Genomic DNA, 57,237 nt, shown 5'->3' with positions numbered 1-57,237 from the left:
ATCCTTACTATCCCATATCCTGTTTGCTTCGTTAAGAAGGATGGATCTGCCTTCCGGACTGATCGCAAGCATGTTTCGCATCACGTCGCGGTCCATTTGATTGTTGGCGGGCATCTGGCCGTAGAAATCCGCGACAGCTTTCTTTGTGTTTTGATCTGAGTCGATGGCTATGGCCAGCCGCTGCGCGAAGGCATCGCGTTCTGCGCGAGACATTGGCGGGTCGGCGTAGAAACGTGCATAAAATGATTTTATGTGATATTGAACGTCCCCGGCAGAAAATGGCTTGTCGCCTTGAGGTGCTATGAAGTCGCTTTCGTCCCAATGCAGGTGATGATCGCTCGATTGGTTTGCAGGCCGATGACTGGACGGTGTCCTTGAGTTGGCGGTGCTCGCGTTTTTTTCGCTATCGACTGATGAAGCGACATTCATCGGGATGGCGGATTGATAAAAGTATAGTGCTGCGCTGAGAAGCAAGCCTCCAGTAATAAGGATGGGCGTGTATTTTTGTGTTCTTGAGTTCTGATCGTTCATCGGCTGAGTAAGTCCAGGTGAGTTGACTGATCTGTATGCCGGTGGGGCCTTTTGGACTGCTTGTTGTGATGCTTCGGTGCAGGGCGCATGTATGGATATTGATGCACGCCTGAAATTTTCAACATTTATCTTTTATCGATAAACTTAACTAGTTGAAAGCTGCGAGCGGAGGTTGGAACGGAACTGCGATTTTGGGGCATCTAGAATCGGCGCTTTGCATATGTTCCTGGCGGTCGCAGTTCTAAATATTTCATGTGGATGCTGTTTTCGTTTTCGCTGAACGTGCGCTGTGCGTTCGCGTAAAGTACGCGCTATGAGGTTTATACAAATGTCATTGCGTGACACGTACTGCCAAAGAACGAGAAATGCTGCTTGTGTGAATTTAAATATAATTCTTGACTGAAAAATTTTCGGTGGGGGCTGGTTCGATTAATAGTCGTCCTCTCAATCTGAGCAGTTATCTGGGATTGGTTGGTTGTATTCCTGGATGCGAAGTTAGTCGTTTATTTGCGATAAGTTGGACGATTATAGGCTTGGTTTGAAGGTCGCCATGAGGAAATGTGGGCCAGGCTAACCTTTTGTGGCATGTATAATTCGACCGGCGCGCCTTGCATGCCTGGGTTGGGAATCTGCTGATTGAGTGGCGCAAGTAGCAAAAAATTTCATCAAAATTATTACGCCGCGTTCTGTCAAACTCACTGCGAGGGGTAGATTTGCGCGGCGTCGATATCTTTTGCGAGGTGTCTTCGGTAAGGCCACTTGGGTTTGCCGAAGCAACCGTGACGCCGTACGACGACTTGTCGCATGTAGGACCGGAATGCCGGCGTGGAGCGCAGCACTGTGGTACTCCGGCGATTTCTGCCGGCGCTTAACTGACAGTGTGCGGGCCGCTTTGGGCTGTCAAGGCACACGGATGCCGGATTTTCTGCCGTTCAAGTGCTATGGCGCTTTGATGCTCTCCGCGTGATGCATGGCCGAGAAGCCGCGATCGGCTCTCGATTTTTTGATAAGGGACGCGTCGCCGGATGCCGGACGGTCAAAGGATGAAAGCGCGTGGCGTCGCGCGATCTGCGCTTAGACGCAGAGTCGTTGGCATTAGGCCTGCTGCATTTGCCTGCAGCACGATATCGCCGCTGTTGCGCGTGGTCTGCAGCAGGACGGCACACAACCCGTTAAACGCCTTGCGTTGCGGCGCCTTGTCGTCCTCGTGGCTGCTAGGGTCGCCGTTGCCGACGCCGATCAGGCGTGCGGGGCCGCGCACGGCGAACTGCACCTGATTGTCGGCGGTCGGCACCAGGCGCCCTTGCGCATCGACGATTTCCACCTTCACCACGGCTACGTCTTCCGCATTGGCGCGCAGTGCTTCGCGGTCGCAGCTCAGGCGGATCGCGGCCGGCTTGCCTGCGGTTTCGCGGCGTTCGGTGAGTACCAGTTTGCCGCCGCGATAGCCGCGCGCTTCGATTGCGCCCGGTGCATACGCCACGCGCCATTCAACGTGGCCGTAAGCGGGCACCTGCTGCATGCCCTGGCTGACGCCGTTGACCAGCAGTTCGACCGCTTCGAGATTGCTGTGGCACCAGACCTGTACGTGGCCGTTGTCGTCGGCTTGCAGCAGGCCGTCCCAGTTCCAGTGCGGGAACAGGTGCAGCACCGGTTCGCTGGTCCATTGCGCGCGGTAGTACCAGTAGTTGTCCTTGGGAAAGCCGCAGCTGTCGAGGACGCCGAACTGCGAGGCGACATTCGGCCAGCGGTTGTAGGGCGTGGGTTCGCCGCGGTAGTCAAAGCCGGTCCAGATGAAGCCGCCGGCGATGTACGGGCGCTGCGCGACATAGCTCCACCACGCTTCGGCGGTACTGGCCCACCAGGGGTGGTCGAGGTCGTAGGCGCGGGTGTAGCCGCGTTTGTCGTCGCGCTGGTAGTTGCCGCGCACCGACACGGTGCTGCCGGTTTCGCTGCCGTAGATCGGAATGTGGGGGTATTGCGCGTGGAAGCCGTCCATCTGGCTGGTGCGGTAATTGAAGCCCACCACATCGACCACCTGGCCGACGCCATCGCCGAAGCCTTTATCCATGGCAAAGGTGGTGGGGCGGGTGGGGTCGAGCTGGCGCACGCGCTGTTGCATGCGGGCGACGATGCGCGCGCCGCGCTCGGTGACCTGCTGCGGTTCTTCGTTGCCCAGCGACCACAGGATGATGCTGGGATGATTGCGCCCGCGCCGCACCATCGTTTCCAGTTCGCCCATGGCTTCGGGGTCGGTGGACATGCGGCGGGTTTCTTCGATCACGAACATGCCCAGGCGGTCGCACAGCGCGAGCAGTTCCGGTGTGGCCGGATTGTGCGAGCTGCGGTAGGCGTTGCAGCCCATCGATTTGAGCTGGCGCAGGCGCCACTCATGCAGGCTGTCCGGGATGGCGGTGCCGACGCCGGCATGATCCTGGTGATTGTTGGTGCCGTGCAGCTTGAGCGGTGCGCCATTCAATAAAAAGCCGCGCTGCGCATCGAAGGCGATGCTGCGCACGCCGAACGGTGTGACCAATGCATCGACCGCTTTGCCGTCGCTGTGCACGCTGGTAGTCAAACTGTAGAGCCGCGGGGTGTCGATCGACCACAGCGCGGCCTGGCCGAGCGGCAGGGTCTGTTCGACGACCTGCATCTGGCCCGGCGCAACCGTGATGGTTGCGCTGGCTGCCTGGGCAACGGTGCGTCCATCCGGTGCGGTGATGCGCGCCTGCACCACGCACTGGCGTGGCGCGGTGCCGTCGTTGTGCACTTCGGTGGAAAGCTGTGCAGTGGCATTGCCGTCCTGCACGGTGCTGCGCACGAACACGCCATCTTGCGGCAGATGCAGCGGGTCGGTCTTCTGCAGCCACAGATGCCGGTAGATGCCGGCACCTTCGTAGAACCAGCCTTCGCCCAGCGTGGCATCCACGCGAACGGCGATGATGTTGGGCTTGCCATAGTCGAGCACCTCGCTGAGGTCGACTTCGAAGCCACAGTAGCCGCTGGCATTGCGGCCGACGATATGGCCGTTGCAGAACACGATGCAGTCGCGGAACACACCGTCGAACACCAGGCAGATTCGCTTGCCCAGGTCGCTTGCCGGAATCTGCAGCGTGCGCCGGTACCAGCCCACGCTGTTTTGCGGGAAGCTGGTACCCAGTGCCTTGTAGCCATGCGCGGCGGCCGGGTCTTCTTCGGTCATCGAGGCCGAGATCGGCTCAGGACGGAAGGGCAGGGTGACGGCCCAGTCGTGTGGCAGGTCCACCTGCTGCCAGGCACTGTCATCGAACGCCAGCTGCGCGGCGGTCGCGGTGTCCTTGCCGGCCTTGGCGAAGGTGCGTTGGAAGGTGCCGAACTGGAAATCGCGCGATGCATCACTGGCGTGGCCCAGGTGGAAGCGCCAACCGAAGTCGAACAGCAGTCGCTCACGCGGTGCCAGCGCTGCATCGCCCAACGGCGCAGGCGTTGCGGAGCCTTTTGCAGCGGCCAGGGCAGCCGCAGCGCCGGCAGACACCAGTGCACCGGCTGCGCCCACCGGCAATGCGGCGCTCACGCCACTGGCCAGCATGCCGCGCAGCAACTCACGCCGATTGATGCCACTCATGGTTGCGTCCTTTTGCCGACTTCTGCGGAACCGTCTGGCGTACTCGCAGCATGTTCGCTTGCGTTGGGTTTACCCGACGCAGGCACACCGGTGTACGGGTGGCGCATGAAGTCGATCGCCGGCAGCACCTCGTTGCCGTGCTTGAAGTCGAAGAAGCTGGCGTTTTCCCATGACGAGCCGGTGCCCCAGCGCGTCTTGCAACTGCTGCTGGTCCATGCCGGTTCCCAATACACCACGCCGGCGCCACCGGTATCGATGACCAGTTGGGTGAGATCGACCATGTACTTCGCCTGGCCCTGCGGTGTGGCCGGGTAGCCGGCAATCAGCGAATCTTCGCCGAGCAGGTTATGCGAGGTGTCGCCGGCGTCCAGCGTCCACGGATACGCGGTTTCCACGACCACCACATCGGCGTCATAACGGCCGCGCAGGCGCTTGATGGTCTTGCCCAGCTGCGCCATCGATTGGGTGGACCACTTGCGGTAGTAGCTGATGCCGATCAGATCGAAATCGGTGACCCCGGCCTTGGTGGCCGCGGCAAACCACGGCTCCACATTTTCCGGCTGGGCGATATGCAGCATCACCCGCGGCTTGATGGCGGAGCGCGCGCTCATGTCGCGCACTGCCTTGATGCCGGCATTGAACAGCTTGGCGTTGCGCTGCCAGTTGATCGGGCGCTTCTTGTCCCAGGGCGTGCTGTCCATCAGGTCGGAATTGCTTTCGTTGCCCACCTGCACCAGTTCCGGCATCAAACCGGCGCGGTCGAGTGCGCTGAGCGTGTCGTAGGTGAAGCCGTAGAGCGTGCGCGCCAGCTCGTCGGTGTCGGTGATGCTGGCCCAGGCCTTGGGAATCAGCTGTTTTTCGCCGTCGGCCCAATCGTCGGAGTAGTGCAGGTCCAGCAACACCTGCATGCCTTGCGCGCGCGCACGCGCAATGGTTTTCTTGACGTCGGACAGGTCGCTGTATTTGGTCCAGCGCGCATCGTTCCACAGGCGCACCCGCACCAGGTTGGCGCCGTGTGCGTGGAAGAGTTCGAACGGATCGGTGACCACGCCGTTTTCGCGGTATTGCACGCCGCATTCCTCCATCTCGTTGACGTAGGACAGGTCCGCGCCGAGATACAGCGTGGCCGGCGCCGGGCCGGCGTGTGCGGAGGTGGAGATGGCCAGCGCCAGTAGCGCGGGCGTCCAGCGACGGCGTGGTGAGCGCATGCAATTCCTCGACTGATAAACGTGGAGCGGGTGACAGCATGCCGCAGGCAACCGCGCTGCTGCACGGCCGCTGTGCAGAATCCAAACGTGGATTGCAGATTGCAGTCCACACTGCGGCTGCTGCTTTGTGCAGATGCGCGTTGATCGGATTGGCTGCGTTCAAGTGCTCGCAGCCGATCTGGCAACGCGTAGGGTGGCCAACAAAACGTAGCGGTCGTCAGGCCGGTGCGGGCGGTGCGCTCAGCACCGCAGTGTACGAGCGGTACCTGCCGCGCGGAGCACCGAGTGCGCCCGCCTGGCAGTGAGCGCCACTGTGTTGTTGACGGCGCTTAGAACCGGTAGGTCGCTTCCAGCTGGTAACGGCGGCCGAACACCTGGTAGCCGCCATCGTCCTGGTTGGCCAGACGGTTGGGCTTGTTGTCGGTGTAGGCGCGCAGCGGCTCGTTGGTGAGATTGCCGGCCTGGAAGCGTAAGCCCAGCTGCTTGCTGTACTGCCAGTTCAGGCTCAGATCCACCGTGCCTTCGCTCTGCAGGCGTGCCAGGCGCGCGGCATTCCAGCCGTACACCACGGTGTAGGGGCTGTGGTACTTGTAACCCACACGCGCTTCGAAGGTGCCGTTGCTGTACCACAGGTCGAAGGTGCCGGTCTTGCGTGCCAGGCCGCTGAGCGGCAGCGGGTTGTCTTCGGGCGAGAATTCCTTGAGGTTGGAATCCACCAGCGAGAAGTTGGAGTAGACGCCGAAATTTTCCATGTGCGGGATGAAATAGAACGGCGTCTGGAAGGTGAGCTCGACACCGTTGATATGGCCGCCGCCGCCATTGAAGGGCGCGCTGACCAGGTAATCCAGGCCGTTGATGATTTCGCGGTCGGTGCGGTAGCCGATGCTGGAATCCACTTCCTTGCGGTACACCGCCAACGCCGCCAAGGCTTCCTTATGGAAGTACCACTCGTAGGACACGTCGACCTGGGTGGCCTTGAACGGGTCCAGCTGCGGGTTGCCGCCGCTGCCGGTGAGCTGGCCGACGGTGACGCTGGGGTCGTCCAGGCGACGGCCGGTGCGCAGCTCGTCCAGCGGCGGACGCGCGATGACCTTGGCCACTGCAAAGCGCAGGATGCGCTGGTCGTCGATCAGGAAATTGAGCGTGGCGCTGGGCAGGACGTCGGTGTATTCCTTGCTGTCGGTGCTGGGCTGGATGGTGCTGCCCACCGAATCGAAACCGTCGCTGGTGGTCTTGGTGTTGACCAGGCGCACGCCGACATTGCCGGTGACATCGGTGCCGAACAGTTGCGAGCTGAAGACCGCCTTGGCGAAGGCTTCGCGCACATCTTCCTTGACGTTCCAATGGTCGAGCAGTTGTTCGTCGAGCGTGCCCGGATCGAAACCGCCAAAGCCCACCCGCGCGATCTCGGCCATGTTGCCGCCGGTCAGCGTGGGCACGTTCAAGTCGGGCATGGTGACCGGATAGATCAGGTCCTGGTATGCCGCGATCGGTTGATCGAATCCGGACTGGTTGCCGATGAAGCGGCGGTTCTGTTTTTCGCGTCGTGCCGCGCGCGCACCGAACTCCAGCGAATTGAACGGGCCTGCGTCCACCGCGCGGCTGGCGTTGAGCGCCAGCGCGGCGATCTTGTCGCGCAGCGCCTGCGGCTCGGTCTGGCCGTTGATGCCCCACTCGGGCGTGTCCGAGCTGGTGCTGATTGTGGGAGTGACGCTGCGGCGGAAATCGAACGAAACGGTGTCCGGGTTGCTGCCGAAGCGCACGGCCTGCCAGGTGTTGTCGCGCTTGGCCTGCGAGAACGACAGGTCGCTGCCCAGCGTCCACACATCGCCGCTCCACTTGGCGTTCAAACCGCCGGCGGTGAGGGTCTTGACCTCGTTGTAGTGGCTGACCACATGGTCGACCTGCAGGTTGGAATTGGCCAGGGTGCCGGCCACCACGTCGCCATCGACGATGGTGTAGGAGGAGCCCGGCGTGGTGTACGGATTGGCGCCGGTCGAGAAGGTGCTGAAGGCCAGGCCGTTGAACCAGTTCTGCAACTGGTCTTCGTCGATCTCGATGCGCGAATACAGGCCGTCGAACTTGAGTTCGAAGTTGCCCGAGCGCCACTGCACGGTGCCCATCGCGCCGGTGCGGGTCTGCTCGGTCAGCTTGAGCTGGTCGGCTGCGCCGAAGGGGGTGGGGTCCACGGTGCCGTCGCCATCCACATCGCGCGAGGTGGCGGCATCGGTATAGCCCCAGCTGCCGATCGAGGAGTTGGCGTTTTTCTGCTTCTGATACGTGGCGCCCAGCGCCACCGCCAGGTTGTCGTTGATCTTGTGCACCCAACTGGCGCCGAGGCGGCTGCCCCACGGGTTGTAGCCGTCCACATCCTTGGCGTGGTCGTAGAACACCGGGCCGGCGGTGCCGACGAAGCCGGGGCCTGTGTAGTCGAGCGGACTGATGGTGGAGATGTCCACGGTGGCGGCCAGGCCGCCGGCGACCAGATCCGCCGACTGCGTCTTGTAGACCTTGACGGTGGAGACGATCTCGGTGGGGAACACTTCCCAGCGCACCGCGCGATTGGGTTCGGAGGAGGCGATTTCGCGCCCGTTGACGGTGCCCATGGTCATGCGCGGGCCCAGGCCGCGCACGGTGGCCAGGCTTTCGTTGCCGCGGTCGCGGGTGCCGTTGACGCCGGGCAGGCGCACCAGCGCTTCGGCCACGGTGACATTGGGCATCTGTCCCATGTTGTCGGCCGAGATCACTTCCATGACGTGATCGGACATCTGCTTGGTCTGCACGGCCTGGTTGAGGCTGGCGCGCTGGCCGATCACGGTGATGTTGTCCAGGGTTACCGGCGCCTGGCCGCTGGCGGCGCTGCTGCTGCCGGTGGCTGGCGGCGCGGCCGGCGCGGTGTCCTGGGCCTGCGCACCGAAGGCGGTGGCCAGGACCAGGGCGATGGTGGTGCAGAGGACGTCGCGGACCGGCGTGCGGCGCAGGCGCCGGCTGGCCGAATGGCCGGTGTGGTGAACAGGCATCGGTTGATCCCTCCCAGGACAAAGTGACCGAATGAGTGGTGGTGGCTGCCGTGGCCCACCGGCGCCGACATGGGTCTGGCGCGGCCGAGCGGGCATGGCGGAGTGGTGCGGTGCGGTGTTACTGGAGCGTTGGTTGCTGTGGCGCTGTGGCGAACGATGTCGCGCTGGCGTCCCCTTGTCCTGCATGTGTCCGCTTCAGGGTAGAAGCGCGAGTCATTCCATTCCAATGAAGCATTTTGCGGCAGCTATCTCAGCTTGGAATGCTGCACTGCAGCGCTAGCGCCTGCTTGGTCACACTTCCGCGGTGGGTGCCGGTTTGGCCAGCCGAAGTTGCCCAGGGTGCCGCCTGGCACCCTGGTCTCGCCGCTACCGTGTGCTGGCGGCGAGCCGGGGCAGTGCAGGGAAGGCGCGCTGCACGCAATCGCTGCGCTCGCAGGTCAGGCAGCCCGGGCCGATCGGCACCGCATCGTCCACCGCGCCCAGATCCCAGCCGCGCGCATACACCAACTGGTCGGCATGGCGCAGGTCGCAGCCCATCGCCAGTGCGAAGGTCTTGCGCGGGCGGCCATAGCCCGGCGCGCCGCTGCTGACTTGCCGCGCCAGCCAGAAATAGCGGCGTCCGTCGGGCATGCGCGCAATCTGGGTCAGGATGCGGTCGGGCTGGTTGAATGCCTCGTACACGATCCACAGCGGGCAGGCGCCGCCGACATGCGAGAAATGGAAGTCGGTGGCCGAGTGGCGCTTGGAGACATTGCCGGCCCGATCCACCCGCATGAAGAAGATCGGCAGCCCGGCCGCCCCCCGTCGCTGCAGGGTGCTGAGCCGATGGCACACCGCCTCGAAGCCGACCCCGAAGCGGTCCGCCAGCCATTCGATGTCGTAGCGCGAGCGCTGTGCGCTGTGCAGGAACTGGCTGTACGGCATCACCAGCGCGCCGGCGAAATAATTGGACAACCCGATGCGCGAGAGCGCGATGCGCTCGGCATCGGCGAAGCCGGCATCGGCAATGCGCGCGTCCAGCAACGGTGCGCATTCCAGCAATGCCAGCTGCGCGGCCATCTGGAAAGCCTGCTGGCCGGGGCGCAGATGCGCCGGCAGCCACAGCACGCGCGCCTGCGCATCCACGGCGCGCCTGTCGCTCTGCAGGTCGGTGGCCTCCTGCACGAGCAGGCCGTGGCGGTCGGCCAGCCGTTGGCGCAGCCGCAGCGGCAGGTTTTCCGGGGTCAGCCCCAGTTCGGCATACAGCGCCTCGGCATGTTCATCCAGCTCGGGCAGGTAGTTGTGCGCGCGGTTGAAGTAGTCGCGCACCTGTTCGCCGGGCGACAGCGAGGGCAGGGCGGCGTGCTCCACCCCGATCTGCACCTCCAGCGCAGCATTGCGCTCGAGCAGCTGCTGGTGGGCGCGATGCAGGTCCAGTAGCGCCTGCGCCACCTGCGGCAGGTTGCCGGTAAGCGCCCGCAGCTCGGCCGGCGACAGCGTATGGCCCAGGCTGCGCAGCGATTCGTCCAGCGGTTCGACCAGCGCGGCCGGGTCGTCCAGGTCCAGCAGGCCGTCCAGATCGCCCAGCGTGGCCTTGAGCCGCTGCTGGATCGCCAGGGTGAGCGGACGCTGGTTACGCTCGATCTGGTTGAGATAGCTCGGCGACAGCCCAAGCCGGCGCGCCAGCTCGGCCTGGGTCAGGCCGTGGCGCTGCCGCAGCCGCTGCAGGCGCAGGCCAAGCTGGTGACGGAACGGGGGCTGCGTCTGGGGCATTCGCAAGATTCGCAAAATTGTGCCGCCAGCTTAGCGCGATTAAGCAGATGCTGGCTGGGAATGCGAGTGCGCGCTGCGAACAATGCGAAGCACTGGGCCGTCCGGCCCGATGTCTTCTGCGAGCGAGCCTGCAATGAGCGAATCCGTCCCCCGCGTGTCCCTGTTGATCGACGGCGAGTTGGTGGTCTCTGCCAGCGACCGTTGGCAGGACGTGGTCAATCCGGCCGACCAGTCGGTGCTGGCGCAGGTGCCGTTCGCCACCACCGCCGAAGTGGACGCGGCAGTGGCCGCGGCCAGCCGTGCCTTCACCAGCTGGCGCAAGACGCCAATCGGCATACGCGCGCGCATCTTCTTGAAGTACCAGCAGCTGATCCGCGAGCACATGCCCGAGCTGGCCGCGCTGCTGAGCGCCGAGCAGGGCAAGACCCTGGCCGATGCCGAAGGCGATGTGTTCCGTGGGCTGGAAGTGGTGGAGCACGCCGCGGCGATCGGCAACCTGCAGCTGGGCGAGCTGGCCAACAACGTCGCAAATGGCGTGGACACCTACAGCTTGCTGCAGCCATTGGGCGTGTGCGCGGGCATCACCCCGTTCAACTTCCCGGCGATGATTCCGCTGTGGATGTTCCCGATGGCCATCGCGACCGGCAACACCTTCGTGCTCAAGCCCTCCGAGCAGGACCCGATGGTGACCATGCGGCTGGTGGAACTTGCGCTGGAAGCCGGCATTCCCAAGGGCGTGCTCAACGTCGTGCATGGCGGCGAGGACGTGGTCAACGCGCTGTGCGATCACCCCGACATCAAGGCGCTGTCGTTCGTCGGCTCCACCAAGGTGGGCACGCATGTCTATCGCCGCGCCTCGCTGGCCGGCAAGCGCGTGCAATGCATGATGGGCGCCAAGAACCACGCCGTGGTGCTGCCGGACGCCAACCAGGAGCAGACCCTCAATGCGATGGTCGGTGCCGCATTTGGTGCTGCCGGCCAGCGCTGCATGGCGGCGTCCACGCTGGTGCTGGTGGGTGAAGCGCGCGCGTGGATCCCGCAGCTGGTGGCCAAGGCCAAGGGCTTGAAGATCGGCGCCGGCAACGCCCCGGGCACCGAGGTTGGCCCGCTGATTTCCTGCGCCGCGCGCGAGCGGGTGGAAGGCTTGATCGCCTCCGGCGTGGAGCAGGGCGCCACGCTGGAACTGGATGGTCGCGCCCCGAGCGTGCCGGGGTTCGAGCAGGGCAACTTTGTCGGCCCGACCATCTTCTCCGGCGTCAAACCGGGCATGCGCATCTACGACGAAGAAATCTTCGGGCCGGTGCTGGTGATTCTGGAAGCCGCCACGCTGGACGAAGCCATCGCGTTGGTCAACGCCAATCCCAATGGCAACGGCACGGCGTTGTTCACCCAATCCGGTGCCGCCGCGCGGCGTTTCCAGGAAGACATCGACGTGGGCCAGGTGGGCATCAACGTGCCGATTCCGGTGCCGGTACCGCTGTTTTCGTTCACCGGTTCGCGCGCGTCCAAGCTCGGCGACCTGGGCCCGTACGGCAAGCAGGTGGTGATGTTCTACACCCAGACCAAGACCGTGACCGCGCGCTGGTTCGACGACGAGACGCTGGGCCACGGCGTCAACACCACCATCTCTCTCAAGTGACCCGATCGCCATGAATGCAGCCATCCAGCTACACCCCAACGCGGCCGATCTGAACGACGAGCAGGAAGCCTTCCGCGCCGCCGCGCGCGACTTCGCCGACAAGGAACTCGCCCCGCATGCCGCGCAATGGGATGCGGAAGGCCACTTCCCGCGCGAGGCGATCGCCAAGGCCGCCGAACTCGGCTTTTGCGGCCTCTATACCGACGAAGGCGTGGGCGGCCTGGGCATGCGCCGGCTCGATGCGGCAGTGGTGTTCGAGGAACTGGCCACGGTCGATCCATCCACGTCGGCCTTCATCAGCATCCACAACATGGCCACCTGGCTGATTGCCAGCTACGGCACCGACGTGGTGCGCGCGCAGTGGGGCGAGGCGATGACCAGCGGCGCCAGGCTGGGCTCGTACTGCCTGACCGAACCGGGCAGCGGCTCGGACGCAGCGTCGCTCAAGACCCGTGCGCAGCGCGACGGCGACAGTTACGTGCTCAACGGCAGCAAGGCCTTCATTTCCGGCGCGGGCGCCACCGATGTCCTGGTGGTGATGGCGCGCACCGGCGACGACGGTGCACGTGGCATCAGTGCGTTCGTGGTGCCGGCCGATGCGCCCGGCATCAGCTACGGCCGCAAGGAAGAGAAGATGGGCTGGAACAGCCAGCCCACGCGCGGCATCACCTTCACCGACGTGCGCGTCCCCGCCAGCCATCTGCTGGGCAAGGAAGGCGAGGGCTTCAAGATGGCGATGAAGGCCCTGGACGGTGGCCGCATCAATATCGCCGCCTGCTCGCTGGGGGCCGCGCAGGGCGCGTTGGACGCCGCGCGTCGCTACATGGGCGAGCGCCGCCAGTTCGGCAAGAAACTGGCCGATTTCCAGGCCCTGCAGTTCAAGCTGGCCGACATGGCCACGCAACTGGTGGCCGCGCGGCAGATGGTGCACACCGCCGCACGCAAGCTCGACGCCGGCAGTCACGATGCCACGGTGTGGTGCGCGATGGCCAAGCGCTTCGCCACCGATGCCGGCTTTGCCATCTGCGACGAGGCCTTGCAGATCCATGGTGGCTACGGCTATATCCGCGAGTATCCGATCGAACGCTTGCTGCGCGACAGCCGCGTGCATCGCATCCTGGAGGGCACCAACGAGGTAATGCGCATGATCGTGGCGCGTCACCTGCTCAACGGCGAGGAGGAACTGCGATGAGCGACTGGGAAGCACACGCCCATACCGGCTTGCAGGTGCAGCGCGACGGCCATGTGGTCATCGTCACGCTCAGCAATCCACCGGCCAATACCTGGACCGTGCACAGCCTGGCAGCCTTGCGCGACCTGGTGCGCGCACTGGATGCCGACCGAAGCGTGTATGCGCTGGTCATCACCGGCGAAGGCGACAAGTTCTTCAGCGCCGGTGCCGACCTCAAGCAATTTGCCGATGGCGACAAGGCCAACGCGCGTGAAGCTGCGCGCCGCTTCGGCGAAGCCTTTGAAGCCTTGAGCGCCTTCCGCGGCGTCTCGATCGCCGCCATCAACGGCTATGCGATGGGCGGCGGACTGGAGTGCGCCTTGGCCTGCGATCTGCGCATCGCCGAGCAACACGCACAGCTCGCCTTGCCCGAAGCCAGCGTCGGCCTGCTGCCATGCGCAGGCGGCACCCAGAACCTGCCGCGTCTGGTGGGCGAGGGCTGGGCCAAGCGCATGATCCTGCTCGGCGAACGCATCGATGCCCCCACCGCGCACCGGATTGGATTGGTGGAGGAGGTGGTGGGCAAGGGCGAATCGCGCGCGCTGGCCCTCGCCTGGGCGCAGCGTGCCGGCAAGCAAAGCCCGGCCAGTGTGGCGGCCTGCAAGCGGCTGGTGCAGTCCACCCGCCACGGCACGCACGCTGCCGCACTGATTGCAGAGCGCGAAGCCTTCGTTGACCTGTTCGAGCACGCCGATCAAGCCGAAGGTGTTGCAGCATTCCTGGAAAAACGCGCACCGCAATGGAGCGCGCAGTGATGGTGGAGACCAGCACGGCTGACCAGGCACCGGTACTGTTCGAGCAACGCGAGTGCACCGACGGGCATTGCATCGGCATCGCGACCTTGAACGCACCCAGGACGCTCAATGGCCTGTCGTTGCAGATGGTGCGTTTGCTCGACACCCAATTGCGTGCGTGGGCCGATGACGCCCGGATTGCCTGCGTCGTGTTGCGCGGCGCGGGCGAAAAAGCGCTGTGTGCCGGCGGCGATCTGCATGGCTTGTACCAGAGCATGCGCGCGCATCGCGACGCGGTACCCGACGCTGCGCTGCGACAGGCAAGGCCGCAGGACAATGCGCGCGCCGCGGCATTCTTCGAAGAAGAATATCGGCTGGACTATCGCATCCACACCTATCCCAAGCCGTTGCTATGCTGGGGCCACGGCATCGTGATGGGCGGCGGCATCGGCCTGATGTCCGGCGCCAGCCATCGCGTGGTGACCGAGCGTTCGCGCCTGGCCATGCCCGAAATCAGTGTGGGTCTATTTCCCGATGTCGGCGGCAGCTGGTTGCTGCGCCGCGTGCCGCAGGGCGCCGGGCTGTTTCTGGCGCTCACCGGCGCGCCGCTCGACGCGAGTGACGCCATCTACGCCGGCCTGGCCGATGTACGCCTGGAGCACGCGCAGTATGCGGCGGTGCTGGATGCCTTGAGCGCACATGCATGGACAGGCCATGCCGACGACGATCGCCTGCAACTCAGTGCGTTTCTGCAGGGCATTGCGCAACCGATGGAGCCCGGTCCGCTGCAGCTTCATGCGCAGCTGATTGCACACTTGGTGGCTGGCGAATCGCTGGAGCAGGTGGTTGCTGCCATCGTGGCCCTGCAAAGCGAAGATGCCTGGTTGCAGGCCGCGCGCAGCACCCTGGCGGCCGGTGCGCCAGGTTCGGCGCGGCTGGCGTGGGAGCTGCATCGTCATCCGGACACCGCAACACTGGCCGACACGTTTCGCATCGAGTACGTGGTCGCGCTGCACGCCGCCGCGCACGGCGATTTTGCCGAAGGCATCCGCGCGCTGCTGATCGACAAGGACCGCCAGCCGCACTGGCAGCCGGTCACCTTGGGCGAGGCAGACGCGCAGTGGGCTGCCGGTTTTTTTACCGCACCCTGGTCGGCGGCGCAGCATCCGCTGGCAGATCTGCGTGCACGCCAGGCTTAGCCACCGCGTGTGCTGCAGGCCTGCTACCGCGCGTGCGGCAGTCATCGCCTGCATTGCTCCGGCGCCGCGCGCCATCGCCCTGCCTGCGCGCAACCACCCCGTTTGATAGTTGCTCCCTCCTGGAGATCGCACAATGAGCAAGATCGCCTTTATCGGCCTGGGCAACATGGGCGGCCCGATGGCCGCCAACCTGATCAAGGCCGGGCACCAGTTGCGGGTATTCGATCTGCTGCAAGGCGCACTGGACGCCGCATCCGCCGCCGGGGCCCATGTCGCCGCCTCGGCGCACGACACCCTGGCAGAGGCCGAGGTCGTCATCTCCATGCTGCCCGCCAGCCGGCATGTCGAAGGGCTATATCTGGGCGAGGGCGGCATCCTGGCGCAGATTCCGGCCGGAGCGCTGGTCATCGACTGCAGCACCATCGCACCGGTGTCCGCACGCAAGCTGGCCGACGCTGCGCGCGCGCGCGGGCTGGCGATGCTGGATGCGCCGGTCTCCGGTGGCACCGCCGGCGCCAGCGCCGGAACGCTGACCTTCATCGTTGGTGGCGATGCCGACGTCCTGGAACGCGCGCGTCCGGTGTTGCAGGCCATGGGCAAGAACATCTTTCACGTGGGCGACAACGGCGCCGGCCAGGTGGCCAAGCTCTGCAACAACATGGCCTTGGGCGTGATCATGGCGGCGACCGGCGAGGCGCTGGCGCTCGGCGTCGCACAGGGCCTGGACCCGGCAGTGCTGTCGCAGATGATGGCGGTCAGTACCGGCCGCAGCTGGGCCACCGAAGTCTGCAATCCGTGGCCGGGCGTGCTGCCCAACGCACCGGCCTCGCGCGGCTATACCGGCGGCTTCGGCAACGACCTCATGCTCAAGGATCTGGGCCTGGTGGCCGAATCTGCAGTGCAGGCCGGCGTGTCGATTCCGCTGGGTGAGCTGGCGCGCAACCTGTATGCCATGAACAGCCAGGCCGGCAACGGCGCGCTGGATTTTTCCAGCGTGGTCAAGCTGGTGGCCAAGGTGTAGACCGGTGCAGCCTCGCAACGCGTGATGCGGGGCGGCTGCATATCGGCAGGTGATGTCATCGCATCACCTGCAGGTGTAATAGTCTCCGCCAGCGCGCGCGCCTAAGGTGCGCGCATTGCATACGGCTAGCGCACCCATGGGACACGACCACAACCACGCCCCCACCGAGATCCGTCACGAAGCACCGTTGTGGTGGGCGCTCGGCCTGACAGCCACGTTCCTGGTGGCCGAAGTCATTGGCGCGTTCGTGTCCAACAGCCTGGCCTTGCTGTCGGATGCCGCGCACATGGCTACCGACACGCTCGGTCTGATGATCGCGTTGCTGGCGGTGCGCCTGAGCCGCCGCCCGGCGGATGCGCGCCGCACGTACGGCTATGTGCGACTCGAGGCCTTGGGTGCCCTGGTCAACGGCGCGCTGCTGTTTGGCGTGGGCGGCTACATCCTGTGGGAGGCCGCGCAACGCTTCCGCGCGCCGCAGGACATTTCCTCCAACGGCATGCTGCTGATCGCCGGGCTGGGCCTGGTGATCAACCTGATCGCGATGAAGTTGCTGCACGCCGGCAGCGGTGAAAGCCTCAACGTCAAGGGCGCCTATCTGGAAGTCTGGAGCGACATGCTCGGCTCGGTGGCGGTGATCATCGGCGCGCTGCTCATCCGCTGGACCGGCTGGCACTGGATCGACCCGGTGCTGGCCGTACTGATCGGCCTGTGGGTGCTGCCACGCACCTGGGTGCTGCTGCGCGAAGCGATCAACGTCCTGCTCGAAGGCGTGCCCAAGGGCATCGACCTGGCCCAGGTCCGCGATGCCCTGACCAGCTACCCCGGCGTCGACGACGTGCACGACCTCCACGTCTGGGCGCTGGCCTCCAGCACCCCGGCACTCACCGCACACGTGGTGGTGGGCGAGTCCACCGACCGCGACCGCCTGCGCGACGCACTGGGCACGCTGCTGCACGACCGCTTCGACATCGCCCACGTCACCTTGCAGGTGGAAAGCGGCGACTGTGGCACCGACCCCTGCGGCTCCCCGGCCAGCGCCCCGCAGCACGGGCATGCTGCGCATGCAGGGCATGACGCCGGACACCAGCATGGGCACTCGCATGGGCATGGTGGTCATCACCAGCACTGAGGCATTGCAATACTCGAAGTCGGTGCGTGGGCTCTGCCGTAACGCTTGAAGCGTTCCCGGATTTCTGCATTGAACTCGCATCGCTGCATGCAGGTGTCGCAGCGGCGTCTCCGCCGATGGAGAGTGCAAACAAAAAAAAGCCGCCATGGGCGGCTTTTTTGTGTATCAGACCCTGTCGATCAGATCAGCCCCGCCTCACGCCACCGCCTCACGCAACACCGGCGAGTCCCAGCCCGGGCGAGGTGCGAAGCGTTCGCCGTAGCGTGCATGCAGCGCCTGCAGACGTTCCAGCAGGGCGTCGGCGCCGACACTGCGGATGTGCTGGATCGGGCCGCCACGGAAGGGGGCGAAGCCGGTGCCGAAGATGACGCCGGCATCGAGCAGGTCCGCGTCGGCCACCACGCCGTCGTGCAGGCACGCTACCGCTTCGTTGAGCAGCGGCAGGATCAGCCGGTCTTCCAGGTCGGCCGGCACCGCATAGCCGCTGGCCACCTCGGGTTTGACTGCACGCCCGTTTTCCCACTTGTACAGGCCCTGGCCGTCCTTCTTGCCGCGCTTGCCTGGCTCTACGGTCGCCAGTGCGGCCGGGATCGGCAGGTGCAGGAACGGCGCCAGCTCCGCGCCGACGCCGGCGGCCACATCCAGACCCACGGTGTCGATCAGTTCGATCGGCCCCATCGGCATGCCGAACTTGACCGCGGTCTTGTCCAGCACCGGGCCGGGAATGCCTTCGGCATAGGCGGTGGCCGCTTCAAGCAGGTAGGGGAATAGCACGCGGTTGACCAGGAACCCCGGCGTGCCGGCCACCGGTACCGGAAACTTGTCCAGCGCCTTGCAGAACGCCGCCAGGCGCGCCACGTTGGCTGGGTCCAGACCATCGTGCTGCACGATTTCCACCAGCGGCATCATGGCTACCGGGTTGAAGTAGTGCAGGCCGGCGAACTGGGCCGGATGCAGCAGGTGGCCGCGCAGTTCGGTGAGCGGGATCGACGACGTATTGGTGGTGAGCACCGCGTCGGGCTTGAGCTGTGGCTCGATCGACTGATACAGCTCGCGCTTGGCCTGCGGGTTCTCGATGATCGCCTCGATCACCAGATCGGCTTGCGCCACGCCTGTGCCGGACAGGTCGCCGCGCAGGCGCGCCGCCACCGCCGGCCGCTTGCTTTCGTCCTTGACGCGCTTGGCGAACAGTTCGCCGCCACGGCCCAGTGCCGTATCGATGAAGCGCTGCTCGCGGTCCTGCAGCGTGACCTCGAAGCCCTTGTAAGCCGCCCACGCGGCGATGTCGCCGCCCATCACGCCGGCGCCGATCACATGCACTTGGCGAATCGGCGGCAGCGCGGCGGCGCCCGCCTCCTTGCCACCGAGTGCCTTCAGGCGTTCGGTGAGGAAGAAGATGCGGATCAGGTTGCGCGCAGCCGGGGTACTGGCGAGCTTGACCACAGCCTTGCGTTCGGCCGCAAGGCGCGCCTGGATACCGCTGCCACCGGCCCGTTCCCAGACGTTGATCAAGGCATAGGGCGCCGGGTAATGCTCCTTGCGCGCCTTGCGTGCGACCTGCTTGCGCATCTGCGGCGCCAGCAGCTTGCGGGCGAGCAAGGTATTGGTGGCCCACGCGGTGGCGCGCTGTTTGAGCGGCCGCGTGGTGCCGGCGAGTGCCAGCGCAGCGGCCACATCGACCAGCACGGCAGGCGCCGCGACCTTGTCCACCAGGCCCATCGCACGCGCGGCCTTGGCCGAGACAGTGCGCCCGGTCAGCATCAGATCCATCGCCGCCGGCGCACCGATCAGGCGTGGCAAGCGGGCGCTGCCGCCCCAGCCGGGAAAGATGCCGAGCTTGGTTTCCGGCAGGCCGATGCGCGTGCTGCCGTCATCGGAGGCCACGCGGTAGCGACACGCCAACGCAATCTCGGTACCGCCGCCCATGCAGAAGCCATGGATCGCCGCCACCGTGGGGCAGGGCAGCTCGGCCAGTTTCTGGAAGACCTGCTGGCCGCGATGGATCGCATCGTTGACCGTGCCCTTGCGATCGAATTCCTGGAATTCCTTCAGGTCGGCGCCGGCGATGAAGCCGTTGGCCTTGCCCGAGCGCAGCACCACGCCCTTGGGTGGCTCCAGCGCCAGCCGCTCGACCAGTGCGCCCAGTTCGAGCAGCACCTCCTGCGAAAATGCGTTGACCGGTGCGCCCTGGCGATCAAGGCTGAGCACGACCACGCCGTCCTCGCGCAGGTCGGCCTGCCAATGGCTGAATCGGAGCCCGTCGAAACCTGGAAGCATGCGTCTGGCCGTCCGGCAATAGAAGGAAAGGCCGTTATCATCCAGAGGTTGTTTCCTTCACGTCAAATACCCATCCCTGTCGACAGGACGGCATGCGCCTGGTTCCGGGCATCGCCAGCGGCGCATCGGTGCCGCTACCCTGATGCGTGACGGTCGTACGGATCGGTATGAACTTTTCCTTTCAATGGCGGTCTCATTGCCCGACTTCGGTGGGCTGACAGGAGTGCGGCCCCACATGGCCGAAGTCGATACACCTCAGGAGCTGGACCTGGAACTGGTCCGGCGTGTGCAGCGCGGCGAAAGCGCGGCGTTCGATGTGCTGGTGCGCAAATACCAGCATCGTATCGTCGCGTTGATCGGGCGCTACATCGCCGACTGGAGCGAATGCCAGGACGTGGCCCAGGACACCTTTGTGCGCGCGTACCGCGCGATCAACAGTTTCCGCGGCGACTCCCAGTTCTATACATGGCTGCACCGCATTGCCGTCAACACCGCCAAGAACCATCTGGTGGCGCACAACCGCCGGCCGCCTACCGACGACATCGAGATCAGCGATGCCGAGCAGTTCGACGGGGCGACCCGGTTGCGCGACACCGACACCCCGGAGCGCGAATTGATGCGACAGGAGCTGGAACAAACGGTGATGCGTGCGGTCCAAGCGTTACCGGAAGAACTGCGGTCGGCCATCACCCTGCGCGAGGTGGAAGGGCTGAGTTACGAGGAAATCGCGCGAAAGATGGATTGCCCGATCGGAACGGTGCGCTCACGCATCTTCCGGGCGCGCGAGGCCATCGACATCGAGCTGCGGCCTCTGCTGGAGACCGAAAGCGCTACCCGTGAGCGACACCGTGTATGAGCCATAACCCCGCCATGTCCACCACCGACAAGTTCGAACTTCACTATCGCCAGCAGCTGTCTGCGCTGGTCGACGGAGAATTGAGCGCAGACGAGTCGCGCTTCCTGTTGCGCCGTCTAGCCCACGACGAAGAGCTGGCCGGCTGCCACGAGCGCTGGCAGCTGTGCGGCGACGTGCTGCGCGGTGCGGCCAGTGCGCCGGCACCGCTGGATTTTGCGGCGCGTGTGCGCACAGCCATTGCCGACGAACCCGCTCCCCGGCCGCAGCAGGCTGCCCGCCCGGCGGCGCGCTGGCGCTGGGGTGGTGGTGCGGCGATTGCGGCATCGGTTGCGGCCATCGCCCTGTTCATGGCGCGCGAGCGCCTGCCGGAGACGGCGCCGCCGGCATCCCGTGTGCCGGTATACGCCACCACCGCGCAGCTGCCCGCCGCCGCCACGCCCCCGGCCTTGCCAAAGGCGCCGGCAACCCCGGACCCGGCTGGCCCGGGCGACGGCGGCGCGCTGGTTGCGGCGGTGCCGGCGGCGGCGTTGGCGTCGACCCGGCGCGGCGCTGCCACCCGCAATCAGCAGGTCGCCCGTAGTGCGGCTGCGCGCCAGCAGCAGGCGCCGACCCGCATGGTGGCAGCGGCCCCGGCGGTCGCGGCCCCGGCGGCGTCATCCAATCCGTTTACGCATCCGGACACCACGCTGCAGGCCCGTCCGTGGCCGCGCGCGGCGCTGTCCGGCGCCGGCGACAGCCCCCTCAACGCCAGTTTCAGCCAGAGCCGCCAGGGCCCGGCGTTCTATCCGTTCGAACCTGCGCCGCAGGCGACGGGTCACCCGGCGCCGAACCGGCCCCTGCCGGCACCGCTTCCGCAAGACTGATCCGGCGGCCGCTCTTCATCCTGTCGGCTCGCGTCCTTCCGTTATCTTGCCGGGCCCGCGTCATCACGCGGGTTCCGGCCCCTGTCGCCCTGCCATCGGAGGCAACTCGATGAACCACCGCATCCGCACCCAGATGTTCGGCCTGATCGCTATGACCTTGCCGCTGGCCGCCTGTGCCCAGCAGACGGCGCCCGCGCCGGCCGCCAAGGCCAGTGCGCCGATCGCCGCCAACCGCAGCACCACGCCGGCGCCGCAGCTGGTCGCCGGCCTGCCGGATTTCACCAACTTGGTCGAACAGGTCGGCCCAGGCGTTGTCAATATCGAAACCACCATCACCCGCAAGGACGCGATGGCACGGCAGCAGCGCAGCGGCCCGGGCGGTCGCGGCGGCGGCGCGATGCCCGACGATGAGATGCCGGAGTTCTTCAAGCGTTTCTTCGGCCCGGATTTCCAGATGCCCGGTGGCCCGCGTCAGGGGCCGGGGCAGGGTGGTGGCGATGACGATGGCGGTATCGCTGGCAAGTCGATGGGCTCGGGCTTCATCATTTCTGCCGACGGCTATGTACTGACCAATCACCACGTGGTCGATGGCGCCAGCGAGGTCACCGTCAAGCTGACCGACCGCCGCGAGTTCAAGGCCAAGGTGGTCGGCAGCGACGAGCAGTTCGACGTGGCGCTGCTCAAGATCGAGGCCAAGGGCCTGCCGACGGTGCGCCTGGGCGATTCCAACACGCTCAAGCCGGGCCAGTGGGTGGTGGCGATCGGCTCGCCATTCGGCCTGGACCACTCGGTCACCGCCGGCATCGTCAGCGCCACCGGGCGCAGCAACCCGTACGCCGATCAGCGCTATGTGCCCTTCATCCAGACCGACGTGGCGATCAACCAGGGCAACTCCGGCGGCCCGTTGCTCAACACCCGCGGCGAGGTGGTCGGTATCAACTCGCAGATCTTCTCGGCCTCGGGTGGCTACATGGGGATCAGCTTCGCGATCCCGATCGACCTGGCCTTCAGTGCGGCCGAGCAGATCAAGGCCACTGGCCGCGTGAGCCGCGGCATGCTGGGCGTGGCGGTCGGCCCGATCGATTCGCTCAAGGCGCAGGGACTCGGGTTGCCGGATACGCGCGGCGCGCTGGTCAACGACATTCCGGCAGGGAGTCCGGCCGCGAAGGCCGGGATCGAGGTGGGCGATGTGATCCGCTCGGTCAATGGCAAGCCGATCGAGGCCGCCAGCGATCTGCCGCCGATGATCGGCCTGATGGCGCCGGGTACCAAGGTGGCGCTCGATGTGCTGCGCGACGGCAAGCCGCGCCAGGTCACCGTCACCCTGGCCCCGTTGCAGGATGGCAGCGACAGTGCCGCACCGCGCTCCGCCGCCGAGGACGCCAAGCCGGAGGCCCCGGCCAGCGTGGCCTTGCTGGGCCTGCAGGTGGCTGATCTCACCGCCGCCGAACGCAACCGCCTGGGCCTGGACGCCGGCGAGGGCGTGCGGATTGCGGCAGTCACCGGTGCCGCAGCGCGCAGCACCCAGCCGCCGCTGTCGCCGGGACTGGTCATCGCGCGTGTCGGCCGCACCAAGGTCGGCAGCGTCGCCGAGCTCAATCGCGCCCTGTCCAGCTACAAGAAGGGCGACGTGGTCATGCTGCTGGTCACCGACGGCAAGGCGACGAGCTACGTGGCCTTGAAGGCCGGCGGCTAACGGAGGGAATGGAGAATCGGGAATCGGGAATCGACAAGGGCGGGTCTGCGAGGCGATAGCTCGCCTGGCTTTCCGATTCCCCACTCCCGATTCCCAATTCCCGGCCCCAAGGGGGTCGAGCATGCGATAATGCTGCGTTACCCTGACGACGGCTGCGCCGGCGCCCACCTCAATGTCCTCTGATTCAATGCGGAATATCCGCAACTTCTCCATCATTGCCCACGTCGACCACGGCAAATCCACCCTGGCCGACCGGATCATCCAGCTGTGCGGCGGCCTGCAGGCGCGCGAGATGGAGGCCCAGGTGCTCGACTCCAACCCGATCGAGCGCGAACGCGGCATCACCATCAAGGCGCAGTCGGTGTCCTTGCCGTACACGGCAAAGGACGGGCAGACCTACCACCTGAACTTCATCGACACCCCCGGGCATGTGGACTTCTCCTATGAAGTCAGCCGCTCGCTGGCCGCCTGCGAAGGCGCGCTGCTGGTGGTGGATGCCGCGCAGGGCGTGGAAGCGCAGTCGGTGGCCAACTGCTATACCGCGGTGGAGCAGGGGCTGGAAGTGGTGCCGGTGCTCAACAAGATCGACCTGCCTACCGCCGATGTCGACCGCGCCAAGGCCGAGATCGAAGCGGTGATCGGCATCGACGCCGAAGACGCCGTGGCGGTCAGCGCCAAGACCGGCCTGAACATCGATCTGGTGCTGGAAGCGATCGTGCATCGCATCCCGCCGCCCAAGCCGCGCGATACCGACAAGCTGCAGGCGCTGATCATCGATTCCTGGTTCGACAACTACCTGGGCGTGGTCTCGCTGGTGCGCGTGATGCAGGGCGAGATCAAGCCGGGCAGCAAGATCCTGGTGATGTCCACCGGCCGCACCCATCTGGTCGACAAGGTCGGCGTGTTCACGCCCAAGCGCAAGGAACTGGCCGCACTGGGCGCCGGTGAAGTGGGTTGGATCAATGCCTCGATCAAGGACGTGCACGGCGCGCCGGTCGGCGACACCCTGACCCTGGCGGCCGATCCGGCACCGCATGCGCTGCCCGGTTTCCAGGAAATGCAGCCGCGCGTGTTCGCCGGCCTGTTCCCGGTCGACGCCGAGGATTACCCGGACCTACGCGAAGCGCTGGACAAGCTGCGCCTGAACGATGCGGCGCTGCGCTTCGAACCGGAAAGCTCCGAGGCGATGGGCTTTGGCTTCCGCTGCGGCTTCCTGGGCATGCTGCACATGGAAATCGTGCAGGAACGCCTGGAGCGCGAGTACAACCTGGACCTGATCAGCACCGCGCCAACCGTGGTGTATGAAGTGCTCAAGACCGATGGCTCGATCATCAACATGGACAACCCGGCCAAGCTGCCGCAGTTGAACCTGGTGGAGGAAATCCGCGAGCCGATCATCCGCGCCAACGTGCTCACTCCCGAGGAGTACATCGGCAACATCATCAAGCTGTGCGAAGAAAAGCGCGGCACCCAGATCGGCATCAATTACCTGGGCAGCCAGGTGCAGATCAGCTACGAGCTGCCGATGGCCGAGGTGGTGCTGGATTTCTTCGACAAGCTCAAGTCGGTCAGCCGTGGCTACGCGTCGCTGGATTACCACTTCGTGCGGTTCGATGCCGGCCCGTTCGTGCGCGTGGACGTGCTGATCAATGGCGACAAGGTCGATGCGTTGTCACTGATCGTGCACCGCAGCCATGCCGACCGGCGCGGCCGCGAGCTGTGCGAAAAGATGAAGGATCTGATTCCGCGGCAGATGTTCGACGTCGCCATCCAGGCCGCCGTCGGCTCGCAGATCATCTCGCGCTCCACCGTCAAGGCGATGCGCAAGAACGTGTTGGCCAAGTGCTATGGTGGCGACGTTTCGCGCAAGAAAAAGCTGCTGGAAAAGCAGAAAGAAGGCAAGAAGCGCATGAAGCAGGTCGGCCGCGTGGAGATTCCGCAGGAGGCCTTCCTGGCTGTCTTGCAGATGGATAAGTAGCTGGGAATGGTGAATCGGGAATCGGGAATCGTGAGAGCGCGAGTGCTCCTGCTGTTCCGATTCCCCATTCTCGATTCTCGATTCCCTTTCCGAAAGGAACACCAATGAAATGGTTTGAAATCATCCTGGTTGTGCTGACGCTGGGCTCCGGCTTCATCTGGCTGCTGGACAAGCTGTTCCTGGCCAAGCGCCGCGCGGCACGCGCCGGGCTGCTGGACAGCGAGCCGGCGATCATCGATTACTCGCGCGCCTTCTTCCCGGTGCTGGCGGTGGTGTTGATCCTGCGCAGCTTCGTGGCCGAGCCGTACAAGATTCCGTCCAGCTCGATGATGCCCAACCTGCTGATCGGCGATTTCATCCTGGTCAACAAGTTTGCCTACGGCTTCCGTCTGCCGATCACCAATACCAAGTTCATCCCGACCGGCGAGCCCAAGCGTGGCGACGTGGTGGTGTTCAAGCCGCCGCATGCGCCGGACCAGAACTGGATCAAGCGCGTGGTCGGCCTGCCGGGCGACAAGATCGGCTTCCACGGCGATACGCTGTACATCAACGACAAGCCGATGCGCTATACGGTCAAGGGCGAGTACATCGGCAAGGGCAAGGGGTCCGAGATGACCGGCACCACGCTGCTGGTGGAAGACCTGCCGGGCCGCACGCATACCGTGCTGGAGTGGGTGGACCGCAACATGCCGGCCGGCCAGGGCGACTGGACGGTGCCGGCAGACAGCTATTTCGTGATGGGGGACAATCGCGACAACAGCGAAGACAGCCGGTTCTGGACCCAGACGCATTTCCTGCCGGAAGCCAATCTGCGCGGTAAGGCGTTTTTGATCTGGCTCAATTGCGAAGGGTGGTTCTGCAAGGGGAGTTTCGATCCATCGCGGATCGGGACTGGAATCCAGTAAATGCACGCACGGCGTGCCGGGGGAAGCACAATGAAGCGCAAGCAAAGCGGTATGACGTTGACGTCGTTCGTGGTGGTGCTGGCGGTGGTCGGGTTCGGCCTGTACATCGGGATGAAGCTGTTTCCGATGTACCAGGAGTATTACTCGGTACGCACGGCGATGAAGGGTCTGGCCAAGGAGCCGGGCAGTGCCAACATGGACCCGTCCAAGCTGCAGGATCTGTTCTTTCGTCGCCTGTACATCAACTACTCGGAAAACGTCAAAAAGGAAGACGTCAAGTTCGAGCGTGTGGATGGCGGCTGGCGCATGAAGGTCAATTACGAAGTGCGTCGCGAGCTGATCGGCAATCTGGACATTGTCGGCAAGTTCGATACCTCGCAGGACATGACCGGACGTGGTGGCGAATAGAACCTTCCAGCGCGGTGATCCAATCGGCCATGCATTCGCCGATCCGGGTCTGCTCACCCAGGCGCTGCGCCATCGCAGTGCCGGGACGCCGCATAACGAGCGCCTGGAATTTCTCGGCGACGGCATCGTCAACCTGCTGATCGCCGAGGCGCTGTATCAGCGCTGGCCCAAGGCCGACGAAGGCGCATTGACGCGCGCGCGCGCCGAACTGGTGCGCGAAGGCGCCCTGGCCGTGATCGGGCGCACCCTGAATCTTGGCGAGCGGCTGACGCTTGGACCTGGCGAATTGAAGTCCGGCGGCCATCGCCGCGATTCGATCCTGGCCGACGCGGTCGAAGCGGTCGTGGCGGCCATCTATCTGGACTGCGGGTTCGAGCGTTGCCGCGCGGTGGTGCTACCCTGGTTCGAATCATCGCTGGCGGCATTGCCGGTGGGCAAGGCAGAAAAAGACCCCAAGACCCGGTTGCAGGAATGGCTGCAGGCGCGGCAGCTGCCGCTGCCTAATTACGCGCTGATCAGCGAAACCGGCGACGAGCACGCCAAACAGTTCCATGTCGCCTGCATCCTGGAGCAGCCGATTGCCCGTGCCGAAGGCCAGGGCACGTCGCGCCGTCTTGCCGAACAACAGGCGGCGGCTACCGTCATCGCACAACTGGATTCAAACACGTGAGCGAACCCTCTTCCCACCGTAGCGGCAGCGTTGCCGTGATCGGCCGGCCCAATGTCGGCAAATCCACCCTGACCAATGCCCTGGTGGGCGCCAAGGTCAGCATCGTCTCCAATCGCCCGCAGACCACGCGGCACCGCCTGCTCGGGATTGCCACCTTCCCGGAGGGGCAGCTGGTGCTGGTCGACACGCCCGGATTGCACCGTGAGCAGAAGCGCGCGATGAACCGGGTGATGAACCGTGCCGCACGCGGCTCGCTCGAAGGCGTGGATGCCGCGGTGCTGGTGATCGAGGCCGGGCGGTGGGACGAGGAAGACACCCTGGCGTTCCGCGTGCTCAGCGATGCCGACGTGCCGGTCGTGCTGGTGGTCAACAAGGTCGACCGGCTCAAGGACAAGACCGCGCTTTTCCCGTTCCTGGCGCAGGTCAGCGAGGGCCGCACGTTTGCCGCAGTGCACCCGGTCTCCGCGCTCAAGCGCAAGGGCCTGGAAGCGCTGGTGAGCGACCTGCTCAAGCTGGTGCCCGAAGCCGAGGCGATGTTCGGCGAAGACGAAATCACCGACCGCAGCCAGCGCTTCCTGGCCGGTGAACTGGTGCGCGAGCAGCTGATGCGTCAGTTGGGCGAAGAATTGCCGTACGCCACCACCGTGGAAATCGAGCGCTTTGCCGAAGACGGCGCGCTGCTGCGCATCGGTGCGGTGATCTGGGTCGAGCGCGAAGGCCAGAAGGCGATCGTGATCGGCAAGGGCGGTACCCGCCTGAAGGAAATCGGCGGCAAGGCGCGTTTGCAGATGGAGCGCCTGTTCGGTGCCAAGGTGTTCCTGGAAACCTGGGTGCGCGTGCGCGAAGGCTGGTCGGATGACGAGGCGGCGCTGAAGGCGTTCGGCTACGAATGAGGCCGGGAAGGCCGGGACCCGGGACCGGGGACTCGTGAAAAGCTGGGCCATGCAGTTGGTCGGCATACTGCCGGGAAGACGTTTTTTCGCATTTTTCAGATTCGCGTGCTGCGCTGACGGCATTGGCTCGGCCCCCGATCGCCGCGCCGCGTTGCAGGTCGACGGCCGATCCGGCGCTTTTCCCGGGTCCCCGGTCCCGGGTCCCCAGTCCCGGCTTTCCCTCCCATGCTGATCGAACACGAGCACGGCTTCGTGCTGCATGTGCGTGCCTGGCGCGAGACCAGCCTGCTGGTGGAAGTGCTGACCGAGCAGCACGGGCGGGTCGGGTTGCTGGCGCGTGGCGTGCAGGGGCCGCGCAAGCAGGCGCTGCGCGCGGCGCTGCAGCCGCTGCAGCTGATCCAGTTCACCGCCGTGCAGCGCGGCGAACTTGCGCAACTGCGCCAGGCCGAGGCACTGGACACCGCGCCCCGTTTGGTCGGCGAGGCCATGTTGGCCGGCTTCTATATCAGCGAGCTGCTGCTGCGGCTTGCGCCGCGCAACGATGCGGTCCCCGAGCTCTACGCGTGCTATGCGCAGGCACGCGCGCATCTGGCGGCCGGGCTGCCGCTGGCCTGGGGACTGCGCCAGTTCGAACGTGATGTGCTGGACGGGCTGGGGTTCGGCTTCGATCTGCAGCACGACAGCGAAGGGCAACCGATCGACCCGGCGGCGCGCTATCGACTCGATCCCCAGGAAGGCGCCATGCGCGTGCTGAGCGAGCGCCTGGCACAGGATCGGCGCGAGACCGTGACCGGTGCGGCCCTGCTGGCGCTGGGCGAAGATACCCTGCCGGCGTCGGAGGATATGCCCGGCCTGCGGCGCAGCATGCGCAGCGTGCTGCTGCATCATCTGAACGGACCTGGGCTCAAATCCTGGGAAATGCTCGAGGATCTGGCGCGACGCCGCTGATCGGGGCAGGGTGGGCATCGATGCACGATCTGGCCCGGCGGGGCCCCGCCATCGCGCCGCGCTGCATCTCCGATGTCGACCAGGCCAACGTCGCACTCCAGGCCCGCGCGCTGGAGTGCTCGCCACAAACGCAGGCGCAACTCAGTGCAGTAACGCCGCCACCGCCGCGTGGAACTGGGTCTGTGCGGCCCGCGATTGCGGGTCGCCGCGCAGCAGCCGCACCGCTCCGGCAAGCCGGGCGGCCCCGACGAAGCCGCAACTGGCCTGCAGCCGATGCAGGTGATTACGCAGCGCCTGCTCATCGCTGACGTTCAACGCCGAGGTCACCGCATCCCGCGTGCCCGGCAGCTCCGCCAGGAACAATTCGCGCAAGGCGTTGAGATGATGCTGCTGCCCGTTGAGGGCGCTCAGTGCCGCGGCCTCGTCCCAGTCGCTGGCCGCGATGTCCACCACGCCGACCGGCGCCACGCTGTAGCGGCCGCGCGCCAGGCCGCGGCGCACCGCCTGCAACAGGCGTTCGGTGCTCAACGGCTTGACCAGCATTTCCAGAAATCCATCGGACTGCAGGCCGCGCTGCATCGCCATGTTGCCGTCGGCGGTGTGCGCCAGCGCGGGGACGTCCGGATGCAGCAGGCGCAGCGCCCGCAGCAGCCCGCTTCCGGTGCCATCGGGAAGATTGACGTCGATCAGCCACAGGTCGTGGCGATGGCCGCGCGCGCGATCCAGCGCCGAGGACAATGAATCAGCGCAATCCACCTGGGCCGGAAGGCCCTCCAGCGCAGCCTGCAGGAAGCCACGGCTGATCGGGTCGTCTTCCACCAACAAGAGTCGTGGATGGGGTTCCTGACGTGTCGCCATATTCATGCTGCCTCCTTGTCAGCGATGCCGCGTCCTGTGCTGCCGCGCGCACATGCAGTTTGCCTGTGTTTGCGGGGCGCCACAATTGCCGCGCCAGGCGGCGCGGCCTCCGTCGATCGCATCTGCGACAATACGCACCCTTTTTGCCCGCAGCTCGTCGCCACGTGGCCAGAACCCGAAACCGTTTCGACCGTACTCCCTTCCAGACCGCCATCACCGACCTGAGCCATGACGGGCGCGGCGTTGCGCGCCGTGACGGCGAGGGCGGCAAGGTCACCTTCATCAGCGGCGCCCTGCCCGGTGAGCTGGTGCGTGCCGAACCCACCGCGCGTAGCCGCCATTTCGACGAGGCCAAGACAGTGGAGGTGCTGGAAGCCTCCCCGCAGCGCGTGACCCCGCGCTGCCCGCATTTCGGTGTCTGTGCCGGCTGCGTGTTGCAGCATCTCGAGGAGTCGCAGCAGATCGTGGCCAAGCAGCGGGTGCTGATGGACAATCTTGAACGCATCGGCCACGTCAGCCCGCAGACCGTGCTGCCTGCGCTCACCGGCGACAACTGGGGCTATCGCCGCAAGGGCCGTTTCTCGGTGCGCCGGGTCGAGAAGAAAGACAAGACGCTGGTCGGCTTCCGCGAGCTCGACCCACGTTTCGTGGCCGACCTGTCGGTCTGCTACACGGTGATCCCGCAGATCGGCGACAAAATCCCGCTGCTGGCTGCGCTGGTCGAGGGCATGGATGGCAAGCGCGATATTCCGCAGATCGAATTCATCGCCGGCGACGACGCGGTGGCCCTGACCATTCGCCACATGCAGCCGCTCAGCGAGCGCGACCAACAGGCCTGGGTGGCGTTCGCGCAGGAGCACGGCTTTGCGATCTTCCTGCAGCCCGGCGGCGTGGACAGTGTGCATCCGCTGTGGCCGCAAGAGGTGCCGCTGTCGTTTCGCCTGCCGCAGTGGGATGTGGAACTGGCCTTCCGTCCGCTGGATTTCATCCAGGTCAACGCCTCGCTCAACCAGAAGATGATCGCGCACGCGCTAGCACTGCTCGATGCCAGGCCCGATGACCGTGTGCTCGATCTGTTTTGTGGGTTGGGCAACTTCACCCTGCCGCTGGCGCGCACCGTGCGCGAGGTGGTCGGGGTGGAAGGCGATGCCGGGCTGGTCGCGCGCGCCAAGGACAATGCACAGCGTAACGGCTTGCACAATGCGCAGTTCCATGCGGCAGACCTGACCCAGGACCAGCGCAGTGCGTCCTGGATGCGCCAGGGCTTCGACAAGTTGCTGCTGGACCCGCCGCGCTCCGGTGCGCTGGAAGTGCTGCAGCAATTGCCGCTGAAGAAGTTCGAACGCATCGTCTATGTCAGCTGCCACCCGGGCTCGCTGGCGCGCGACGCCGGTTATCTGGTCAACGAGCAAGGCTTCACGCTGGTGTCGGCCGGTGCGATGGACATGTTCCCGCATACCGCCCATGTGGAGAGCATCGCGGTGTTCGAACGGCGGTGATTGGGGATTGGGCATTGGGGATTCGCAACGGCGGGTCATAATGTCCTTTCGCTAGCCGCTGTACCCAATGACCAGCTCGAAGCGTTGCCGCTGGTATGGCATGGCGTTGGCAAGAGCCCCACAGGCATGCAGTGCGTTGCTGTAGCAAATCCCCAATTCCAAATCCCAAATCCCGAATCCCATGCCTCTAGAAATCGAACGCAAGTTTCTTGTCTCCGGCGATGGGTGGCGTGCTGCCGCGCATGCGGTGATCCCGATGGCGCAGGGCTACATCAACGACCAGGCGGCGTTGCGTAGCGGGGCGCAGAATGCATCGGTGCGTGTGCGTGTGCAGGGCGAGGGTGCGTTCTTGAATCTGAAGTCGCGTGAGGTGGGGCATACCCGCCAGGAGTTCGAGTACCCGATTCCACTCGCCGATGCGCGCGCGCTGCTGGACCTGTGCGTGGGCGGGCTGATCGACAAGCGCCGGCATCTGGTCGAGTACCAGGGCCATGTGTGGGAAGTGGACGAATTTCTCGGCGACAACGCCGGGCTGGTGGTGGCCGAGATCGAGCTCGCCAGCGCCGACGAAGCCTTTGCCAAGCCCGAGTGGATCGGTGCGGAAGTGACCGACGACACGCGGTACTACAATCTGGCGCTGGCATCGCATCCGTTTTCGCGCTGGGCCGGGTGATTCAGGAGCGGGGATTCGGGAGTCGGGAGTCGGGAGTCGGGAGTCGCAAGGGCAGGGTGCGGCGCCCCGCTGATCGATGCTTTCCCGGCATTGCCCTCACTCGTTTCTAATTTCCGCTGTAGCGATTGGGCTTATGCTCTGCGAATCCCCATTGCCCAATCCCAAATCCCCGCGTATGCGCATCGATATCTGGTCCGACGTAGTCTGCCCCTGGTGCTGGATCGGCAAGCGCCGGTTTGAACAGGCCGTCGCGGCGCTGGGCGCAAGGGCGCCGGTGCTGGACATCCATTACCACGCCTTCGAGCTGGATCCGGACGCTGGCGCCGAGCCGGTACCGTTGCGCGACGCGCTGGCGCGCAAGTTCGGCGGGGTCGAGCGCGTCGAGCAGATGCTGGCGCAGACCCAGGCGACCGCGCGTGCGGAGGGCCTGCCGTTCGACTTCGGGCGCGGCCAAGTGCAGGTGAGTACGCTGCGTGCGCATCGGCTGTTGTGGTTGGCCACGCACGAAGGCGATGTCGGTGCAGTGATGGAAGCGCTGTTTCATGCGCACTTTGCCGAAGGCCGCAACGTGGCGGCGACCGAGACCCTGCTGCGTGCCGGTGAGGCCGGCGGTCTTGCCGCCGCGCGCGTGCAGGCGATGCTCGACTCCGACGAAGGGACCGTCGAGGTCCAGGCGCAGCTGGCGCAGGCCCGTGCGCTGGGCATTCGCGCGGTGCCCAGTTTTGTGATCGACGGGCGCAGCCTGATCCAGGGCGCGCAGCCAGCCGAGAGCTTTGCGCAGGCCTTGTTGCAGTTGGCCGCCGAGTCGGTACCGGTCGGCGGCCCCGACGCCTGCGGGCCGGATGGCTGCCCGGTCTGATCGACCGGTTGCGCGATGCCTCTGCCAGCCACTGACCAGACAGCCGGTCCGCACCGTCCGCTCGCGATTGCGGTGATCGGCGCCGGCCTGGCCGGCCTTGCCTGCGCCGACGCCCTGCACGCTGCCGGCCATGCGGTCACGGTGTACGAGCAGGGCGACGCACCCGGCGGGCGCATGCGTGGCCACGCCGGCAACCGCTGGCAATGCGATACCGGGGCACAGTATTTCACCGCACGCGATCCGGCGTTTGCGGCGGTGGTCAACGCGTGGATGGGCGCCGGAGTTGCCGCGCGCTGGCCGGTGCGCATCGCAAGCTGGGATGGCGCAGAGCGGCGCCTGTCGCAGAGCGCGCTGACGCGTTTTGTCGGCGTGCCGGACATGGCCGCCCCGGCGCGTGCGCTTGCGGCGGACCTGGATGTGCGCATGCACGCGAAGCTGCGCACGCTGCAACGCAGCGGGCAGGGCTGGGCGGTGGATGTGCAGGACGGCGCTGCGCCGCACGGCGTCGATACGCTGCTGCTCGCGCTTCCGGCGCCCGACGCGGCGCTATGGCTAGCCGAAATTGCGCCCGCGCTGTGCGAGATTGCCTGCAGTGCGCGGATGCAGCCTGCGTGGGCGCTGGTGCTGCGCTTCGATGCACGCATCGATCCGGGCTATGACGCGTTGTTCGTCAATGCCGGGCCATTGCGTTGGGTGGCGCGCGATTCCAGCAAACCAGGGCGAGGCGGCGCGGAGACCTGGCTGCTGCACGCCACTGCCGAGTGGAGCCGGGCCCATCGTGATGCGTCGCCTGTCGAGGTCATCGCGCGCCTGTTGCCGGAATTGGCGGCGCTTGGCCTGCCGCTGCCGCACGCCTGCGATGCGTTTGGATGGACGGTCGCAAGTACCGAGCCGCCACTGCAGCTTGGCTGCGTGTGGGACGCACAGCGTGGCATCGGCATCTGCGGTGACTGGCTGGCCGGCGGCAAGGTCGAAGGCGCCTGGCAAAGCGGAACTGCGCTGGCGCAGCAGGTCTGTGCGGGTCATGCTGCCGACCGTGCCGACGCGTGAGTCGTGGCTGCGTCTGCGCAACAACGAGACACAGCGGCAGCGCGTCGCTTGCGGGGTTGGCGTAGTGCACGATGCCGCCGCGATGCAGCACGCGGGGTCATTGCGCATGGTTGAGCGCAGCGCGGGGCGATGCATGGACCGCGCGCACCGGCAGGGGCTGTGCTGATGCCTGACGCCGCGCCGGCCTCTGCCGACAGCACCACACAGGCGCCCGCACATACGCTGCGGCTGATCCTGGGCGACCAGCTCAACCCGCAGCACAGCTGGTTCGCGACCCGCGACCCCGGTGTGGTCTACGTGCTGATGGAAGTGCGCGAGGAAACCGACTACGTGCTGCATCACGCGCAGAAGATCCTGGCGATCTTCGCGGCGATGCGCGCGTTTGCGGCCGGGCTGCGGCAAGCCGGGCATCGGGTGCGCCATGTCGCGATCGACAACCCCAGTAATCGGCAGTCCATCCCTGCCAATCTCGATGCGCTGATGGCCCACTACCGCGCCGGCCAGCTGGACTACCAGGCGCCAGACGAGTGGCGGCTGGATCAAGCGCTGCGGCAATGGAGTGCAGGCCGTGCGTTTGCCACGCGCATGGTCGACAGCGAGCATTTCTTGACCGCGCGCGAGGAGGTCGCTGCATGCTTTGGTGCGGGCAGCCAGTGGCGCATGGAAGTGTTTTACCGCTACATGCGCCGCCGCCATCGCATCCTGCTCGACGCGGCCGGAGAGCCGCAGGGCGGGCGCTGGAATTTCGATCACGACAACCGCGCGCCGTGGCCGGGCGATCCGCCCGCGCCGCAGGACTGGCGTACAGCGCACGACCACCGCGCGTTGTGGCGCAGCATCGAAGCTGCCGGCGTGCGCAGTTTCGGAGCGCCCAGCGCCGAGGCATTGCCCTGGCCACTGGATCGCAACGAAGCGCTGCATCAGCTGGATGCCTTTATCGCGCAGGCGTTACCGGACTTCGGCCGCTACGAAGATGCGATGAGTACCCGCAGCCCGCGGCTGTTCCACTCGCTGCTGTCGTTCGCGCTCAACGTCAAGATGCTGCACCCGGCCGAGGTGATTGCGCGCGCCGAGGCGGCATGGCATCACGGGCAGGCACCCCTGGCATCGGTGGAAGGCTTCATCCGCCAGATCCTGGGCTGGCGCGAATACGTGCGCGGTGTGTACTGGTCGCACATGCCCGAGTACGCCCACACCAATCGCCTGGATCAGCATGCGCCGCTGCCGCACTGGTTCTGGGATGGACAGGTCGGCATGCGCTGCCTGGCCGATGCGGTCGGCAACTCGCTGGCCAATGCGCACGCGCACCACATCCAGCGGCTGATGGTGATCGGCAATTTTGCGCTGCTGGCGGGGCTGGACCCGCAAGCGCTGCATCGCTGGTATCTGGGCGTGTATATCGATGCGTTCGAATGGGTGGAGCTGCCCAATACGGTGGGCATGAGCCAGTTTGCCGATGGCGGCCTGCTCGGCAGCAAGCCCTACATCAGCGGCGCGGCCTACATCGACCGCATGAGCGATTACTGCGCCGGGTGCGGGTATCAGCGCAAGGCACGTACCGGCCCCAAGGCCTGCCCGTACAACGCGTTGTACTGGGATTTCCTTGCGCGGCAGCGCCCGCTGCTGGGCGGCAACGAGCGTCTGGCGATGCCGTACCGGCAGCTCGATGGCATGGCACCCGAAGTGCTGGAGGGCATCCAGGCCCAGGCCGCGCATTGGCGGACACACCTGGACGTGCTCTGAAGCCGTTGCGGGGGCGGGCCAGGGCGCGGTCGCCGGGCGCTCTGCACCTGCGCTCAACGCGCGTCCCGGCCAGCCTGCCGATTCAACGCCCGCCTGAATGCGCGATCTGACGCTGCAACGCGCATCTGCGACAATGCCGCGCTGCGCCCTCGTGGCGCCTGGCCCGGGAGTCCCCCAACATGCTTCTGATCGGCGTTGCCGGTAACGAACTCAGCGCACAGGAACGCGACTGGCTGCAGCACGATGCGGTTGCCGGCGTGGTGCTGTTCACGCGCAACTTCTCCTCGCGCACGCAGGTGGCCGAGTTGTCGGCGTCCATCCGCGCCGCGGCGCCGCGCCCGGTGTTGATCTGCGTGGACCAGGAGGGCGGACGCGTGCAGCGGTTTCGCGAAGGCTTCAGCGCGCTGGCGCCGTTGCAAAGCTTCGGTGCGCAGTACGCGCAGGACCCCGAGGCTGCGCTGGGCGCGGCCCGCGCGCACGCGCAGCTGATGGCCAGCGAGGTGCGTGCCAGCGGCGTGGATCTGAGCTTCGCGCCAGTGGTTGACCTTGGCCGCGGCAACCGCGCCATCGGCGATCGCGCCTTCAGCGACGACCCGCAGATCGTGGCTACCTTCACCCGTGCCTATGTGCAGGCGCTGCACGGCGCCGGCATGGCCGCCACGCTCAAGCATTTCCCCGGCCACGGCACGGTGCTGGAAGACACCCACGTCGACCACGCCAGCGACCCGCGACCGCTCGAAGTGCTGCAGGCTGAAGACCTGGTGCCGTTCGTGGCCGGGATCGAGGCCGGCGCCGACGCCGTGATGATGGCGCACGTGGTCTACCCGCAGGTCGCGCCGGAACCGGCGGGCTACTCGCCGCGCTGGATCGAGCAGATCCTGCGTGGGCAGCTGGGCTTCCGCGGCGTGGTGTTTTCCGACGACATCGGCATGGCGGCGTCGTTCACCGCCGGTGGCGTGGCCGGCCGGGTGCATGCGCATCTGGATGCCGGCTGCGACGTGGTGCTGGTCTGCCACCCGGAGCTGGTCGACGAATCGCTGCAGGCCGTGCAGGGCCGCAGCCTCAATACTGCAGCCCTGATCGGGCTGATCGGTCGTGGCGCGCTCGGCTGGGATGGCCTGCTGGCCGGCACCGATGCTTCCTTCAACACTCCTTCTGCCTCTTTCGGAACAATTGCCTGATGTCCACGCTCACCATTTCCCAGGCCCTGGCCCAAGCCGATCTGCTGGTCGACCGCCCGGCCATCGATGCCGCCGTGTCCACCATTGCCGACGCCATCGCGCGCGACTACGCCGGTGAAGTGCCGGTGTATCTCACCATCATGCACGGCGCGCTGCCGTTCTCTGGCCAGCTGGCGCTGGAACTCGGCGCACGTGGTCAGGACCTGCAGTTCGATTACCTGCATGCCACCCGCTACCGCGGCGAAACCGTTGGCGGCGAGCTGGTGTGGAAGCACCGTCCGGCCACCGCACTGTTCGGCCGCCGGGTCATCCTGGTCGACGACATCCTCGACGAGGGCTACACCCTGCAGGGCGTGCGCCAGTGGTGCCTGGAGCAGGGCGCCACCGACGTGCGCGTGGCGGTGCTGACCGTGAAGCGGCACGACCGCTGCGTGCCCGGCGTCACCGCCGACTACGTGGGAGTGGAAGTGGCAGACCGCTACGTGTTCGGTTTCGGCATGGACGTCAACGAGCAGCTGCGTGGCATTCCTGCCATCTACGCGATGAAGCAGTAATCCACGCGGCGTGGCCGGGCGTGTCGGCTGCGCTCGGGGTTCGAAGTAGCGCGCGGACGCGGCGCAGCGCCGCGTGCCGTGTCTGGGGACGCGGAGATCGCAGTCCTGCATGTTCACTATCGACACCGATAGCCTTGTCGGCGTCGTTCGTATTGGCCCGCCACTGCGCGGGCAACCTGGCGCGCGCCGCGCGCATCCACGTCCGTTCGTAGCAGAGGTCGCCCATGTCCCCCAATTCCATCGCCCTGGCCGTCATCGGCGGCACCGGTGTCTACAAGCTCGCGCAGCTCGACGACGTGCAGACGCATGAGCTCGACACCCCGTATGGCGTACCGTCCGGGCCGATCCGTGTCGGCATGTTGCTCGGCCATCGCGTGGCGTTCCTGGCCCGGCACGGCGAGGGGCATTCGTTGCCGCCGCACAAGGTCAACTACCGCGCAAACATCGCTGCGCTGCAGCAAATCGGCGCCTCGCGCGTGCTTGCGCTCAACACGGTAGGCGGAATCACTGACCAGTTCGGGCCGCGCGTGCTGGCGTGCCCCGACCAACTGATCGACTATACCTGGGGCCGCATTTCCACCTTCTGCGAAGAGCCCGGCAGCGAAGTGCAGCATGTGGATTTCGGCCACCCGTATTCGCCCATGTTTCGCAGCAAGGTGATTGCCGCCGCCAAGGTGACCGGCGTCACGCTGGTGGCCGGTGGTTGCTATGGCGCGACGCAAGGACCACGGCTGGAAACGATTGCAGAGATCGCACGCATGCGCCGCGACGGTTGCGATCTGGTCGGCATGACCGGCATGCCCGAAGCGGGGTTGGCGCGCGAAAAAGGCCTGGAATATGCGTGTCTGGCGATCGTGGCCAACTGGGCGGCCGGCTGCGGCGACGCGCAGGAGATCACCATGGCCGAAGTGTTGGCCAACGTGGATGCCGCCTCGTCCGGCCTGCCGGAGCTGATTGGCGAACTTGCACGCGGGTGATTGTCATTGGGGAATAAGCTTTGCATACTCGGCGCGTACGCACCGCCGTACACCACCCATTAATTATTGCAAAGGTCTCGCATCACCATGCCGAACGGTACCGTCAAGTGGTTCAACGACGCCAAGGGATTTGGCTTCATCTCACCGGAGGACGGCAGCGCCGATGTCTTCGCGCACTTCTCCGCGATCAATTCCAAGGGCTTCCGTAGCCTGCAGGAAGGCCAGCGCGTCAGTTATGACGTGACCCAGGGCCCCAAGGGTGCCCAGGCTTCGAACATCACGCCGGTCGAGTAATCTGTCTCGATTGTGCGGTTGAAGAACCCCGCCACGGCGGGGTTTTTTTTGCGCCGTTGTGCGTGGGCAGCAATAACGAAACAGAGCAGGGACGATGCAACGAACATTACGGATTGCGGTGGTTGGCTACGGAACGGCGGGGCAGGCGCTGGCAGTGTTGCTGGGGGCCGATGGGCATCAACTGGAGGTGTTCGAGCGCGCCGCCGCGCCCGGGCCGGTGGGCGCAGGCTTCTTGCTGCAGCCCAGTGGCCTGCAGGTGCTCTGGAACATGGGCTTGCTGCCGCAGGCGCTTGCGCATGGCGCACCGGTGCGCCGCTTGTACGGCGACACGCCCTGCGGACGCGCAGTGATGGACATGCAGTACCGTGATCTGGATGCGCGCCTGATGGGTGTGGGCATGCAGCGCGGCGCCTTGTTTACGCTGCTGCGCGAGGCCTGGCCGCAGCACGCGCAACTGCATGTGGATACGCAGATCACCGCCATCGACCACGACGGCGTGCGCGTGCAGGATCAACGCGGGCAATGGCACGGCCCTTACGATCTGATCATCGCCGCCGATGGCTCGGCCTCCACCTTGCGCGCGCAGGCGCAGGGAACCCGGCTGGATCGGGTGTATCCATGGGGCGCGCTGTGGTGTCTGTTGCCGCGCGAGGACTGGCCGTTCGTGGACGAATTGCGCCAACGCTATATCGGCGCGCGCAAGATGATCGGCCTGCTTCCGGTGGGCACGCGTCCGGGCGACGACACCCCGCGGCTGAGTTTTTTCTGGAGCCTGCCGTGCAGCGATTTCGTTGCCTGGGAACAACGCGGCATTGCCGCCTGGCGCGATGAGGTGGCGCAGATGTGGCCGGAAGCGCACGCGCGGCTTGCCACGGTGCAGGTGCATGGCGCACTGGCGCGGGCGAGCTATCGCGATGCGGTGGTGTCGCGCTGGCATCGCGGCCGCTTCGTGCTTGCCGGCGATGCGGCGCATGCGATGAGCCCGCAGCTCGGGCAGGGCGTGAACATGGCCCTGCTCGACGCGCTGGCCATGCGCGATGCATTGCGTACGGGCAGCGATCTGGACGAGGCGTTGCAGCGGTATCAACGCGAACGCCAGGCGCATGTGGCGATCTATCACCGCTGGAGCCGCTGGCTGACGCCGTTGTTCCAGTCCGAACGCGATCTCTGGGCACAGGGCCGCGATCTGCTGCTGCGCCCGATGGGACGTGTGCCGGGCGGGCGCGGGCACATGCTGCGCGTGCTCAGCGGCACCCAGCATGGCTGGTTCGGCAAGTTGGCGTTGGCACCGGAATTCGTGGAGGCCTTGTCGCAACCGGTGGCGCATGCGGCCGACGACAAGGCGGAAGTGGCCGCAGCGTCGTAGCGTCGGCCGGCGCATTCGCGGCGCTGGCTAACGCACCGGCAGTGCCATCGCATCACCCTCCACACAGGCGACCAGGCGCTCGCCTTCGGTGAGCGTCGGCACGATACCTGCGGTGAACTGCGAGAACGCCGGCAGGATGGTCACGCGCTCGCGCAACCAGAAGGCGGGCCAACGTCGCGACAGCCCCGGCAGCTTGGCCAGTGGATGCAGATGCCCGCACAGCACATGGCCGGTGGGGTGCGGCACTGGGTCGTGGCGCAGCACGAACGGGCCATCTTCGACCTGTTCGCCGGCCGCTTCGATCTGCAACCCGGCACCTGCCAGTGCGCGGTCGTGATTGCCACGGATGGCGATCACCTGCAACGCGCAGTGTTGCTCGCGCCATGCGCTCCAGCGCCGATGCCAGGCGGCGCGCGGTGCCGGGCCGTGCAGCAGGTCGCCCAGGATCCACAGCGCGTCGACCTGGCGCTGGGCGAGTAACCCATCCAGCCGCTCCAGATCGTGCGCGGTGCCGCCGGCCGGCAAGCCGATGCCCGCACGTCGGAAGACATCGGCCTTGCCCAGGTGCAGGTCGGCGATCAACAGCGCGCGCTGCGTCGGGCGGTACAAGGCACGTTCGCCGAGCAATTCCACGGTTTCGCCGGCCAGCTGTAGCTGCACGCTATCGCCCATGCTTGCGCTCCAGTTGTTCGGCAGCGCGCAACACGCGCGCCTTCCAGTCTTCGGTACTCAGCTGCCCACGCACGCGTTCGGCCCACAGCGGAAACGACAACGGGGTGAGGCTGCGCGGCTTGCACAGGCGCAATTCGCGGCGGGCGCAGTCCTCCAGCGCATGTGCCAGGCGGGCGAGTTCCAGCTGGCCTTCGAACACCTCGCGCTCGGCCTGTGCCAGCAACAGGTGATCCGGGTCGAAGCGCTGCAGCACGTCGTACAGCAAGCCGCTGGAGGCCTGCAGCTGACGCAGGCTGCGCGGCGCACGCCCAGGCAACGAGGGCGACAGCAAGCCAGCCACGCGCGCGATCTCGCGGAACTGCCGGCGTGCCAGCTCGCCCAGGTTGAGGCTGTCGCGCAGATCGTCGAACAGCGCTACCGGCGACAACAAGCTCTGTAGTACATCGGCATCGATCTCGACGTCCTGCGCCGGCGACAGCACAAAGCCATAGTCGTTGGCAGCGAAGCTGAAGGTGTTGCGCTGACGCCGGCCCCAGCGCGCCGCCAGCAACGCGGCCAGCCCTTCGTTGACCTGCCGGCCGGCGAACGGGTACACGAATACATGCCGGCCATCGCGGGCCTTGATGCTTTCCACCAGCAGATGGTCCGGCCCCGGCAGCGAAGAGAGCGAGGCCTGCAGCTGCAGTAACGGTGCCAAGGCCTGCATCTCCGGCGCATCGCCGGGGTCGGCGAATACCGCTTCCACTTCGCGCCCCAATGCCGACGACAGCGGCATGCGTCCGCCCATCCATTTGGGCACCACGCCGCTGCCGCCCTTGGCCACGCGCACGTAGGCGGTCATGTCTTCCAGCCGCACCAGTTCCAGCAGGCGGCCGGCAAACTGGAAGCGGTCGCCGCGGCGCAGACGGCCGACGAACTGTTCTTCCACCGCGCCCAGCCGCCCGCCGCGCAGGAACTGCACGCGCACGCTGCCATCGCTGGTGATGGTGCCGATGGACAGCCGATGCCGCAGCGCGACGCGCCGGTCGATCACGCGGTACACGCCGTCGTCGTCGCGCACCACCTTGTGGAAATCCGGGTAGTGCGCCAGGGCGCTGCCACCTTGCACGATGAAGTCGAGCACCGCATTCCAGGTGGGTCTTTCCAGCGCAGCGAATGCATCGGTGCCGCGCACTTCCTCGAATAACGCATCGGCCTGGAAGCCGCCGCCGAGGGCGAGGGTGACGCAGTGTTGCGCCAGCACATCCAGCGACAGGCGCGGCGGCGGCCGTGCTTCGATATGGCCGTGGGTGAGCGCGCGTCGGGCGGCGGCGTATTCCACCAGTTCCAGCGCATGCGAGGGCACGCACACCACGTGCCCGGATTCGCCGGGACGATGGCGCGCGCGTCCGGCGCGCTGCAGCAGGCGCGCAATGCCTTTGGGGCTACCGACCTGCAACACCTGATCCACCGCCGGAAAATCCACGCCCAGATCCAGGCTGGACGTTGCCACCACGCAGCGCAGGCTGCCATCGGCCAGGCCGCGCTCGGCGGCCGCGCGTAGCGATGGATCCAGCGAGCCGTGGTGCAGCGCGAGCGTGGCCAGGTCTTCGGGCCACACCGCGCTCAAGGCCTGATGCCATAACTCGGCCTGCGCACGCGTGTTGGTAAACACCAGGCTGGTGCGCTGCTGCATGATCTTTTGCAGCACGCGCGCCAGTTGTGCCAGACCAAGATGGCCCGCCCATGGGAACCGCTCGCCACTTTCCGGTAGCAGCGTTTCCAAGGTCATCGTGCGCGGTTTGACGCCCGATACCAGCGCTGCATCGGGCAGGTGCGGCAGCAGCACATCGCGCGCCTGCGGCAGATTGCCCAGCGTTGCCGACAGCCCCCAGATGCGCAGTTGCGGCGTCCATCCGCGCAAGCGCGCCAGACACAGTTGCAGCAGCACGCCGCGCTTGTTGCCGAGCAGCTCGTGCCACTCGTCGACGATCACGCAGCGCAGCGCCGACAGCTGCGGCGCGGTGTCCGGATACGACAGCAGCAAGGCCAGCGATTCGGGCGTGGTGACCAACACGTCGAGCTTGCCGCTGCGCGCCAGCCGCTTGTCGCGCGCGCTGGCATCACCGGTGCGCAGTCCCACCTGCCAGTCCAGCCCCAGCGCTTCCACCGGTTCGCGCAATGCGCGCGCGGTGTCGGCGGCCAGTGCCCGCAACGGCGTGATCCACAACACCTGCAGATTGCGTTGCTGCTGGCGCCGCGCAGGTGACGCAGGTTTGCCCTGTTTAACCGGTGACTTGCGCCCGCGCGCAGCCAATGCGTCCAGCAATGGCCCGCCGAACGCCGCCAGCGTCTTGCCGCTGCCGGTGGGCGTGTGCAGCAAGCCGGACTCGCCATCGAGATAGCGCTTCCACACATCGCGTTGAAACGGCAACGGCGCCCAGCCGCGCTGCGCGAACCAGTCGCGCCACTGCTGCAATGGCGTGCCGCGTGCCTGCTGCGCCGCCGTCACCGCGCCAGGGCCTGCAGGCTGCTCAGGTGGTCGGCCTCGGACATCGGCTTGTCCTGCCGCCAGCGCAGGATGCGCGGGAAGCGCACCGCAATACCGGATTTGTGCCGTGCGCTGCGATTCACCGCTTCAAACCCCAACTCGAACACATGATGCGCGGTGACCGCGCGCACCGGGCCGAACCGTTCGGTGGTGTTGGCACGAATCCAGCGGTCCAGCTGCAGGATTTCCTTGTCGTCCAGGCCCGAATAGGCCTTTGCGATCGGCACCAGCTGTCCCTCATGCCACAGCCCGAAGGTGTAGTCGGTATACAGCGTGCTGCGCCGGCCGTGGCCGGCTTGCGCGTACAGCAGGACGGCATCGATGGTGAGCGGGTCGATCTTCCACTTCCACCAATCGCCACGTCGGCGCCCGGCCTGATAGACGGAGTTGGCGCGCTTGAGCATCAGCCCTTCCACGCCGCGCTCGCGTGCCTCCACGCGCACCTGCGCGGCGGCCTGCCAATCGCTCACCTGCACCAGCGGCGAGGCGACGATGCGCGGGTCGGCGAGTGTGGCAAGCACGCCGTCCAGCAGTGCGCGTCGCTCCTGCAGCGGGCGCTCACGCAGGTCTTCGCCGTCCAGTTCGAGCAGGTCGTAGGCGACCACGCGCGCCGGTGCGTCGGCCAGCGTCTTGGGGCCGGGCTTGAGCCGTTGGATGCGCGTCTGCAAGGCAGTGAACGGCATCGGCAAGGGCTGCTCCGGTTTCCAGGCCAATAGCTCGCCATCGATGACGGTGCCGTCGGGCAACTGCATCGCCGCGCGTTCGATCTCCGGAAAGCGCCCGTCCAGGCGCTCTTCGCCGCGCGACCACAGCGCCGCTTCGCCGGCGCGCCGGATCAGTTGCAGCCGGATGCCGTCCCACTTCCATTCCAGCAGCCAGTCGTCGATAGGTCCCAGCGTGTCGACGGCCGCTTCGAGCGGCGAAGCAAGAAAGAACGGGTAGGGCTGCTGACGATCGCCGGGCAGTTCTTCGCTGGTCAGCAGATCGGCCAGATAGGTCGGATGCGGGCGCCAACTGCCGAGCATGCGCTGCGCGATGCGCGCGATGTCCACGCCTGACAGCTCGGCCAGCGCCTGCTGCACGAGCCGCTGCGACACGCCGACCCGCAACGCGCCGGTGAGCAGCTTGTTGAACACCAGCCGCTCGTCGAAGGCCAGGCTGCGCCAGGCCTGCACGATGCACGCCTTGCGCACGGCGACGTCCTGATTGGCGATCGGCAACAGCCGGTGTTCGATCCATTCCGCCAGCGGCAGGTCGGCCGCTTCGGTGTCCGGGTCGTCCAGCAACAGGGCCAGCGTTTCAGCCAGGTCGCCGACATGGTCGTAGCTGTCGGCCACCAGCCAGTCGGCGATGCCGGCGGTGTCGGTGATCCATTCGCGTAATTCACCGCTGCTGGCAATGCGCATGCGCGTACTGGCCACCTTGCCGCCGGCCAGCAGATACAGTGCCCAGGCCGCATCCAGCGGCGCGGCATCGCGGAAATAGGCGACCAGCGCCGCACGCTTGTCCAGCGTGCCGGTGCTGCGGTCCAGGGTGCGGTACAGCGCGGCAAAACGCTTCACGGCATTGCCTCTGCCGTGGCCTGTCTGTCGGCCGCGCGCAGTTCCAGCGCGCGTCGCGTGAATGCGGCCAGCGTGCGTGGGCGACGTTGCAGACGCGGCGGGCCCATGACCGCCGCCGGCACGCTGCGGCGCACACGAAATGCCAGTGCATGCCGGCCGAACGCAAGTGCGCCGCTCAGGCGAATGCGCACGCGCGCGCGTGTATACCGGCGTGCGGGCAAGGGGTTCATTCCTCGGCTCCGAAATCGGTGCGGAAGGCTTCGGCCGCAACGCCGCGCTCGCGCAGGTGCTGGATCAGCGCATCGGTGTTGCCGTGGGTGGCGATCACGCGGCGGGCGCCGGTGTCTTCGATGGTCCGCAGCAGGTCCGGCCAGTCGGCATGATCGGAGACCACGAAGCCGCGATCGTAATTGCGTCGCCTGCGATTGCCGCGAATGCGCATCCAGCCCGATGCGAATCCTTGTTGCGCGTGTCGGAAGCGGCGGATCCAGGAGCTGCCGGCCGCCGACGGCGGTGCCAGCACCAATTGCCCGGCATAGTCCGCGCCGCGCGCATGTTCGCTGACCGGTTGCGTGTCCAGCATCGCGATCCCGGCCTGGCGGTACACCGCTACGCCGGCCGCAATCGCGCCGTGCAGTAGTGCGGGCTGGGTGTCCCAGGCGCGCAGCTCGGCCAGTACGCGCTGCGCCTTGCCCAGTGCGTAGCAATACAGGATGGCAGCCTCGCCGCGCTCGGCACATTCGCGTCGCCAGGCCACGATATCGGCCGCCACATCGGCGGTGTCGGGCCAGCGATACACCGGCAAGCCGAACGTTGCCTCGGTGATGAAGGTGTCGCATGGCACCACTTCGAACGGCGCGCAGGTGGGATCGTGCTGGCGCTTGTAATCGCCGGAGGCCACCCAGACTTCACCATCCACTTCGATGCGCACCTGCGCCGACCCCAGCACGTGTCCGGCCGGATGCAGCGACACGCGTGCGCGTCCCAGCGTAAACGCCTCGCCATCGGCATGCGGGTGATAGACCTGTTCGCCAAGCCGCCATTGCAGGATCGGCAGGCTTTCGCGGGTGCAGTGGTATTCGCCCATGCCGCCGCGGGCGTGATCGCCGTGGCCATGGGTGATCACCGCACGCGGCACCGGGCGCCAGGGATCGATGTGGAAGTCGCCCTGCGGGCAATACAGCCCCTCGGGGCCAAGTACCACCAGATCGCCGCGTGGGTTCGTGTCGTCGTTGCCGTTGCGCATGCGGCAACTCTGGCCAAGCCGGTGTGCAGATCCTGAGAATAGGAATGGCGGCATCGGCTGGGCAACAAGACGTGGTCGCGCTGCCAACTGCAGGGCCAGCGCTGGCGCGATGTCGGTGCATGTGGCGGGTGGAGCGGGCGCGGACCAGACGCGATGCCGCGCCTGCATTGCCAACGCACAGTCGCCATGGCCGGTGCCGGCGATGGTGACGCGCTACCGCAAGCAGCCCGTCAATGCCGCGTACGCCGCCCGGGCGCGCGTACCGCCATCGCCTCCACGGCGAGCGTGAACCCACGCTCCTCACCGCCCTGCATTGCGCCTACGTCGACCACGTGGCGGCGGATCTCCTCGCCCTTGCCGTTACGCACCACCACGACCACGGTGTATTCCCACGGATCGCCGTCTGCGGGGTGGCGGATGGTGCCGTCGACCTTCAACGGCACGATCGGCGCCGGCTGCGCGTGCTGTGCAGCCGCCGAGTCGAAGCGCAGGTGGTGTTTGCAGGCAGGGCAGATGATCGCGCTTTCCAGGATCGTGGCCTTGCAATGCGGACAGCTGCGCGTGGCGCCGGGCGTGCCCGGGCGCGGTGCACTCATGTGGCGTCGGTGGTGTCGCCGCCCACGCTGGCCTTGGCGGCGGCTGACGGCTTGCTGCCGGCGTCTTCGCCCCAGCCGAAGTCGGCCTGGCCACGCATGCGGGCGCCCGAGGCGACGGTGAGGTTGCCGGCCTTGACGTCGCCGACCAGCACGCCGGACGTCTGCAGTTCCACCTGCGCGGCGGACTCGATATTGCCTTCCAGCTCGCCGGCGATGATGACCTTGTTGGCGCGCACGCCTCCCGTGAGCTTGGCGCCGCGTTCGATGGTGAGATCGCCCTTGACGTTGACGTCGCCCTTGAAGCGGCCGGCCAGACGCACGTGACCGGCGCCCTCGATCTTGCCTTCGATGCTGATGTCGGCGGCGATCAGCGATTCCTTCGCTTCGCCCTGACGCTGCGATGGCGCAGCGGCCGGCACGACGCTGGGCGCGGCGGCGGCGGCCGGCACCGGCGCGGCGGGGCCGGGATCGGCATTGAACAGCCGGCCATCGGCGGCAGGCGCCTCCGGGGCTGCAGGAGCACCGTCTTTCTTGTTGGGACCTTGATCGCGCCACATCGACATCGGACTGCCTCGCTTCGGGGGTCTGGGCCGACTATCGCTGCGTCAATCGATCTTTTGTGTGACAGAGCGCGCAATCCGAGACCGACAGCGCGCCGCCCTGGCCCTGTGCGTCAATCCGGCCTGCTCGCTCCGGCGCCATGACGCTCGACCCGGTTACGTCCGCGATGCTTGGCGGCATACAGCGCCGCGTCGGCCTTCTGGATCAGGCTGGCGCCCAGTTCGCCGTCGACCGGGAAACTGGCCACACCGATGGACGCGGTGACGCGCGGCAACGCGCGTTGCCCATCGGTGACCGCCAATGCCGCGATCTGCGCGCGGATCTGCTCGGCCACGCGCATGGCTTCCTCGCCATCGGCCTCGGGCAGGATCACGGTGAATTCTTCGCCACCGTAGCGGCAGGCCACATCTTCGGCGCGCAGACGGGTCAGCAGCAGCTCGCCCACCGCAGCCAGCAGCAGGTCGCCGCCAGCATGCCCCTGGCTGTCGTTGAACTGCTTGAAGTGGTCCACGTCCAGCATCAGCACCGACAGCGGCAGGCCGCGTCGCGCGCAACGGGCCAACTCATGACTGAGCGATTCTTCCAGATAGCGGCGGTTGTACAGCCCGGTCAGCGCATCGCGGATCGACTGCCGGCGCAGCGATTCGCGCAGGCGCAGGTTGCTCAGCGCCAGCGACAATTGCTCGGCCGCAGCCTCGGCGATCTCCAGGCGCGGCATCGGGCCCGGACCGGGCGAGGACAGAAACAGGAAGCCCAGCTGGGTGCCTTGCGCCGACATCGGCAGGCACGCGGTGGTGATCGGCGTCTGGCCACCCGGCTCCTCGATGTGCGCACACAACGCATCGCGGGCGAGGTCGTCGATGACATGCGGCTGGCCGCGGCGCAGCGCCCAGCATTCTTCCGGCAGCAGATGCGGTGCACTCTGCACCAGCGGCTCGCCCCAGTGACTGATCGCCTCGGCGCGATCCTGCGAGGCACGCAGCAGATACACGCTGCCGGCAACGCCCGGCAGCAGGCTGGCCAGCGTGCGGCTGGTGACCACCAACGCTTCTTCTGCGCTGATGCAGCTCTGCAGCAGCCCGGTGTAACGGCTCAGCAGGTTGAGATCGGCGGTACTGCGCTGCAGCGCGCCGACACTGTCGCCCAGTTCGCGATTGGCTTGCGCCGCCAGACGCTCGGCCTGCGCGCGATGGCGCAATTCGCGCATCAGCACCGCATACACGGTGCCGACCACCGCCAGGCCGAACGGAATGCCGGCCAACGCCAGCACCAGCAACAGGGTCGCGCTCTGCCGGCTGCTTTCGGCACGTTGCGCAAGCAGCTCCTGCTCGCGCTGCACCATCGTCAGCGCCTGCTCGCGGATGGCGCTGGTGGTGCGGAACGCGCTCTGGCGGATGCTCGCACGTGCCGGCTCCAGGCCGCCCTGCGCATAGACATCGAGCACCTGCTGGATCTGCCGCAGCCGCGCCTCCACCAACGCCTGCAGCTGGGTCAGGTGCTGCTCCTGCGACGGGTTGTCGACGATCAGCCGGCGCAGGTTGCCGAGCAGGATCGGCAGGCGCTCGACGCTGGTCTGATAGTCCAGCAGGTAGGCATCGTTGCCGGTGAGCAGGAAGCCGCGCTGCGCGGATTCGGCATCCAGCAGGCGTGCCTGGATCTCGTCGACCCGCCCGATCACTTCATGGGTGTGCGAGACCAGCGCCGCGTCGGCCAGCGAACGCCGCGCACCGACAAAGATGCCGACGCCGATCACGATGAAGATCAGCGCAGAGAAGATCAGCGCCAGCTGGTTGCGGCGGCGCGAGGAAAAGAAGGAGGGCATGCAGGATGCTAGCCTGCCGGCCTCGACAACACGAGCCCAATCGCGGCGCAAGACGTGCGCGCCGGCACGAAAGTGAAGGCAGGCAGGCGACGCGATGTGCTGTGTTCACGGTGGCGGACAGCGGCAAGCTGCGTGTCCGCATGCCTGGTGCTGCGCGGTGGCAGCGGCGTGCGCGTGCCGAGCGTGGCGCATCCTGCGCCCACCGGGGCGGTGAGCGCAGGGGACAGATGCGGCTTGAGGCAGCTGACGAATCTACTGCGCAGTGGTCAGGCGGGAGCGGCCGGTGCGCGAAAGCGGTAGGTGCCGCGTGTACACCGATGCCTCTATGCGGGCCGGCGATGCCTACCTGATAACTGCTCGTGGTCTTAGTGCTGCGGATGCTCGGCGTCGTGCTTGTCGGCGTTCTGCTCGGCCTTGTTGGCCATCTCGCGGGTCTTGTCGGCGGTTGCGTCTGCGGCATTGGCAGTCGCACGGCTGGCATCGGCGGCCAGTTCGCGTGCGGCCACGCGGGCGTCGGCGGTGGCAGCCTTGGCCTGCACTGCGGCGCGGTCGGCGGCCTGTTCGGTGGCAGCTGCGGCATGCTTTGCGGCAGAGGCAGCGTCGCGGCGCGCCTGCTCCGCATCGGGGCCCTGACAGGCAGCAAGGGTGAGGGCGGCAATGGCGCTCAACGACAGCATGCGGATCGTCTTCATGAGGTGGTCCTGTTCCTGTTCCGGTGTTGGAGAGCGGAGCTTATGCAGGGCTCGATGCAGCCTGCGTCAAGGTGCGTCCCACGCCCGCGTCGCCGGACGACAGGGCCGGGAGCGCGGCCTCCAGGCCCTCGAGCGTCGAAGCAGGCGCGTTGCCCGGCAAATCGCGGGCAAAGAAAAAGCCGCTGGAAACCAGCGGCTTTTTCCGAACTCGCTTGGAGTCAAGAAGTGATTACTTCTTGGCTTCTTCGGCGGTGTCCTTAGCAGCTTCGGCGGTGTTTTCAGCCGTCTTGGCAGCGTCGGCAGCCTGCTCAGCAGCAGCGTCGGTCGCGGCGCCGGAAGCGGACTGGGCAGCGTCAGCAGCGGTGTCGGCCGAAGCAGCGGCGGTGTTGGCAGCAGCCTGAGCGGCGTCAGCCGACTGCGAGCCCGAGGCAGCAGCCTGGTCGGCAGCGGTCTGAGCGTCGGCAGCAGCTTCGTTAGCCGAAGCAGCAGCGTCCTGAGCCTGTTCCGGCTTCGAGCAAGCGGTCAGGGCCAGGCCCAGCGCCATTGCGATCAGCAGCTTGTTGATGGTCATTGTTTCAATCCTCGTCGTTAGATTAGGCAACGCGCTATTGCGCGCCCCCGACATGATGACGGCCACAAGACGAGTGTCAAGCGTACGCGCATTCAGCTTTGCAAAATCGACGTTAATACCAATTAAATCAATTCGATAGCGATAGCGGTCGCCTCGCCGCCACCGATGCATAGCGTCGCGATCCCGCGCTTGCCTCCGCGCGTGCGCAACGCGTTCACCAATGTCACTACCAGCCGTGCACCGGACGCGCCGATGGGATGGCCCAGCGCGCAGGCACCACCGTGCACGTTGACCTTGTCGTGCGCGATGCCCAGTTCCTTGATCGGCACCATCGGCACCACGGCAAAGGCTTCGTTGATTTCAAACAGGTCCACCTCGTCCAGTTGCCAGCCGATCTTGCCGACCAACGACTGGATCGCCGATACCGGCGCGGTGGTGAACCACTCCGGTGCCTGCGAGTGGGTGACGTGGCCGACGATGCGCGCCAGCGGCGTCACGCCACGTTGTTGGGCATCGTCCGCGCGCATCAGCACGGTGATTGCCGCGCCGTCGGAAATGCTCGACGAACTGGCGGCGGTGACGGTGCCGTCCTTCTTGAAGGCCGGCTTCAGGGTCGGGATCTTGGCCACGTCGGACTTGCCCGGCTGCTCGTCGCTGTCGACGACCACCGCGCCCTTGCGCGTGGTCACCGTGAACGGAACGATTTCATCGGCGAATGCGCCGCTGCGCTGCGCCGCCTGCGCGCGTTCCACCGAGGCGATGGCGAAGGCGTCCTGGTCTGCGCGGCTGAAACCGAACTTTTCCGCCGTGGCCTCACCGAACACGCCCATGGCCTGGCCGTCGTACGGGTTGGTCAACCCGTCCCAGGCCATGTGATCCACCGCCTGGAAGTTGCCGTAGCGGTTGCCGGTGCGCGAGTTGGGCAGCAGATGCGGCGCGTTGCTCATCGACTCCATGCCGCCGGCCACCACGATGCTGGCCGAACCGGCCTTGATCAGGTCGTGCCCGAACATGATCGCCTTCATCCCCGAGCCGCACACCTTGTTGATGGTGGTGGCACCGGTGGAGGTAGGGATGCCGGCGGCGATCGCGGCCTGCCGCGCAGGCGCCTGGCCGAGATTGGCCGGCAGCACGCAGCCAACGATGACTTCGGACACATCGGCCGGCGCGATCTGCGATTGCGCGAGCGCCGCTTCGATGGCGGCGGCGGCGAGCGTGGGTGCCGGCACACCATTGAATTGACCGAGAAACGAGCCGATGGCAGTGCGTTTGGCAGCAACGATGACGATGTCGGACATGAGCGGATACCGTTTAAAGTGAAACGATTATCTGCCTCGCGGCTGATTCGCGCCAGCAAGCTGAAGTGCGACGACAGCGGCGCGGCCGTGGTGTATATGATGCGGTCAGGGCCCGGGATGGGGCCCATCCATGGAATGGGTTCGGGGAGAACATACGCAATGAAGAAGAGAGACGTCGCCAGGACCGTCCTGGCCTCGGCGTTGGCTGTGGCGTTGACCGCCTGTGGCGGCGGCGGTGGCGGAGGCGGAATTCGTCCCACCACCCCCAGCGCACCGCCACCGACCTCGCCGCCGCCACCGCCACCCCCTACGTCGCCGCCACCGCCACCGCCGCCGGTGACTGCACCGACACCGGAGCCTGCGATCGACGCGCATCTGGCGTTGACCAACACGCGCGCTGCGCAGGCGCTGGGCTTTACCGGCGCCGGCTACCGCATCGGCGTGGTCGATAGCGGCATCAACGCCAATCATCCGGCCCTGCAGGGGCGCGTGAGCGACAGCTTCATCCACGTCGACCCACGGACCAACAACGTCGCGGTCGGCGACGTGGTGGGCCATGGCACGGCGGTGGCCGAGCTTGCCGCCGGGCGCGCGGTTGGCCAGTGGCCCGGCGGCATCGCTCCGGGGGCCGGCCTGGTCTCGGCGCGCATCATCAACGACCGCGCGCCGGTGGACGATGGCAGTGGCCAAGGCAACGAGCTCGATGGGCCGCTCGGCCTGGCACCGGTGCACGCCGATCTGATCGGTGCCGGCGTGCGCATCATGAATAATTCGTGGGGCGGTCTGTATTGGAACAATCCAGCGGTCACCAATCAGGTCGCGCAGGAATACCGCTCCTTCGTGATCGGCAACGACGGTCTGGTGGTGTTTGCCTCGGGGAACGAGTCGCGATCCCAGCCCTCCGATACCGCAGCGTTGCCCAGTCAGGTGGGTCCCAACGGGACGCTGCCGGCGGCGGATCTGGAGCGCGGCTGGCTGGTGGTCGGCGCGCTGGACACCGCCAATCCCACCCAGCTGGCGTCGTACTCCAATGCCTGTGGCGTGGCGATGCGGTATTGCCTGGTCGCACCGGGCACCTCGCTGTTCGTCGATCCGGACGCCACCGCCGGCAACGTCAGCTATTTCTACGGTAGCGGAACCTCGTTTGCCGCACCGCTGGTATCCGGCGCAGCGGCATTGGTATGGCAGGCGTTTCCGTACTTCACCAACGATCTGGTGCGGCAGACCTTGTTGGGCACGGCCACCGATCTAGGCGCGACAGGTGCCGATCCGGTGTTCGGTTACGGCCTGCTCAACGTGGGCAAGGCGGTGCTTGGGCCGGCGCGTTTCGACTGGGGCACGGTCGACGTCACGGTCAACACGCTGCGGTCCACCTGGGCCAACGACATCAGTGGCGCTGGCGGCCTGACCAAGCGCGGTACCGGCACCTTGGTGCTGGGCAGCACGGCCAATACCTACACCGGCGACACCCAGGTGCTGGGCGGCACCCTGCAAACCGCCAGTCTGCAAAGTGCGCGCGTGGGCGTTGCCAATGGCGCCACGTTGATTGGCGCCGGCCGCATCGGCGGCGCGCTCGCTAACGCAGGTACCGTGCAGGTGAACAGTGCGGTGCTGACGGTCGACGGCAACTACACGCAGGCCAGCAACGGACGTCTGGCCGTGAACGTGGGCGACCGCTTGAACGTGACCGGCACCGCGACCATCGCCGGCGATCTGCAACTGCTCGGCCGGCGTGCGTACGTGGCCGACAATACGACCTACGCGGTCTTGCAGGCGACCAATGGCTTGCAGGGTACCTTCGACACGGTCAGCGGCGGGCCGGCAGTGACGTTCCTGACGGCCACGCGCAGCTACGACGCCAACACCGCATTCGTGTCGCTGCAACGCATGGATGTCACCGCGGTTGCAGCATCGCTGGGTGCGATCGGCACCGCGTCGATGGACGCTGCCATCCGCGTGGAGCAGGCTTTCCAGAAAGTGGACGCGCAGCAGTTGCAGGGCAGCGCTGGCATCAGCAGCGGCTTCATTCGCGCTGCGGCAGCGTTGCAGCAGGCACCTGATGCGAAGGCGGCAGCCGATTCGTTGCGCAGTCTGTCCGGGCATGCGCATGCGGCGTCTGCGGCAATGACCTTCGACACCATCGATCTGGGGCGGCGCGCCCTGGCATCGCACTTCGATGGTCTGTCGCAGCAACCGCGCATGCTGGGCACCTGGCAGCGTGCGCTGGGCGGGCCGGGCGAGGGCGGAGTGACCACGGCAGGATTTGCCACCTCCGGCTGGATGATGGGCAACGACCTGCGTCTGTCATCAGGCGCCGTGGCCGGGTTTGCGTTTGGCGAAACACGTTCCAATAGCCTCGGTGATCTGGACGCTGCACGCGGCCGCGACCGGCAAGTGCAGGCGCAGCTCTATTGGGGGACGACACTGGGGCCTGCCTACACGCTGGGCCAGCTGGGCGTCGGCAACGTCGACCGGCAGATCGAACGCAGCCTGCAACTGGGCGAAGAACGCAGCAGCGCCTTCAGCGATTACAGCGCCAGCTATCTCAGCGGCAATCTGGAAGCCGGTTATCGCCTGGGCCACGCAGCGGAGTCGTTGACGCCTTACATGGGCCTGGACTACGTGCATTTGCGCAGCGAAGGCTTTCGCGAAAGTGGCGGCGATGGTTTCGGCCTGCGGGCCGATGCAAGCACCTCATCGCGCACCCAGATGCTGGCTGGCCTGCGCTCTGCCTACCGCTGGCGCGGCCTCCAGCTGGGCGGTTACGCCGAGTGGCAGCAGGCGTTGAGCAGCCAGGGGCTGATGCTGGATGCCAGCTTCAATGGCGTCGAGGCGTGGGCCCCCTTGCGCGGCATGCAGCCGGCACGCTCGGGCGCTGTGTTCGGGCTTGCCGCCTCTGCGCCGTTGGGGCACCAGGGCCAGCTGCGTTTCGGGTACGACCAGCGGGTGGGCGAACGTGGCGACGACCACGCGTTGAGCCTGAAGTACAGCGCCGATTTCTGATCGGTGTCTGCGGCGCCCGGGTGCAATGCCCAGGCGCCGTGTGCGCGGCGGCGATCGCGGACGCGCGCAGACCGTCAGGCGCGGCCCGCTCGCCGGACGCGCTTATTCGCCGCGTAATTTGTGCAGGAAGCGTGGTGCGGTGCGGCCCAGCGGCAGTTTGAGTTTGCTGATGGCCTCGATGCGCGTTTCGGCTATCTGATCGGCCGCCTGCTGCGGCGACACGTCCAGCTTGGCCGACAGGTCGAAGACCTTTTCCAGGTTGTGATAGATGCTGCGGATCAGCCGCATGGCGCGTTCGCGGTTGTAGCCATCGATTTCCAGCGACACATTCATGACACCGCCGGCATTGACCACATAATCCGGTGCATACAGGATGCCGCGCCTGTGCAGTTCCTGGCCGATGGCCGCGCTGGCCAGCTGATTGTTCGCGGTGCCGCAGATGATCTTGGCCTTGAGCTGCGGCAACGTGTCTTCGTTGATTGCGCCTTCCAGCGCGCAGGGGGCGAACACGTCGGCGGACACCTGGTGGATTTCGTCCGGGCGCACCGCCTCGGCGCCATATTCGGCTACCGCGCGATCCACCAGCGCCTGATTCAGATCGGCCACATAGAGTTTGGCGCCGCGTTCCTTGAGCAGCTTCACCAGCTCCATGCCGATGTGGCCCAGGCCCTGGATCGCGATGCTGGCCTTGCCCACTTCCTCATGGCCGAGCTTGCGATTGAGCGAGGCCATCAGTGCCTGCAGTGCGCCATAGGCGGTGAACGGTGCCGGGTCGCCGGAGCCGCGATGCACCTGATGCACGCCGGTGACGTATTCGCTCTCCAGGTAGATCTGCTCCATGTCGTTGACGTCGGTGCCGACGTCCTCGGAGGTGATGTAGCGCCCGCCCAAGGTGTCGACAAACCGGCCGAAGGCGCGAAACAGCGCCTCGCTCTTGTCGGTCTTGGGGTCGCCGATGATCACCGCCTTGCCGCCGCCCACGTTCAGGCCGGCCAGCGCGTTCTTGTAGGTCATGGTGCGGCTGAGCCGCAATGCGTCCGTGAGCGCCGCCTCGCTACTGGGATAGGGGCGCATGCGCACGCCGCCCAGGGCCGGGCCCAGCTGCGTACTGTGCAGGGCAATGATGGCTTTCAGACCGGCGTCGCGGTTGTGGCAGAAGATCACCTGCTCGTGGCCGGTGGTATCGAGGGTTTCGAAAAGCATCGAAGGCTCCGCGGGGCTGCGTGATGTGCCTTCCCTGAGGCCGGGCGTGGACCCGAGCGATGGGAAACAAAAAACGCGACGTCTGCAGACCCTGTCCGATCACGTCGCGCTGCAACATTTTAAACCACGTCGGCAGGGGGGCGTGCATGAATCTGTTCACCAATCCCGATAGCGCTGCTGCCGCATCCATAGCGTCCCCAGCCACTTGGTGCCGGCCACGACCGGCAGGCCGGCATGTAGCGAATCGGGATCGGGGCGGCCGTCGGCGTGCAGGTTGTCGAAGCACACCACCGAACCGGCGCGCGGTTGCACGCTGACGCCGGCAACCGGGAAATCGGTCTGACCACCTGCCTCGACCGCATTGAGATACACGCAGACGGTGCGCAGGCGATTGCCAGCCGCCGGGCGATCTGCCGCGACCCTGGCCGCCGGGAGATAGTCGCGATGCGCGCGATAATGCTCGCCTGGTGCATAACACAGCACCGACAGCGGCTCGGCGTGGGTCAGGGGCAGCTGCGCGCAGGCCGCCAGCCGTGCCTGCGCCACGCGGGCGGCGAAGTCTTCCAGCACCGGGTCCAGCGTGGCGCCGCGGCTGGTGCGTATCGGCGTGCGGTGCGTCAGCGCATCATCGGGGTCGACGACCTGGGAGGCACGCAGGTGCGGCTGCGCCAGCAGGATCAGCAAGCGGCACTCGTCGGCGGACAGCACGGCCGCATGCTCTTCGATCAGCGGGGCGGCATGACGGCGCGTCGGCATCGCGCGCGGGGTGAAGCGGACACGCTCGGGGCCGCTGTCGTCGGCACGGTCCGGTGGCGCAACGTGGACGGCCGGCAGTGCCGCGACGCCGACCTGCTGCAGCTGTTGCAGCAGGCGTGCGGCGGCCTCCGGCTGGGCCGGGACGCCCTCGCCACGCAGCAGTCGCTCGGCCAGCAGGGCGGCCGCAGGCGCATCGCCGGCCGCCGCTGCGCGCTCCAGCAGGCTGACGCAGCGCTGCTGCTGGTGCGGATGATCGATGCGGCCGTGGAGCACGGCCAGGGCACGCAGGGCGGGCGGGTAGCCGGCCGCAGCGGCGGCGTGCAGGCGTGCGACCGCCTGCGGCTCCAGCGCAAGCGGATCGTTGGTGACGGCACACGTGGCCAACAGGTACCCCGCTTGTGCGGCGCCCTGGCGCTCGGCGGCTTCCCAATGCGTCAGCGCCTGCCGCAGATCCACTGCGCAGCCGATGCCGTAGGCCAGCAGGCGGCCGGCTTCGATCAGGGCGGTGACATCGCCTGCGGCCGCACCGCGTGCGTACCAGGCCAGGGCTTGCTCTGGCTGGCCGGCGCGGACCAGTGCCTGCGCCAAGGCATTCATGGCCGCCGGCTGCCGGCTGTGTGCAGCGAGGGTGAGCTGTGCGAGAGAGGCGGCAGGCATGCCTGCATCCTAAGCCCACACCCGACACGGCGCGATCAGCCGCCCGCTTCCAGCGCCAGCTGGGTCAGATACAGGCGCAGGTCGAACTCCAGTTGGTGATAGTCCGATGTCATGTGGTTGCACAGTTGATAGAAGGCCTTGTTGTGATCGGCCTCCTTCAGGTGCGCCAATTCGTGGGCCACGATCATCTGCAGGAAGGGTTCGGGCGCGTCGCGGAATACCGAGGCGATGCGGATTTCACGGCTGGCCTTGAGCCGCCCGCCGTGCACGCGCGAGATGGCGGTGTGGGTGCCCAGGGCGTGCTTCACCACCTGCAGATGATTGTCGTACACGGCCTTGTGCAAGGTGGGCGATGAGCGCATGTAGCGTTCCTTCATTGCCTTGACGTAGTCGTACAGATGACGATCGGTGCGAACCGTGTGCCGGTCGGGGTAACGTCGCGCCAGCACTGC

Annotated in this window: 47 protein-coding genes and 1 other RNA gene (2 of these 48 only partly in view); 26 read left to right on the top strand and 22 right to left on the bottom strand. The window is 66.5% G+C overall.

Annotation, left to right across the window (positions count from 1 at the left end):
* From XnspCFBP7698_RS21745 to XnspCFBP7698_RS10040, 6 genes are all read right to left on the bottom strand, one after another.
* Positions 1–531, bottom strand: partial view of a hypothetical protein gene (locus XnspCFBP7698_RS21745; protein WP_233548954.1) — the 5' portion only. The gene continues 492 nt to the left of window position 1, outside the view; only the first 531 of its 1,023 coding nucleotides appear in the window; the start codon lies at positions 529–531; its stop codon lies beyond the left edge, outside the window.
* A 1,036-nt stretch (positions 532–1,567) separates the two neighbouring features.
* Positions 1,568–4,135: a beta-galactosidase GalA gene (galA, locus tag XnspCFBP7698_RS10060; RefSeq protein ID WP_123137404.1), complete on the bottom strand. Its 2,568-nt coding sequence runs from the start codon at positions 4,133–4,135 to the stop codon at positions 1,568–1,570.
* Complete coding sequence (locus XnspCFBP7698_RS10055; protein WP_123137403.1) at positions 4,132–5,343, bottom strand: arabinogalactan endo-1,4-beta-galactosidase; 1,212 nt, start codon at positions 5,341–5,343, stop codon at positions 4,132–4,134. Before XnspCFBP7698_RS10055 ends, galA begins: the two co-directional genes overlap by 4 nt.
* 195 nt (positions 5,344–5,538) lie before the next feature.
* A non-coding RNA gene (locus tag XnspCFBP7698_RS10050) (sX9 sRNA) lies at positions 5,539–5,611 on the bottom strand.
* Positions 5,612–5,672: 61 nt separating this feature from the next.
* On the bottom strand, positions 5,673–8,363 hold the full coding sequence (locus tag XnspCFBP7698_RS10045; protein WP_123137402.1) for a TonB-dependent receptor: 2,691 nt from the start codon (positions 8,361–8,363) through the stop codon (positions 5,673–5,675).
* A gap of 366 nt (positions 8,364–8,729) precedes the next feature.
* Positions 8,730–10,115, bottom strand: coding sequence for a short-chain fatty acyl-CoA regulator family protein (locus tag XnspCFBP7698_RS10040; RefSeq protein ID WP_123137401.1), 1,386 nt, complete (start codon positions 10,113–10,115; stop codon positions 8,730–8,732).
* Positions 10,116–10,248: 133 nt separating this feature from the next.
* Here XnspCFBP7698_RS10040 and XnspCFBP7698_RS10035 point away from each other — a divergent pair, with 133 nt between their 5' ends.
* From XnspCFBP7698_RS10035 to XnspCFBP7698_RS10010, 6 genes are all read left to right on the top strand, one after another.
* The gene (locus XnspCFBP7698_RS10035; RefSeq protein ID WP_123137400.1) at positions 10,249–11,754 is read left to right on the top strand and encodes a CoA-acylating methylmalonate-semialdehyde dehydrogenase; all 1,506 of its coding nucleotides are present in this window, start codon (positions 10,249–10,251) and stop codon (positions 11,752–11,754) included.
* A gap of 10 nt (positions 11,755–11,764) precedes the next feature.
* Positions 11,765–12,946, top strand: coding sequence for an acyl-CoA dehydrogenase family protein (locus XnspCFBP7698_RS10030; protein ID WP_047694301.1), 1,182 nt, complete (start codon positions 11,765–11,767; stop codon positions 12,944–12,946).
* Complete coding sequence (locus XnspCFBP7698_RS10025) at positions 12,943–13,740, top strand: enoyl-CoA hydratase (RefSeq protein ID WP_104581031.1); 798 nt, start codon at positions 12,943–12,945, stop codon at positions 13,738–13,740. The genes XnspCFBP7698_RS10030 and XnspCFBP7698_RS10025 overlap by 4 nt, the downstream gene beginning before the upstream one ends.
* On the top strand, positions 13,725–14,918 hold the full coding sequence (locus tag XnspCFBP7698_RS10020) for an enoyl-CoA hydratase/isomerase family protein (protein ID WP_104581032.1): 1,194 nt from the start codon (positions 13,725–13,727) through the stop codon (positions 14,916–14,918). Before XnspCFBP7698_RS10025 ends, XnspCFBP7698_RS10020 begins: the two co-directional genes overlap by 16 nt.
* 133 nt (positions 14,919–15,051) lie before the next feature.
* The gene (gene mmsB / locus XnspCFBP7698_RS10015) at positions 15,052–15,939 is read left to right on the top strand and encodes a 3-hydroxyisobutyrate dehydrogenase (protein WP_123137399.1); all 888 of its coding nucleotides are present in this window, start codon (positions 15,052–15,054) and stop codon (positions 15,937–15,939) included.
* Positions 15,940–16,075: 136 nt separating this feature from the next.
* Positions 16,076–17,068 (top strand): cation diffusion facilitator family transporter, encoded by a 993-nt coding sequence (locus XnspCFBP7698_RS10010; RefSeq protein WP_123137398.1) that lies wholly within the window; start codon positions 16,076–16,078, stop codon positions 17,066–17,068.
* A 195-nt stretch (positions 17,069–17,263) separates the two neighbouring features.
* Here XnspCFBP7698_RS10010 and XnspCFBP7698_RS10005 read toward each other — a convergent pair whose 3' ends face one another.
* Positions 17,264–19,345, bottom strand: coding sequence for a 3-hydroxyacyl-CoA dehydrogenase NAD-binding domain-containing protein (locus XnspCFBP7698_RS10005; RefSeq protein WP_123137397.1), 2,082 nt, complete (start codon positions 19,343–19,345; stop codon positions 17,264–17,266).
* 235 nt (positions 19,346–19,580) lie between these two features.
* Between XnspCFBP7698_RS10005 and rpoE the strand changes: the two genes are divergently transcribed.
* From rpoE to recO, 9 genes are all read left to right on the top strand, one after another.
* Positions 19,581–20,201: an RNA polymerase sigma factor RpoE gene (gene rpoE, locus XnspCFBP7698_RS10000; RefSeq protein ID WP_039406677.1), complete on the top strand. Its 621-nt coding sequence runs from the start codon at positions 19,581–19,583 to the stop codon at positions 20,199–20,201.
* Positions 20,198–21,064, top strand: a complete 867-nt coding sequence (locus tag XnspCFBP7698_RS09995) for a sigma-E factor negative regulatory protein (protein WP_123137396.1) — start codon at positions 20,198–20,200, stop codon at positions 21,062–21,064. The genes rpoE and XnspCFBP7698_RS09995 overlap by 4 nt, the downstream gene beginning before the upstream one ends.
* Positions 21,065–21,173: 109 nt before the next feature.
* Entirely contained in the window at positions 21,174–22,760 is a 1,587-nt protein-coding gene (locus tag XnspCFBP7698_RS09990) for a DegQ family serine endoprotease (protein WP_123137395.1), read from the top strand.
* A 187-nt stretch (positions 22,761–22,947) separates the two neighbouring features.
* Complete coding sequence (lepA, locus tag XnspCFBP7698_RS09985; RefSeq protein ID WP_047694313.1) at positions 22,948–24,738, top strand: translation elongation factor 4; 1,791 nt, start codon at positions 22,948–22,950, stop codon at positions 24,736–24,738.
* A gap of 104 nt (positions 24,739–24,842) precedes the next feature.
* Complete coding sequence (lepB, locus tag XnspCFBP7698_RS09980) at positions 24,843–25,643, top strand: signal peptidase I (protein WP_047694315.1); 801 nt, start codon at positions 24,843–24,845, stop codon at positions 25,641–25,643.
* Positions 25,644–26,051, top strand: a complete 408-nt coding sequence (locus XnspCFBP7698_RS09975) for a DUF4845 domain-containing protein (protein ID WP_081419377.1) — start codon at positions 25,644–25,646, stop codon at positions 26,049–26,051. It abuts the gene before it with no gap.
* Positions 26,041–26,721, top strand: coding sequence for a ribonuclease III (gene rnc / locus XnspCFBP7698_RS09970; RefSeq protein ID WP_123137475.1), 681 nt, complete (start codon positions 26,041–26,043; stop codon positions 26,719–26,721). The genes XnspCFBP7698_RS09975 and rnc overlap by 11 nt, the downstream gene beginning before the upstream one ends.
* On the top strand, positions 26,718–27,614 hold the full coding sequence (gene era / locus XnspCFBP7698_RS09965; protein ID WP_047694318.1) for a GTPase Era: 897 nt from the start codon (positions 26,718–26,720) through the stop codon (positions 27,612–27,614). Before rnc ends, era begins: the two co-directional genes overlap by 4 nt.
* Before the next feature lie 225 nt (positions 27,615–27,839).
* Positions 27,840–28,562 carry a DNA repair protein RecO gene (gene recO / locus XnspCFBP7698_RS09960; RefSeq protein WP_123137394.1) on the top strand — a complete coding sequence of 241 codons (723 nt, stop codon included), beginning with the start codon at positions 27,840–27,842 and terminating at the stop codon, positions 28,560–28,562.
* Positions 28,563–28,703: 141 nt separating this feature from the next.
* Here recO and XnspCFBP7698_RS09955 read toward each other — a convergent pair whose 3' ends face one another.
* Positions 28,704–29,426 (bottom strand): response regulator, encoded by a 723-nt coding sequence (locus tag XnspCFBP7698_RS09955; RefSeq protein ID WP_039406654.1) that lies wholly within the window; start codon positions 29,424–29,426, stop codon positions 28,704–28,706.
* A 158-nt stretch (positions 29,427–29,584) separates the two neighbouring features.
* Here XnspCFBP7698_RS09955 and rlmD point away from each other — a divergent pair, with 158 nt between their 5' ends.
* The 10 genes from rlmD (at position 29,585) to XnspCFBP7698_RS09900 (ending at position 39,616) form a co-directional block, all read left to right on the top strand.
* Entirely contained in the window at positions 29,585–30,919 is a 1,335-nt protein-coding gene (rlmD, locus tag XnspCFBP7698_RS09950) for a 23S rRNA (uracil(1939)-C(5))-methyltransferase RlmD (RefSeq protein ID WP_104581043.1), read from the top strand.
* A gap of 181 nt (positions 30,920–31,100) precedes the next feature.
* Positions 31,101–31,592 carry a CYTH domain-containing protein gene (locus tag XnspCFBP7698_RS09945; RefSeq protein ID WP_047694324.1) on the top strand — a complete coding sequence of 164 codons (492 nt, stop codon included), beginning with the start codon at positions 31,101–31,103 and terminating at the stop codon, positions 31,590–31,592.
* A gap of 175 nt (positions 31,593–31,767) precedes the next feature.
* Positions 31,768–32,451, top strand: coding sequence for a DsbA family oxidoreductase (locus XnspCFBP7698_RS09940; protein WP_123137393.1), 684 nt, complete (start codon positions 31,768–31,770; stop codon positions 32,449–32,451).
* Between the two features lie 15 nt (positions 32,452–32,466).
* Positions 32,467–33,501 carry an FAD-dependent oxidoreductase gene (locus tag XnspCFBP7698_RS09935; RefSeq protein ID WP_104581045.1) on the top strand — a complete coding sequence of 345 codons (1,035 nt, stop codon included), beginning with the start codon at positions 32,467–32,469 and terminating at the stop codon, positions 33,499–33,501.
* A 165-nt stretch (positions 33,502–33,666) separates the two neighbouring features.
* Entirely contained in the window at positions 33,667–35,244 is a 1,578-nt protein-coding gene (locus XnspCFBP7698_RS09925; protein WP_104581068.1) for a cryptochrome/photolyase family protein, read from the top strand.
* Positions 35,245–35,423: 179 nt separating this feature from the next.
* Entirely contained in the window at positions 35,424–36,425 is a 1,002-nt protein-coding gene (gene nagZ, locus XnspCFBP7698_RS09920; RefSeq protein ID WP_104581047.1) for a beta-N-acetylhexosaminidase, read from the top strand.
* A complete protein-coding gene (locus XnspCFBP7698_RS09915) occupies positions 36,425–36,979 on the top strand; it encodes a hypoxanthine-guanine phosphoribosyltransferase (protein ID WP_039406636.1) in 555 nt (184 codons plus the stop codon). Before nagZ ends, XnspCFBP7698_RS09915 begins: the two co-directional genes overlap by 1 nt.
* Before the next feature lie 224 nt (positions 36,980–37,203).
* Positions 37,204–37,956: an S-methyl-5'-thioinosine phosphorylase gene (locus XnspCFBP7698_RS09910; RefSeq protein ID WP_104581048.1), complete on the top strand. Its 753-nt coding sequence runs from the start codon at positions 37,204–37,206 to the stop codon at positions 37,954–37,956.
* Positions 37,957–38,043: 87 nt separating this feature from the next.
* Positions 38,044–38,250 carry a cold-shock protein gene (locus XnspCFBP7698_RS09905; protein WP_003488188.1) on the top strand — a complete coding sequence of 69 codons (207 nt, stop codon included), beginning with the start codon at positions 38,044–38,046 and terminating at the stop codon, positions 38,248–38,250.
* A gap of 94 nt (positions 38,251–38,344) precedes the next feature.
* Positions 38,345–39,616, top strand: coding sequence for an NAD(P)/FAD-dependent oxidoreductase (locus XnspCFBP7698_RS09900; RefSeq protein WP_104581049.1), 1,272 nt, complete (start codon positions 38,345–38,347; stop codon positions 39,614–39,616).
* A gap of 27 nt (positions 39,617–39,643) precedes the next feature.
* Here XnspCFBP7698_RS09900 and pdeM read toward each other — a convergent pair whose 3' ends face one another.
* The 11 genes from pdeM to XnspCFBP7698_RS09845 all read right to left on the bottom strand — a co-directional run bounded on the left by pdeM (position 39,644) and on the right by XnspCFBP7698_RS09845 (position 51,166).
* Positions 39,644–40,288, bottom strand: coding sequence for a ligase-associated DNA damage response endonuclease PdeM (pdeM, locus tag XnspCFBP7698_RS09895; RefSeq protein WP_104581050.1), 645 nt, complete (start codon positions 40,286–40,288; stop codon positions 39,644–39,646).
* Positions 40,278–42,779 (bottom strand): ligase-associated DNA damage response DEXH box helicase, encoded by a 2,502-nt coding sequence (locus XnspCFBP7698_RS09890; RefSeq protein ID WP_104581051.1) that lies wholly within the window; start codon positions 42,777–42,779, stop codon positions 40,278–40,280. The genes pdeM and XnspCFBP7698_RS09890 overlap by 11 nt, the downstream gene beginning before the upstream one ends.
* Positions 42,776–44,380: an ATP-dependent DNA ligase gene (locus XnspCFBP7698_RS09885; protein WP_104581052.1), complete on the bottom strand. Its 1,605-nt coding sequence runs from the start codon at positions 44,378–44,380 to the stop codon at positions 42,776–42,778. Before XnspCFBP7698_RS09885 ends, XnspCFBP7698_RS09890 begins: the two co-directional genes overlap by 4 nt.
* The gene (locus XnspCFBP7698_RS09880) at positions 44,377–44,610 is read right to left on the bottom strand and encodes a hypothetical protein (protein ID WP_104581053.1); all 234 of its coding nucleotides are present in this window, start codon (positions 44,608–44,610) and stop codon (positions 44,377–44,379) included. Before XnspCFBP7698_RS09880 ends, XnspCFBP7698_RS09885 begins: the two co-directional genes overlap by 4 nt.
* The gene (locus tag XnspCFBP7698_RS09875; RefSeq protein WP_047694345.1) at positions 44,607–45,626 is read right to left on the bottom strand and encodes a ligase-associated DNA damage response exonuclease; all 1,020 of its coding nucleotides are present in this window, start codon (positions 45,624–45,626) and stop codon (positions 44,607–44,609) included. The genes XnspCFBP7698_RS09880 and XnspCFBP7698_RS09875 overlap by 4 nt, the downstream gene beginning before the upstream one ends.
* A 230-nt stretch (positions 45,627–45,856) precedes the next feature.
* Positions 45,857–46,222, bottom strand: coding sequence for a hypothetical protein (locus tag XnspCFBP7698_RS09870; RefSeq protein ID WP_104581054.1), 366 nt, complete (start codon positions 46,220–46,222; stop codon positions 45,857–45,859).
* Complete coding sequence (locus XnspCFBP7698_RS09865; RefSeq protein ID WP_047694349.1) at positions 46,219–46,785, bottom strand: polymer-forming cytoskeletal protein; 567 nt, start codon at positions 46,783–46,785, stop codon at positions 46,219–46,221. The genes XnspCFBP7698_RS09870 and XnspCFBP7698_RS09865 overlap by 4 nt, the downstream gene beginning before the upstream one ends.
* 110 nt (positions 46,786–46,895) lie before the next feature.
* A complete protein-coding gene (locus XnspCFBP7698_RS09860) occupies positions 46,896–48,605 on the bottom strand; it encodes a diguanylate cyclase (RefSeq protein WP_047694351.1) in 1,710 nt (569 codons plus the stop codon).
* A gap of 365 nt (positions 48,606–48,970) precedes the next feature.
* Positions 48,971–49,297, bottom strand: a complete 327-nt coding sequence (locus tag XnspCFBP7698_RS09855) for a hypothetical protein (protein ID WP_047694353.1) — start codon at positions 49,295–49,297, stop codon at positions 48,971–48,973.
* A gap of 229 nt (positions 49,298–49,526) precedes the next feature.
* The gene (locus tag XnspCFBP7698_RS09850) at positions 49,527–49,868 is read right to left on the bottom strand and encodes a hypothetical protein (protein WP_039406586.1); all 342 of its coding nucleotides are present in this window, start codon (positions 49,866–49,868) and stop codon (positions 49,527–49,529) included.
* A gap of 122 nt (positions 49,869–49,990) precedes the next feature.
* On the bottom strand, positions 49,991–51,166 hold the full coding sequence (locus XnspCFBP7698_RS09845; protein WP_104581055.1) for an acetyl-CoA C-acyltransferase: 1,176 nt from the start codon (positions 51,164–51,166) through the stop codon (positions 49,991–49,993).
* A 159-nt stretch (positions 51,167–51,325) separates the two neighbouring features.
* On the opposite strand from XnspCFBP7698_RS09845, the gene XnspCFBP7698_RS09840 reads away from it, so the two are divergent.
* Positions 51,326–54,169, top strand: coding sequence for an autotransporter serine protease (locus XnspCFBP7698_RS09840; protein ID WP_123137392.1), 2,844 nt, complete (start codon positions 51,326–51,328; stop codon positions 54,167–54,169).
* 102 nt (positions 54,170–54,271) lie between these two features.
* On the opposite strand, the gene XnspCFBP7698_RS09835 is transcribed toward XnspCFBP7698_RS09840, so the two are convergent.
* The 3 genes from XnspCFBP7698_RS09835 to XnspCFBP7698_RS09825 all read right to left on the bottom strand — a co-directional run.
* Complete coding sequence (locus XnspCFBP7698_RS09835) at positions 54,272–55,372, bottom strand: Glu/Leu/Phe/Val dehydrogenase dimerization domain-containing protein (RefSeq protein ID WP_104581566.1); 1,101 nt, start codon at positions 55,370–55,372, stop codon at positions 54,272–54,274.
* Positions 55,373–55,528: 156 nt separating this feature from the next.
* Complete coding sequence (locus XnspCFBP7698_RS21355) at positions 55,529–56,785, bottom strand: 2OG-Fe(II) oxygenase (protein ID WP_146093284.1); 1,257 nt, start codon at positions 56,783–56,785, stop codon at positions 55,529–55,531.
* 35 nt (positions 56,786–56,820) lie between these two features.
* A protein-coding gene (locus tag XnspCFBP7698_RS09825) for a M48 family metallopeptidase (protein WP_047693730.1) crosses the window boundary here: on the bottom strand, positions 56,821–57,237 show its 3' portion. 111 nt of this gene lie beyond the right edge of the window; only the last 417 of its 528 coding nucleotides appear in the window; the start codon falls outside the window, past its right edge — the gene reads right to left on this strand; the stop codon is at positions 56,821–56,823.

Source organism: Xanthomonas sp. CFBP 7698 (assembly GCF_003600855.1).
In the GTDB taxonomy this organism is placed as follows: domain Bacteria; phylum Pseudomonadota; class Gammaproteobacteria; order Xanthomonadales; family Xanthomonadaceae; genus Xanthomonas; species Xanthomonas cannabis.
The sequence above is the reverse complement of the archived record's forward strand: the minus strand, read 5'-3'. Positions and strand labels throughout refer to the sequence as shown.

Bases quoted from the DNA above. Each gene is read 5' to 3' on its own strand.
- XnspCFBP7698_RS09875 (WP_047694345.1), bottom strand. From the start codon at position 45,626: ATGCGCAACGGCAACGACGACACGAACCCACGCGGCGATCTGGTGGTA.
- XnspCFBP7698_RS10020 (WP_104581032.1), top strand. From the start codon at position 13,725: ATGGAGCGCGCAGTGATGGTGGAGACCAGCACGGCTGACCAGGCACCG.
- XnspCFBP7698_RS09870 (WP_104581054.1), bottom strand. From the start codon at position 46,222: ATGAGTGCACCGCGCCCGGGCACGCCCGGCGCCACGCGCAGCTGTCCG.
- mmsB (WP_123137399.1), top strand. From the start codon at position 15,052: ATGAGCAAGATCGCCTTTATCGGCCTGGGCAACATGGGCGGCCCGATG.
- recO (WP_123137394.1), top strand. From the start codon at position 27,840: ATGCTGATCGAACACGAGCACGGCTTCGTGCTGCATGTGCGTGCCTGG.
- nagZ (WP_104581047.1), top strand. From the start codon at position 35,424: ATGCTTCTGATCGGCGTTGCCGGTAACGAACTCAGCGCACAGGAACGC.
- rpoE (WP_039406677.1), top strand. From the start codon at position 19,581: ATGGCCGAAGTCGATACACCTCAGGAGCTGGACCTGGAACTGGTCCGG.
- XnspCFBP7698_RS09935 (WP_104581045.1), top strand. From the start codon at position 32,467: ATGCCTCTGCCAGCCACTGACCAGACAGCCGGTCCGCACCGTCCGCTC.
- XnspCFBP7698_RS09955 (WP_039406654.1), bottom strand. From the start codon at position 29,426: ATGAATATGGCGACACGTCAGGAACCCCATCCACGACTCTTGTTGGTG.
- lepA (WP_047694313.1), top strand. From the start codon at position 22,948: ATGCGGAATATCCGCAACTTCTCCATCATTGCCCACGTCGACCACGGC.
- XnspCFBP7698_RS09845 (WP_104581055.1), bottom strand. From the start codon at position 51,166: ATGTCCGACATCGTCATCGTTGCTGCCAAACGCACTGCCATCGGCTCG.
- XnspCFBP7698_RS09880 (WP_104581053.1), bottom strand. From the start codon at position 44,610: ATGAACCCCTTGCCCGCACGCCGGTATACACGCGCGCGCGTGCGCATT.
- XnspCFBP7698_RS10030 (WP_047694301.1), top strand. From the start codon at position 11,765: ATGAATGCAGCCATCCAGCTACACCCCAACGCGGCCGATCTGAACGAC.
- XnspCFBP7698_RS10040 (WP_123137401.1), bottom strand. From the start codon at position 10,115: ATGCCCCAGACGCAGCCCCCGTTCCGTCACCAGCTTGGCCTGCGCCTG.
- XnspCFBP7698_RS09915 (WP_039406636.1), top strand. From the start codon at position 36,425: ATGTCCACGCTCACCATTTCCCAGGCCCTGGCCCAAGCCGATCTGCTG.
- XnspCFBP7698_RS09975 (WP_081419377.1), top strand. From the start codon at position 25,644: ATGCACGCACGGCGTGCCGGGGGAAGCACAATGAAGCGCAAGCAAAGC.
- pdeM (WP_104581050.1), bottom strand. From the start codon at position 40,288: ATGGGCGATAGCGTGCAGCTACAGCTGGCCGGCGAAACCGTGGAATTG.
- XnspCFBP7698_RS09945 (WP_047694324.1), top strand. From the start codon at position 31,101: ATGCCTCTAGAAATCGAACGCAAGTTTCTTGTCTCCGGCGATGGGTGG.
- XnspCFBP7698_RS10010 (WP_123137398.1), top strand. From the start codon at position 16,076: ATGGGACACGACCACAACCACGCCCCCACCGAGATCCGTCACGAAGCA.
- lepB (WP_047694315.1), top strand. From the start codon at position 24,843: ATGAAATGGTTTGAAATCATCCTGGTTGTGCTGACGCTGGGCTCCGGC.
- XnspCFBP7698_RS09990 (WP_123137395.1), top strand. From the start codon at position 21,174: ATGAACCACCGCATCCGCACCCAGATGTTCGGCCTGATCGCTATGACC.
- XnspCFBP7698_RS09855 (WP_047694353.1), bottom strand. From the start codon at position 49,297: ATGAAGACGATCCGCATGCTGTCGTTGAGCGCCATTGCCGCCCTCACC.
- XnspCFBP7698_RS10055 (WP_123137403.1), bottom strand. From the start codon at position 5,343: ATGCGCTCACCACGCCGTCGCTGGACGCCCGCGCTACTGGCGCTGGCC.
- galA (WP_123137404.1), bottom strand. From the start codon at position 4,135: ATGAGTGGCATCAATCGGCGTGAGTTGCTGCGCGGCATGCTGGCCAGT.
- XnspCFBP7698_RS09900 (WP_104581049.1), top strand. From the start codon at position 38,345: ATGCAACGAACATTACGGATTGCGGTGGTTGGCTACGGAACGGCGGGG.
- XnspCFBP7698_RS09910 (WP_104581048.1), top strand. From the start codon at position 37,204: ATGTCCCCCAATTCCATCGCCCTGGCCGTCATCGGCGGCACCGGTGTC.
- XnspCFBP7698_RS09835 (WP_104581566.1), bottom strand. From the start codon at position 55,372: ATGCTTTTCGAAACCCTCGATACCACCGGCCACGAGCAGGTGATCTTC.
- XnspCFBP7698_RS09860 (WP_047694351.1), bottom strand. From the start codon at position 48,605: ATGCCCTCCTTCTTTTCCTCGCGCCGCCGCAACCAGCTGGCGCTGATC.
- XnspCFBP7698_RS10035 (WP_123137400.1), top strand. From the start codon at position 10,249: ATGAGCGAATCCGTCCCCCGCGTGTCCCTGTTGATCGACGGCGAGTTG.
- XnspCFBP7698_RS09865 (WP_047694349.1), bottom strand. From the start codon at position 46,785: ATGTCGATGTGGCGCGATCAAGGTCCCAACAAGAAAGACGGTGCTCCT.
- XnspCFBP7698_RS10025 (WP_104581031.1), top strand. From the start codon at position 12,943: ATGAGCGACTGGGAAGCACACGCCCATACCGGCTTGCAGGTGCAGCGC.
- XnspCFBP7698_RS09995 (WP_123137396.1), top strand. From the start codon at position 20,198: ATGAGCCATAACCCCGCCATGTCCACCACCGACAAGTTCGAACTTCAC.
- XnspCFBP7698_RS10005 (WP_123137397.1), bottom strand. From the start codon at position 19,345: ATGCTTCCAGGTTTCGACGGGCTCCGATTCAGCCATTGGCAGGCCGAC.
- XnspCFBP7698_RS21355 (WP_146093284.1), bottom strand. From the start codon at position 56,785: ATGCCTGCCGCCTCTCTCGCACAGCTCACCCTCGCTGCACACAGCCGG.
- XnspCFBP7698_RS09940 (WP_123137393.1), top strand. From the start codon at position 31,768: ATGCGCATCGATATCTGGTCCGACGTAGTCTGCCCCTGGTGCTGGATC.
- XnspCFBP7698_RS09850 (WP_039406586.1), bottom strand. From the start codon at position 49,868: ATGACCATCAACAAGCTGCTGATCGCAATGGCGCTGGGCCTGGCCCTG.
- XnspCFBP7698_RS09925 (WP_104581068.1), top strand. From the start codon at position 33,667: ATGCCTGACGCCGCGCCGGCCTCTGCCGACAGCACCACACAGGCGCCC.
- XnspCFBP7698_RS09840 (WP_123137392.1), top strand. From the start codon at position 51,326: ATGAAGAAGAGAGACGTCGCCAGGACCGTCCTGGCCTCGGCGTTGGCT.
- XnspCFBP7698_RS09905 (WP_003488188.1), top strand. From the start codon at position 38,044: ATGCCGAACGGTACCGTCAAGTGGTTCAACGACGCCAAGGGATTTGGC.
- XnspCFBP7698_RS10045 (WP_123137402.1), bottom strand. From the start codon at position 8,363: ATGCCTGTTCACCACACCGGCCATTCGGCCAGCCGGCGCCTGCGCCGC.